The organism is Staphylococcus sp. HMSC055A09 (genome assembly GCF_001809655.1).
In the GTDB taxonomy this organism is placed as follows: domain Bacteria; phylum Bacillota; class Bacilli; order Staphylococcales; family Staphylococcaceae; genus Staphylococcus; species Staphylococcus capitis.
This window is the reverse complement of record NZ_KV798369.1, coordinates 605,128-662,798: the sequence shown is the minus strand read 5'-3', so window position 1 is coordinate 662,798 and position 57,671 is coordinate 605,128. Positions and strand designations below refer to the sequence as shown.

At 33.1% G+C, this 57,671-nt stretch carries 44 protein-coding genes and 2 pseudogenes (1 of these 46 running past the window's edge); 4 read left to right on the top strand and 42 right to left on the bottom strand.

Features of this window, described 5'->3' with window-relative positions; all coding sequences use genetic code 11:
• From HMPREF2642_RS08705 to ylqF, 32 genes and pseudogenes are all read right to left on the bottom strand, one after another.
• Positions 1–1,176, bottom strand: a pseudogene (locus HMPREF2642_RS08705) (DNA translocase FtsK) (its annotated part extends 594 nt beyond the left edge of the window); the annotation flags it as partial.
• Positions 1,177–2,084: 908 nt separating this feature from the next.
• Entirely contained in the window at positions 2,085–3,758 is a 1,674-nt protein-coding gene (gene rnjB, locus HMPREF2642_RS08700; protein ID WP_002469869.1) for a ribonuclease J2, read from the bottom strand.
• Positions 3,759–3,991: 233 nt separating this feature from the next.
• Complete coding sequence (gene pnp / locus HMPREF2642_RS08695) at positions 3,992–6,091, bottom strand: polyribonucleotide nucleotidyltransferase (RefSeq protein ID WP_070597785.1); 2,100 nt, start codon at positions 6,089–6,091, stop codon at positions 3,992–3,994.
• 317 nt (positions 6,092–6,408) lie between these two features.
• Positions 6,409–6,678: a 30S ribosomal protein S15 gene (gene rpsO / locus HMPREF2642_RS08690; protein ID WP_002436359.1), complete on the bottom strand. Its 270-nt coding sequence runs from the start codon at positions 6,676–6,678 to the stop codon at positions 6,409–6,411.
• A 121-nt stretch (positions 6,679–6,799) separates the two neighbouring features.
• Complete coding sequence (gene ribF / locus HMPREF2642_RS08685) at positions 6,800–7,771, bottom strand: riboflavin biosynthesis protein RibF (RefSeq protein WP_002436322.1); 972 nt, start codon at positions 7,769–7,771, stop codon at positions 6,800–6,802.
• A 15-nt stretch (positions 7,772–7,786) separates the two neighbouring features.
• Positions 7,787–8,704, bottom strand: a complete 918-nt coding sequence (gene truB / locus HMPREF2642_RS08680) for a tRNA pseudouridine(55) synthase TruB (RefSeq protein WP_002436304.1) — start codon at positions 8,702–8,704, stop codon at positions 7,787–7,789.
• 148 nt (positions 8,705–8,852) lie between these two features.
• Positions 8,853–9,203 carry a 30S ribosome-binding factor RbfA gene (gene rbfA / locus HMPREF2642_RS08675; protein WP_002436301.1) on the bottom strand — a complete coding sequence of 117 codons (351 nt, stop codon included), beginning with the start codon at positions 9,201–9,203 and terminating at the stop codon, positions 8,853–8,855.
• A gap of 156 nt (positions 9,204–9,359) precedes the next feature.
• Complete coding sequence (gene infB, locus HMPREF2642_RS08670) at positions 9,360–11,525, bottom strand: translation initiation factor IF-2 (RefSeq protein ID WP_030064804.1); 2,166 nt, start codon at positions 11,523–11,525, stop codon at positions 9,360–9,362.
• A gap of 4 nt (positions 11,526–11,529) precedes the next feature.
• Positions 11,530–11,847, bottom strand: a complete 318-nt coding sequence (locus HMPREF2642_RS08665) for a L7Ae/L30e/S12e/Gadd45 family ribosomal protein (RefSeq protein ID WP_030064802.1) — start codon at positions 11,845–11,847, stop codon at positions 11,530–11,532.
• Positions 11,844–12,128 carry an RNase P modulator RnpM gene (gene rnpM / locus HMPREF2642_RS08660; protein WP_002436310.1) on the bottom strand — a complete coding sequence of 95 codons (285 nt, stop codon included), beginning with the start codon at positions 12,126–12,128 and terminating at the stop codon, positions 11,844–11,846. Before rnpM ends, HMPREF2642_RS08665 begins: the two co-directional genes overlap by 4 nt.
• Positions 12,129–12,144: 16 nt before the next feature.
• On the bottom strand, positions 12,145–13,368 hold the full coding sequence (gene nusA / locus HMPREF2642_RS08655; RefSeq protein ID WP_002436342.1) for a transcription termination factor NusA: 1,224 nt from the start codon (positions 13,366–13,368) through the stop codon (positions 12,145–12,147).
• 20 nt (positions 13,369–13,388) lie between these two features.
• A complete protein-coding gene (rimP, locus tag HMPREF2642_RS08650) occupies positions 13,389–13,856 on the bottom strand; it encodes a ribosome maturation factor RimP (RefSeq protein WP_002436317.1) in 468 nt (155 codons plus the stop codon).
• A 225-nt stretch (positions 13,857–14,081) separates the two neighbouring features.
• Positions 14,082–18,392 carry a PolC-type DNA polymerase III gene (locus HMPREF2642_RS08645; RefSeq protein WP_141744482.1) on the bottom strand — a complete coding sequence of 1,437 codons (4,311 nt, stop codon included), beginning with the start codon at positions 18,390–18,392 and terminating at the stop codon, positions 14,082–14,084.
• Between the two features lie 255 nt (positions 18,393–18,647).
• Positions 18,648–20,351: a proline--tRNA ligase gene (locus tag HMPREF2642_RS08640; protein ID WP_070597783.1), complete on the bottom strand. Its 1,704-nt coding sequence runs from the start codon at positions 20,349–20,351 to the stop codon at positions 18,648–18,650.
• 19 nt (positions 20,352–20,370) lie between these two features.
• Positions 20,371–21,657 carry an RIP metalloprotease RseP gene (gene rseP / locus HMPREF2642_RS08635; RefSeq protein ID WP_030064796.1) on the bottom strand — a complete coding sequence of 429 codons (1,287 nt, stop codon included), beginning with the start codon at positions 21,655–21,657 and terminating at the stop codon, positions 20,371–20,373.
• 239 nt (positions 21,658–21,896) lie between these two features.
• Positions 21,897–22,679 (bottom strand): phosphatidate cytidylyltransferase, encoded by a 783-nt coding sequence (locus HMPREF2642_RS08630; protein ID WP_002436308.1) that lies wholly within the window; start codon positions 22,677–22,679, stop codon positions 21,897–21,899.
• A 3-nt stretch (positions 22,680–22,682) separates the two neighbouring features.
• Positions 22,683–23,453: an isoprenyl transferase gene (locus tag HMPREF2642_RS08625; protein ID WP_002436351.1), complete on the bottom strand. Its 771-nt coding sequence runs from the start codon at positions 23,451–23,453 to the stop codon at positions 22,683–22,685.
• A gap of 280 nt (positions 23,454–23,733) precedes the next feature.
• Positions 23,734–24,288, bottom strand: a complete 555-nt coding sequence (frr, locus tag HMPREF2642_RS08620; RefSeq protein ID WP_002436295.1) for a ribosome recycling factor — start codon at positions 24,286–24,288, stop codon at positions 23,734–23,736.
• A gap of 17 nt (positions 24,289–24,305) precedes the next feature.
• The gene (gene pyrH, locus HMPREF2642_RS08615) at positions 24,306–25,028 is read right to left on the bottom strand and encodes a UMP kinase (protein WP_002436299.1); all 723 of its coding nucleotides are present in this window, start codon (positions 25,026–25,028) and stop codon (positions 24,306–24,308) included.
• Positions 25,029–25,164: 136 nt separating this feature from the next.
• Positions 25,165–26,043 carry a translation elongation factor Ts gene (tsf, locus tag HMPREF2642_RS08610; RefSeq protein ID WP_030064793.1) on the bottom strand — a complete coding sequence of 293 codons (879 nt, stop codon included), beginning with the start codon at positions 26,041–26,043 and terminating at the stop codon, positions 25,165–25,167.
• A 150-nt stretch (positions 26,044–26,193) separates the two neighbouring features.
• Positions 26,194–26,982 carry a 30S ribosomal protein S2 gene (gene rpsB / locus HMPREF2642_RS08605; RefSeq protein WP_002436327.1) on the bottom strand — a complete coding sequence of 263 codons (789 nt, stop codon included), beginning with the start codon at positions 26,980–26,982 and terminating at the stop codon, positions 26,194–26,196.
• Between the two features lie 252 nt (positions 26,983–27,234).
• On the bottom strand, positions 27,235–28,008 hold the full coding sequence (codY, locus tag HMPREF2642_RS08600) for a GTP-sensing pleiotropic transcriptional regulator CodY (RefSeq protein ID WP_002436324.1): 774 nt from the start codon (positions 28,006–28,008) through the stop codon (positions 27,235–27,237).
• 22 nt (positions 28,009–28,030) lie between these two features.
• Complete coding sequence (hslU, locus tag HMPREF2642_RS08595; protein ID WP_070597782.1) at positions 28,031–29,434, bottom strand: ATP-dependent protease ATPase subunit HslU; 1,404 nt, start codon at positions 29,432–29,434, stop codon at positions 28,031–28,033.
• Positions 29,435–29,517: 83 nt separating this feature from the next.
• Positions 29,518–30,060, bottom strand: a complete 543-nt coding sequence (hslV, locus tag HMPREF2642_RS08590; RefSeq protein ID WP_023350393.1) for an ATP-dependent protease subunit HslV — start codon at positions 30,058–30,060, stop codon at positions 29,518–29,520.
• A 3-nt stretch (positions 30,061–30,063) separates the two neighbouring features.
• Positions 30,064–30,954 carry a tyrosine recombinase XerC gene (gene xerC, locus HMPREF2642_RS08585; RefSeq protein WP_023350394.1) on the bottom strand — a complete coding sequence of 297 codons (891 nt, stop codon included), beginning with the start codon at positions 30,952–30,954 and terminating at the stop codon, positions 30,064–30,066.
• A 236-nt stretch (positions 30,955–31,190) separates the two neighbouring features.
• The gene (trmFO, locus tag HMPREF2642_RS08580) at positions 31,191–32,498 is read right to left on the bottom strand and encodes an FADH(2)-oxidizing methylenetetrahydrofolate--tRNA-(uracil(54)-C(5))-methyltransferase TrmFO (RefSeq protein ID WP_030064791.1); all 1,308 of its coding nucleotides are present in this window, start codon (positions 32,496–32,498) and stop codon (positions 31,191–31,193) included.
• A 25-nt stretch (positions 32,499–32,523) separates the two neighbouring features.
• Positions 32,524–34,599 (bottom strand): type I DNA topoisomerase, encoded by a 2,076-nt coding sequence (gene topA, locus HMPREF2642_RS08575; protein WP_030064789.1) that lies wholly within the window; start codon positions 34,597–34,599, stop codon positions 32,524–32,526.
• Between the two features lie 177 nt (positions 34,600–34,776).
• Complete coding sequence (gene dprA, locus HMPREF2642_RS08570; RefSeq protein WP_070597781.1) at positions 34,777–35,649, bottom strand: DNA-processing protein DprA; 873 nt, start codon at positions 35,647–35,649, stop codon at positions 34,777–34,779.
• A gap of 225 nt (positions 35,650–35,874) precedes the next feature.
• Positions 35,875–36,783 (bottom strand): succinate--CoA ligase subunit alpha, encoded by a 909-nt coding sequence (gene sucD, locus HMPREF2642_RS08565; protein WP_002436344.1) that lies wholly within the window; start codon positions 36,781–36,783, stop codon positions 35,875–35,877.
• Between the two features lie 21 nt (positions 36,784–36,804).
• A complete protein-coding gene (gene sucC, locus HMPREF2642_RS08560) occupies positions 36,805–37,971 on the bottom strand; it encodes an ADP-forming succinate--CoA ligase subunit beta (protein WP_002436291.1) in 1,167 nt (388 codons plus the stop codon).
• Positions 37,972–38,078: 107 nt separating this feature from the next.
• On the bottom strand, positions 38,079–38,849 hold the full coding sequence (locus HMPREF2642_RS08555) for a ribonuclease HII (protein WP_030064786.1): 771 nt from the start codon (positions 38,847–38,849) through the stop codon (positions 38,079–38,081).
• A pseudogene (ylqF, locus tag HMPREF2642_RS08550) lies at positions 38,833–39,716 on the bottom strand (ribosome biogenesis GTPase YlqF). Before ylqF ends, HMPREF2642_RS08555 begins: the two are co-directional and overlap by 17 nt.
• A 279-nt stretch (positions 39,717–39,995) precedes the next feature.
• Here ylqF and HMPREF2642_RS08545 point away from each other — a divergent pair.
• The 4 genes from HMPREF2642_RS08545 (at position 39,996) to HMPREF2642_RS08530 (ending at position 46,258) form a co-directional block, all read left to right on the top strand.
• Positions 39,996–42,596 carry a YfhO family protein gene (locus HMPREF2642_RS08545; RefSeq protein ID WP_070597780.1) on the top strand — a complete coding sequence of 867 codons (2,601 nt, stop codon included), beginning with the start codon at positions 39,996–39,998 and terminating at the stop codon, positions 42,594–42,596.
• Positions 42,589–45,201 carry a YfhO family protein gene (locus tag HMPREF2642_RS08540; protein WP_030064780.1) on the top strand — a complete coding sequence of 871 codons (2,613 nt, stop codon included), beginning with the start codon at positions 42,589–42,591 and terminating at the stop codon, positions 45,199–45,201. Before HMPREF2642_RS08545 ends, HMPREF2642_RS08540 begins: the two co-directional genes overlap by 8 nt.
• 472 nt (positions 45,202–45,673) lie before the next feature.
• Complete coding sequence (locus tag HMPREF2642_RS08535) at positions 45,674–45,880, top strand: hypothetical protein (protein ID WP_227959510.1); 207 nt, start codon at positions 45,674–45,676, stop codon at positions 45,878–45,880.
• Between the two features lie 39 nt (positions 45,881–45,919).
• A complete protein-coding gene (locus tag HMPREF2642_RS08530; RefSeq protein WP_070597779.1) occupies positions 45,920–46,258 on the top strand; it encodes a hypothetical protein in 339 nt (112 codons plus the stop codon).
• Positions 46,259–46,834: 576 nt separating this feature from the next.
• On the opposite strand, the gene rplS is transcribed toward HMPREF2642_RS08530, so the two are convergent.
• The 10 genes from rplS to HMPREF2642_RS08480 all read right to left on the bottom strand — a co-directional run bounded on the left by rplS (position 46,835) and on the right by HMPREF2642_RS08480 (position 57,248).
• Positions 46,835–47,185, bottom strand: a complete 351-nt coding sequence (gene rplS, locus HMPREF2642_RS08525; RefSeq protein WP_002436293.1) for a 50S ribosomal protein L19 — start codon at positions 47,183–47,185, stop codon at positions 46,835–46,837.
• Between the two features lie 105 nt (positions 47,186–47,290).
• Positions 47,291–48,028, bottom strand: a complete 738-nt coding sequence (trmD, locus tag HMPREF2642_RS08520) for a tRNA (guanosine(37)-N1)-methyltransferase TrmD (protein WP_030064770.1) — start codon at positions 48,026–48,028, stop codon at positions 47,291–47,293.
• Positions 48,028–48,531 (bottom strand): ribosome maturation factor RimM, encoded by a 504-nt coding sequence (gene rimM / locus HMPREF2642_RS08515; protein WP_030064768.1) that lies wholly within the window; start codon positions 48,529–48,531, stop codon positions 48,028–48,030. The genes trmD and rimM overlap by 1 nt, the downstream gene beginning before the upstream one ends.
• A 262-nt stretch (positions 48,532–48,793) precedes the next feature.
• Positions 48,794–49,069, bottom strand: coding sequence for a 30S ribosomal protein S16 (gene rpsP / locus HMPREF2642_RS08510; protein WP_002453071.1), 276 nt, complete (start codon positions 49,067–49,069; stop codon positions 48,794–48,796).
• A gap of 423 nt (positions 49,070–49,492) precedes the next feature.
• Positions 49,493–50,860 carry a signal recognition particle protein gene (gene ffh, locus HMPREF2642_RS08505; RefSeq protein WP_002435148.1) on the bottom strand — a complete coding sequence of 456 codons (1,368 nt, stop codon included), beginning with the start codon at positions 50,858–50,860 and terminating at the stop codon, positions 49,493–49,495.
• A 29-nt stretch (positions 50,861–50,889) separates the two neighbouring features.
• Positions 50,890–51,222, bottom strand: coding sequence for a putative DNA-binding protein (locus HMPREF2642_RS08500; RefSeq protein ID WP_002435170.1), 333 nt, complete (start codon positions 51,220–51,222; stop codon positions 50,890–50,892).
• Entirely contained in the window at positions 51,209–52,468 is a 1,260-nt protein-coding gene (ftsY, locus tag HMPREF2642_RS08495) for a signal recognition particle-docking protein FtsY (protein ID WP_030064764.1), read from the bottom strand. Before ftsY ends, HMPREF2642_RS08500 begins: the two co-directional genes overlap by 14 nt.
• The gene (gene smc, locus HMPREF2642_RS08490; RefSeq protein ID WP_030064763.1) at positions 52,465–56,034 is read right to left on the bottom strand and encodes a chromosome segregation protein SMC; all 3,570 of its coding nucleotides are present in this window, start codon (positions 56,032–56,034) and stop codon (positions 52,465–52,467) included. The genes ftsY and smc overlap by 4 nt, the downstream gene beginning before the upstream one ends.
• Before the next feature lie 126 nt (positions 56,035–56,160).
• Positions 56,161–56,874, bottom strand: coding sequence for a ribonuclease III (gene rnc, locus HMPREF2642_RS08485; RefSeq protein WP_211181602.1), 714 nt, complete (start codon positions 56,872–56,874; stop codon positions 56,161–56,163).
• A 140-nt stretch (positions 56,875–57,014) separates the two neighbouring features.
• Positions 57,015–57,248 carry an acyl carrier protein gene (locus tag HMPREF2642_RS08480; protein WP_001830184.1) on the bottom strand — a complete coding sequence of 78 codons (234 nt, stop codon included), beginning with the start codon at positions 57,246–57,248 and terminating at the stop codon, positions 57,015–57,017.
• Positions 57,249–57,671 lie beyond the last annotated feature (423 nt).

Here is a 57,671-nt window from a genome sequence, read left to right as displayed (position 1 = left end):
GACCATCATTAAATCTGCTAACTCATCAACAATAACTACAATGTAAGGAAGTTCTGATTGTTTCTCTTCTAACTCTTCATTTTGTTTACGAATATACTGATTATATCCTTCGATATTTCTTGTTGAAGAATGTTGGAATAAATCATAACGACGTTCCATTTCTGCAACTACTTTATCAAGCGCTTGCGATGCCTTGTGTGGATTAGTTACTACCGGGATAAGTAGATGAGGTATGCCATTATATACGTTTAATTCTACCATTTTCGGATCAATTAACATAAGTTTTACCTCATGCGGCTTAGCATTAAGTAAAATGCTTGTGATTATTCCATTGATACATACTGATTTACCACTGCCTGTAGAACCTGCTACAAGTAAATGAGGCATTTCATTGAGTTGTATAGATACAGGTTCTCCTGATATATCTCGTCCAATACCAACTTCTAATTTATGTTGAGATGGAAACTTCTCTTCTAAAACTTCTTTAAGTGATACTAATGAAATTTTGTCATTAGGAACTTCGATTCCTACTGCTGAACGTCCAGGAATAGGAGCTTCTATACGAACATCTTTCGCTGCTAATGCTAAAGCAATGTCATTATGTAAGTTAACGATTTTACTTACTTTAACACCTTGAGCTGGCTGAACTTCATATTGAGTTACCGCAGGACCAATTTTAATTTGGGTCACTTTCGCATTGACACCAAAATTCTTCATTGTAGATTCTAAGACCTGACCTTTTCTTTGAACTTCAGCTTTAGAAGTAGACTGTTGTTTAGCTGGTTGATTAAGTAATGATAAAGGTGGAACCACATACTCCACATTTGCTACTTCTCCAGCTTCAGAGATTGATCCTTCAGCGTTACTACTATCATTGTCATTGTCTTCATTAGAACTTGAAACATTACCTTTGTTGTCACTCTGTTTAATATCTTGTGAGTTTGAAGTGATTTCACTACTATTAGCCTCATGATCAAAAATACGCTTTTTACGTGTCTTAGGTGCACTATTGCTTTTATCTTCTTGGTCACTGTGCCCGTAAATAGGTATGTCATTATTTTGCGGAACTTCAGGAAGATCACTAACATCTTTGACATTTTCTTGTTGCAATCTTTCTTGTTCTTTCTTTCTCTTTTTCTCTTCAGATCTCTCTGCTTTTAATTGAGCCCTCTCTTCTTTTCTAGCTTTACTCGTTTCTCTTTTGTCTCTAAATGATTCTGAAGCACTTTTACTAGATGATTTCATACTTTCAAATAGGCTTTTACTTACATCTCTATGTCTTAAGTTTAATAAAAGTATGATACTTGAAGCTATTAGTAGAACAGTAATAATTATAACGCCAGCTATTGATATAAGAGGTATTAATAATTTAAATAAGTAAAAACCTATTAAACCTCCTCCGAAGTTAGGAAAGTGTGTATGTTCATATGATTTATAAACATATGATAATACTGGCTCTCTTTCAGATGACACGCCTTTACTAAAATGGTAATAAAGTTGCGTTATACATAGCAAAGCAAGTTGCAAAACAAGCGCACCAATACTTCGACGCGTTTTAGGAATTTTTTTAGAATATGTAATGAAGACTGTACCTAGAATCACTAAAATATAAGTCAGAAATCTACTCATACCGAATAGATAATTGAAGAAACTATCAATCATTTGACCAACTATGCCTAATTGAAAAGCTCCTAAAACGACAAGAATGATTATGACAATAGCAATGATGTAGCGTAAAGGGCTCTCATTTTGTTTTTTTCTTTTACTATTTTTACGCGTAGCATTACTTTTCCTTCTATTCGTTGTTTTTTTCTTTGTTTGTGGCAAGATTTCACACCTTCTTTTTTAATCTTTCACAGTTATTTAATTACGGCCTAATAATAACTATTATGTATATATTTAATAAGATGAAAGAGGCAGGGACAATTAATTGTTTAAAGCCATCTCAATTATTCTTATATCCCAATTAGATATGTTTGAACAAAAATTAAGAAGACCTCGTTGCAGAGCATAATCATCTTAAATCCCTTAAATGATTTGCTATACACAATTGTCCCAACCTCTTCAAATGTTATTTATTAAGATTAAATCTCAGAAATTACTGGAATAATCATTGGACGACGTTTCGTGCTTTCAAATAATAATTTGCTGATTTGATCTCGCATATTTTGCTTAATTTCAGACCATTCTATACGTTTTTCTTGTAAACCTGCTTCTACAATTGTACGCACTTTTTCTTCGGCTTCATTTAATAATTCTTCACTTTCTCTAACATAAACGAACCCTCTTGATTGAATTTCAGGTCCTGCAGCGATACGTCTATTCTTAGGATCTAGCGTGACAACAGCAATGAAAATTCCATCTTCAGCTAATAAATGGCGGTCTCTTAAGACAATATTACCTACGTCTCCGACACCAATACCATCGATAAGTACATTACCTGAATTTACCTTTTCATTGAGTACCATATCTTTACCGTTGTAATTGATCACATCACCTTTTTCAACTAAGAAAATCTTTTCAGGTGCTACACCTGATTCTGCTGCTAATTTAGCGTGAGCAATTTGCATTTTAAATTCACCTTGCACTGGAATAAAGTATTCAGGTTTCATTATATTTAACATCATTTTTAATTCTTCCATACAACCATGACTTGAAGCATGGATTTTTTTATTGTTAGGGATGATGTGTGCCCCTGCACGTACAAGTTCGTTTAAAGTATCAGCTATGATTACTTCCATATTAGCAGAAGCCGTGATTGCTAAGAATACTGAGTCGCCTTCTTCAATATTCATAATTTTATGTTTCTTTTGAGCCATTTGGCTTAAAGCCTCTACAGGTTCGCCTTGCATCCCAGTTGCAATAATAATAACTTCATTTTTAGGATAATTATCAACTTCATTGATAGGAATTAATAAATCCTTCGGAATATCAAAATATCCCATCTTACGAGCAATATTAAATGAACTTTCTAGTGAGCGACCTAAGAATGATACTTTTCGATTCAATTTACTAGCTATATTTAGAACTTGTTGTATGCGAATAAAATTAGATGCATAGCAAGAAACAATAAGTCTTCCTTTAACTTTAGTGAATGCGTCATACATGTGATGTTCAATGACATTTTCAGGAGTGTTATAGCCAGGTTTTTCTGCTTCTGTAGAATCACTAATTAAAGCAAATACACCTTCATCACCAATTTCAGCCATGCGCTTCATATCAGGTGCATATTGACCATGTAAACTTTGGTCGAATTTAAATTCTCCTGTATATACAATTGAACCATAAGAAGTATGAATGCAAATCCCCAAGCTATCTGGAATACTGTGTGTAGTATTAAAGAAGCTCACATTCACATTTTTAAATTTCATTACTGAATCATGAGATACTGTATAGTAGCGCACTTTTTTCTTAATATTACGGGCCTTCATATTTTCTTTAATAAGTGCAATCGTTAATTTAGAACCATAAACTGGCGCGTCAATTTGCTCTAAAATATAGCTAACTGCACCAATTGCGTGCTCATGACCATGTGAAAGGAAAATACCTTTTAATTTATCTTTGTTTTCAATTACGTACTGAATGTCAGGAATAACGATATCCACACCTAACATTTCATCTTCAGGGAACATTAATCCCGCATCTAACATAAACATTTCATCGTCTACTTCAACGATGTACATATTTTTAGCGATTTCGCCTACACCACCAAGTGGTATGATGCGAATATCTTTATTTTTTTTCTTTATTAAACTCAAAATGTTACCTCCTATAAATAATGACCCGTCCATATATAAACTCACCATTTATTATAAGTTAAAATATGCGTGATGTACACTATTATTGCACGGTTGAACCGCTTGAACATTTTGAATTATCATTTAAATTAAAATAACTAATTGAAATGAAACTTTTAAACTGATTTTATTTTTTAAAATAAAATAAAAAGGTTGAGCATTCATTTAAGAATACTCAACCTTAATAGTTAAATCTAATCATCTAATAAAGCTTTATGAGATGCATTGACACGACCTTGTTTATCAATTTCTATAATTTTAACTTCAATTGAATCGCCAATGTTTAATACATCTTCAACTTTATTGATTCGTTCTTTAGATATTTGTGAAATGTGAAGTAATGCGTCCTTTCCTGGGAATAATTCGACGAAAGCACCATATTTCTCAATACGTTTAACTTTAGCATTATAAACTTGACCTACTTCAGCTTCACGTGTAATATCCTCAATAATTTCTTTCGCACGATCAATCATAGCTTGATCTACAGCACCTATAAAGATTGTACCGTCTTGTTCGATATCTAATTTGACACCTGTTTCATCAATAATTTCGTTAATTTTTTTACCACCAGGTCCTATAACATCTCTGATTTTATCAGGATTAATATGCATAGTAACAACTTTCGGTGCATAAGCACTTAGTTCTTTTCGAGGATGATCAATTGTTTGTAGCATATGATCCATAATTGCTAATCGACCTTGACGTGCTTGTTCAAGTGCTTCTTCGATAACTTCACGTGTTAATCCATCTATCTTAATATCCATTTGAATAGCAGTAATACCTTCTTTAGTACCAGCCACTTTGAAGTCCATATCACCAAGTGCGTCTTCCATACCTTGAATATCAGTTAAAATAGTATAGCTATCATCACGAGTCACAAGACCCATTGCAATACCCGCTACAGGAGCTTTAATAGGTACGCCGGCATCCATTAAAGCTAATGTTGATCCACAGATTGATGCTTGTGAAGAAGAACCATTTGATTCTAATACTTCACTTACTATACGAATTGTGTAAGGGAAATCAGCTGTGTCAGGAATAATATAACGTAAAGCTCTTTCACCTAGAGCACCATGACCAATTTCACGACGTCCTGGTGCACGAACAGGTCCTGTCTCACCTACTGAGAAGTTAGGGAAATTATAGTGATGCATAAAGCGTTTTTCTACTTCTGGCCCTAAACCATCAATAAGTTGATAATCACCTAAAGCACCTAACGTTAACACTGATAACGCTTGTGTTTGACCACGTGTGAATAATCCAGAACCATGAGCTCTTGGAAGCAAGCCAACTTCTGAATCAAGTGGTCGTATTTCATCAACTTTTCGACCATCTGGACGAATTTTTTCATCTGCAATTAAACGTCTAACTTCTTCTTTCACTAAATCGTTTAAAATTGCGTACACTTCATTAATAAGCGTTTCGTTTTCAGGATCTTCTTCAACAATAAAATGTGCAACTACTTCTTCTTTTAGCGCATCTAGATTTTCATCACGCTGTTGTTTATCAAAAGTTAAAACTGTTTCTTTTAATCCTTTTTCTTCAGTTAAAGCTTTTACTTTTTCAACGAGTGCTTCATCACGTTCAACTGGAATAAATTCTTGTTTCTCAGGTTGAATATGATCGATGATTTCTTGTTGGAATGCAACTAAACGTTTGATTTCTTCATGTCCAAAGAAGATTGCCTCAAGCATTTCACTTTCTGTAATTTCGCTAGCTCCAGCTTCTACCATATTTACGGCATCTTTATGACCAGCTACTTCTAAATCTAATCTAGAAACTTCCTTTTCATCAACTGAAGGGTTAATAACATAATTTCCATCAACATAACCTACGTTTACGCCTGCGATTGGTCCTTGGAAAGGAATATCTGAGACGCTTAAAGCCATTGAAGAACCAATCATTGCAGCCATTTCAGGTGAACAATCTGGATCAGCACTTAAGACGATATTCATAATCTGAACATCATGTCTGTATCCTTTAGGGAAAAGGGGACGAATAGGTCTATCGATTAAACGAGCTGTCAGCGTCGCTTCATCACCTGGTCGTCCTTCTCTTTTTTTAAATCCACCAGGAATTTTACCTGCTGCATACATTTTTTCTTCATAGTTCACTGTTAATGGGAAAAAGTCACCATCTCTAGGTTCCTTTGAAGCAGTAGCAGTTGATAACACAACTGTATCTCCATAACGTACTAACACAGCACCATTAGCTTGTTTAGCTAATTGCCCTGTCTCAATCGTTAAAGAGCGTCCAGTCCATTCAGTTTTGAAAACTTTCTTCTCTTGAGACATTATGAATCTCCTCTCTTCATTCTATTACTTACATCATATCATTTATTCACATATTTTTATATTTTTTATTATGTACGATAATAAAAAAAGGAAAGTACCATTCAACTGGTGCTTTCCTTTGACTGTAGACAAGCTCTTTCACTCATTGTCGTCTTATGCATGACTAGCTCATTTATTAATAGTAAAATCCCGTCGTAATGCATTTTGACTCCTCGTTTGAAAAGTGCTTTCAAACAGTCATCTTAATTAAATTTATTTAGTAGTAAACTATAATAAAAGTATCATTCAACTGGTACTTTCGTTATTCTATATTAAGATTAACGACGGATACCTAATGATTTAATTAATTCACGGTAACGTTGAATATCTTTACTACGTAAGTAGTTTAATAAGTGTCTACGACGACCTACCATTTTTAATAATCCACGACGTGAATGGTGGTCTTTTTTGTGTTCACGTAAATGCTCGTTTAATGCAGCGATTTCTGCAGTTAAAACAGCGATTTGAACCTCTGGAGAACCAGTATCAGTTTCGTGTACACGGTATTGTTTAATTAATTCATCTTTACGTTCTTGTGAAATTGCCATAATCAATTTCCTCCTTAATATAATTTAACTCCTTAATCTGAGTTAGGCGTCGGAGACTCGACCTACTAAGAAAAAGGTATTTTAGAAGTAAGCTATTTATCTTAGCTTTTCTTCCTCAACTTTAAATATTATACGATACATCATCACCGAAATCAACAGATAATAAATATTTTGCTTGGTCTTTATCTTCATTCATTTGTTCAACTAATGGATCTATACCTGAAAATTTAACTTCCGGTCTCAAGAAATAGTGCCAATACACAGTAACTCGTTCGCCATAAATATTTTCATCAAAATCAAAAATATTTACTTCTATAACCACTTCAGCTTTAGCTGGATCATGGAAAGTTGGTTTAACTCCTACATTGGCCACGCCTCTATATATTTTACTTTCTGGACCAATTTCCATACTAACAGCATATACACCTTTTTTTGGTAACACATAATCGTCGCTTGGTTGAACGTTTGCCGTTGGGAAGCCTATAGTTCTGCCTCGTTTCTCTCCTTGAACAACTGTTCCTTTAATTCTATAAAGATAACCAAGTTCTTCGTTTGCTTTTCTTAAATTGCCTTCAGTTAATGCTTCTCTTATAGCGGTTGTTGAAATCTTTTCAGAATCCAATTCTTGTTTACCTACGATTGTAGTTTTAAAATCATTAGATTCTTGTAAAACAGTCATGTTTCCTTTTCCGAATTTCCCAAAAGTAAAATCAAATCCAGCAATCACTTCTTTTACATTATTATTAATTACATATTCTTGAATAAATTCTTCAGAAGTGACGCTAGCGAAACGAGAAGAAAAATTAATAACTATGCAGTAATCTACGTCATGATGTTCAATCATTTCTAGTTTATCTGAAAGTGGTGTTAAATAAGTCGTACGTTTACGTTCGGGATTCAAAACCACAGATGGATGCGGGTCAAATGTCATTACAGCTTTCTTTAGATTATTTTCTTCCGCTTTTTGATTCAAAGCTTGAAACACCTTGTCATGACCTCTATGCATGCCATCAAAGAAACCAAACGCCATCGCAACATTTTCATTTATTAATTGATCTTTTTGAATGGGATGGGTAACTTCTATCACTTTCATAAATGTATTTCTCCTTTAGTTAAATACTTTTTTCGGTTTAATTTCATTTATCTTCTCAGGATGTACCATATAAATGGCTAATGCTTTTTTTGACATTTGATCAATAAAAACAAACTGTGACTCTATTTCTTGATCTAAGTCCTTAACATTAAATTTTTGTCCATTTAAAATTCTTTTCTTAAATGCTTCATCATTTATTTCAATCTCTTGCAATCCTTTTAAGCCATATTCTATAGGAAATAGCTTATCTTGTAATGAATCATGCTCATGCATGTCCTTAATTTGTTTTAATTTAAAACTTTTGTCGATTTGAAAACCACCTGAGGAAACTCTTGTCAAACGTGACATATGCGCTGGATAACCTAATTTCTTACCAATATCAGTAGCTAAAGTTCTGATGTATGTGCCTTTACCGCAACTCACTTCAATTTCAAAATGACATTGGTTATTTTGAAAAGTTAAATTTGAAGTTCTATAAATATTTTTGATAAGAACATGTCTTACAGGTCTTTCGACTTCTTCATTATTACGGGCATACTCATAAAGTTTTTTTCCTTTAACTTTAACTGATGAATACATTGGTGGAATTTGTTCGATAACGCCTAAAAATTTCTCAAGCGTTTGATCAATATCCCGTTCTGTAACATCGTCTTTATCAATTCCTTTAACCTCTAATGTATCCCCAGTTTGATCTTCAGTTGTTGTGCTTACTCCTAGAGTAACTTCAGCTTTATATGTTTTTCCCATTTCCATCACGTAATCGCTCACTCTAGTAGCATTACCAAGGCATATCGGAAGAACCCCATCTACTTCAGGGTCCAACGTACCTGTGTGTCCGATCTTCTTCATTTTTAATATTTTTCTAAGTTTAAAAACGACATCATGGCTCGTCAAACCTCTTTCTTTGAATACGGGTAATATACCGTTATACATGTTGTCACACCTTTAATCTACAGTTAATTTTACCTCAATCATTATAACATCTCTTTAGATATAATTGACCACTATTTTTATATAAAAAAGTAGGTAAGCAGATACATTTAAATTTGTATGAATCTGCCTACCTACTTTAATTGAAAATTTATTTATCTTCTTTGTGTAAATCTTGAATCATGCGTTCAATTTTATTTCCGTATTCTATTGATTCATCATATTCAAATGTTAAGTCAGGAATAATTCTTAAACGCATTCTTGAACCTAGCTCAGATTTAATGAAACCTTTAGCTTTTTCAAGTGCTTTAAATGTGTTGTCGACCTCTTTTTTACTACCTAATACTGTGAGATAAACTTTGGCGTGAGATAAGTCATTAGTTAGTTCAACGTCAGTAATAGTTAGGAATCCTACTCTTGGATCTTTTACTTTATTATTAACGATATCCATGATTTCTTGTTTCATTTGTTCTCCAACACGTTCAGCTCTCATATTACTCATCTTATTTCACCTCTTTATTTTATTTTTCTTTAAAATTAAATTTACTTTAGCAAGTAATATTTTATTAAATCATATTATTCTTAGCAATGTGCTTTATTAAAAATCTCCTCCCTATTTTACTAAATAGCGAGGAGATTTCATTAGTTCAAACATTTATTATCGTTGAATTTCAACCATTTCAAACGCTTCGATAATGTCGCCTTCTTTTAGGTCATTATATTTTTCAATAGTAATACCACACTCATAACCTTGAGCTACTTCTTTAGCATCATCTTTGAAACGTTTTAATGTATCTAATTCACCTTCGAATAATACAATACCGTCTCTAATTACTCGTACACCCGCATTACGTGTGATTTTACCTTCAGTCACGTAACTACCAGCAATTGTACCAACTTTAGACACCTTGAATGTTTGACGAACTTCAGCTTGACCGATCACTTGTTCTTCATATTCAGGGTCCAGTAAACCTTTCATAGCAGATTCAATTTCTTCAATTACGTTATAGATAACGCGGTGTAATCTCATATCAACATTTTCAGCTTCAGCAGCACGTTTTGCGCCAGCATCTGGTCGTACGTTAAAGCCAATGATGATACCATTAGAAGCATTGGCTAATGTTACGTCTGATTCATTAACTGCACCTACTGCAGTGTGGATAATACGTACATTTACGCCTTCTACATCAATTTTCATTAATGAAGCAGCTAATGCTTCTACTGAACCTTGAACGTCACCTTTAATAATTACATTTAAATCTTTCATTTCACCTTGTTTCATTTGTTCAAATAAGTTATCTAATGAAACATTTTTACTTTCTTGACGTTGTTGAATCACGCTTGCTTCATGACGCGCTTCACCTATACGACGTGCTTGTTTCTCATCACTAAATACTACAAATCGATCTCCAGCAAGTGGTACATCATTGATACCAGTGATTTCTACGGGTGTTGAAGGGCCTGCTGATTTAATACGTTTACCTAAGTCATTAACCATTGCTCGGATACGACCATACGTATTACCTACTACAATTGAATCACCAACGTTTAATGTACCGTTTTGTACTAATAAGGAAGCAGCTGGTCCACGTGATTTATCAAGTTCAGCTTCAATAACTGTACCTACTGCACGTTTGTCAGGATTAGCTTTAAGTTCTTGAACTTCTGCAACAAGTCCAATCATTTCTAGTAAATCCTCGATACCATCACCACTTAAAGCAGAAAGTGGTACAAAGATTGTGTCACCGCCCCAATCTTCTGGGATTAAACCATATTCCGTTAATTCTTGCATTACACGGTCAGGATTTGCAGTTGGTTTATCAATTTTGTTAACTGCCACAATTGTAGGGACATCTGCTTCTTTTGCGTGGTTGATTGCTTCAATTGTTTGTGGCATAACGCCATCGTCAGCAGCTACTACAAGAATTGTAATATCTGTTACTTGAGCACCACGCGCACGCATAGTTGTAAATGCTGCGTGTCCAGGAGTATCTAAGAAAGTAATTTTCTTTCCATTATTTTCAATTTGGTAAGCACCAATATGTTGAGTTATACCTCCAGCTTCTCCTTCAGTGACTTTAGTATGACGAATAGAGTCTAATAATGTTGTCTTACCATGGTCAACGTGTCCCATAATTGTAACAACAGCTGGTCTTTCGATCGCATCAGGATCTTCAGTTTCATCGTCGAAATAAATAGATAAATCTTCTTCATCAATAACTACTTCTTGTTCAATTTCCACACCATAATCATCTGCAATTAATTCTAATGTTTCTTCATCTAATGATTGGTTAATGTTAGCCATAATTCCTAATAAGAATAATTTTTTGATGATACCTGAAGATTCAACATTAAGTTTTTCAGCTAATTCACCAACAGTAATTCCTTCTTGATAAGTAATTTTTGAAGGCATTTCTTTAGGTTCTGCAGCTTGATTTTGCTGTTTATTATTTTTGTTGTTTTTATTATTTTTATTTTGTTGCTTGCCTTTATTGTTCTGACCATTCTTTTTGTTTTGATTCTTTTGTTGGTTATTGTTTTTTTGATGATTACCTTTGTTATTTTGTTTATCTTTATTCGATTGATTGCCTTTATTATTTTGATTTTGTTTATTATTAGATTTTTGGTGATTATTTTGAGTATTTTGTTTGTCGTCTGTGTTTTGTTCTTTTTTGAACTTTTTATCTAAAGCTTTAATTTGGTCGTCTTCTAAAGCTTGCATATGGTTCGACACTTCAACGTTCATACTTTTTAACTCATCTATAATCTCTTTACTCTTTAGATTTAATTCTTTTGCATATTCGTAAATTCTTTTTTTACTCATATAATCACTCCTTACGATATTCATCTATCATTGATAATAACTTTTTAGCAAAACCATTATCTGTTACACCAATATTAACTCTCTCGCCTTTACCAAGTGCTCCCCCTAATTCAGCCCTCGTTCCAAAATTCCTTAATGGAACTTGGTTGCTATTGCACTTATCTTTCATAACTTTCAAAGCATTGTCAGACGCGTCGGTTGCTACGATTACGAGTTTAATCTTATTGGTTTTAATGTCGTTTAAAATAACAGATTCTCCACTTTTAACTTTTCCTGCTCTCATTGCTAAGCCCAGGAAATTAAATATTTGATCTTTAATCATTTAGGAATCTCTTCTCTATAAATTAAACGAATAATTTCTTTATATACCGGTTCTAGTGTTTCTTTAGAGGCGTTAAAGTACTTTTCAAGTAACTCTTTTTGTTGAGCCTTTTCAACTAGAGAAACATCTTTAGAAACATATGCTCCACGACCTTGTTTCTTACCAGTCGCATCTGCAAAGATTTCGCCTTCTTTATTGATGACTACTCGAATCATATCTTTCTTTGGATGCATTTCATTAGATATAATACATTTTCGCATTGGAATTTTTTTCTTTTTCATAAGTTAACACTCCAATCTATTCTTCTGTATTTTTATCTTCTTCAGCATCAGAGTCTTTTTCTTCATCAGTCTCTGCAGCTAATTCTGCTGTTGTTAAATTAGATTCTTCTAAATTAACGTCATCAAATTCAACATCTTCATCACCAGTGTTTACGATTTCATCTGCAACTTCTTCAGATTCAATTACAGGGTAAACGCCTGCTTCACGTGCATCAGATTCAGATTTAATATCAATCTTCCAACCAGTTAATTTAGCTGCTAGACGCGCATTTTGACCACGTTTACCTATTGCTAGAGAAAGTTGGTAATCAGGTACAACCACTATTGTTGATTGATTTTCTTCGTCAACAATAACTTCTAGAACTTGTGATGGGCTTAAAGCATTTCTAACGAATACTTTCGGATCCTCATTCCATTGAACGATGTCTATTTTCTCTCCACCAAGTTCTTCAACAACAGCTTCAACACGTGCACCTTTAGAACCTACACATGCACCTACTGCGTCGATATCTGCATTATCAGAGTAAACACTGATTTTAGAACGGTCTCCTGCTTCACGTGCTACAGATTTAACAATGACAGTTCCATCATAAATTTCTGGAACTTCTTGTTCAAATAAACGTTTTAATAAACCTGGATGACTTCTTGAAACATAAATCTGAGGTCCTTTTGTTGTTTGTTCAACTTTGTTTACATAAACTTTAATACGTTCATTAGGGATGTAACTTTCGTTAGGGCTTCTTTCAGCTTCAGATAAAACAGCTTCAATTCTACCTAAATTTACGTAAACATAGCGATGATCGACACGGTCAATCACACCTGTTAAAATATCTTCTTCTTTATCAATAAATTCATCATATAGGATTTCTCTTTCAGCGTCTCTTAAACGTTGCATAACTGCTTGTTTAGCTGCTTGTGCGCCTACTCGTCCAAAGTCTTTAGGAGTAACATCTTCTTCATAGATATCACCAATTTCATAAGCTGGATTTTTTACCAATGCAGTGCTTAGATCTACTTCATCTCTATCATCGAAGACTTCCTCTACGACTTCTTTTCGAGCAATTACTCTAAACGAACCTTCGTCCATGTTTAATTCTACTCTTACATTTCTTGCACTGTCATAATTTTTCTTATATGCAGTGATTAGCGCAGCTTCAATAGCATCGATAAGTACTTCTCTAGGAATTTTCTTTTCCTTTTCTAAATATTCAGTAGCTAATAATAATTCATTACTTGACACAGTTTTTCCTCCTCATCACGTTAAATCATAACAGCGTGACGTGCTTTAGCGATTTTATTTCTTGGTATTTCAATTTCTTTGGTTTTTGATTTTTCTTTTACTTCCATAACTATATTGTCTTCATCTACAGATTTTAATATTCCCAACCACTCTTTATCACCTTCGATTGGTGCATAAAGTGAAACAAATATAGGTTGACTTACAGCATTTTGAAAATCTTTATCTTTTTTAATAGGTCGTTCTGCCCCTGGAGATGCTACATCAAGGTAATACATTTCCGGGATAGGGTCATTTTCATCCATTGCTTCACTAATTTTTTCTGAAGCTAAAGTACAATCATTAAGATCTACGCCACCTTCTTTATCGATGGACACTCTAAGAAAGCGATCTTTACCTTCTTTAACATATTCAATTTCAACAAGTTCAAATTTTAAATCATCTAATATAGGCTGAATTATAGTTTCTACTTGTTCAGTAATTTTACTCATACAGGCCTCCTTTTTTGGCAAATAGAAAAGAGCGGGTATATGCCCACTCTTCTGCCTGAGTTTAATCATTTTTTACACAATTAAAGTATATCATAACTCATGATACTAAACAAATTTCATAAGTTGTAGACGGGATAGAGGTGCTATTAACATTCTATTGTTTAGCACCTAAATCCTGTATTTTGGTAATCTATTTGATATATAGCAATCATTTTCAAGGGAAAACTACATATCAAAAATAGATAATTGTGCTTTATCTGGTAAACCTGGTAAGGATCCCATCTCATCTAAGTAATCAATAACTTTTTGTGAAAGTCCCGCTTTCTTATTTAAATCTTCTTTGGATAAGAAAGGACCTTCCTCACGTGCTTCAACAATCCGTTTGGCAACGTTCTCACCTAAACCAGGTACTGCAACAAACGGAGGAATAAGCGTGTCTTCTTCAATAATAAAGTCGAAAGCCTGACTTTTTTCAAGACTAATTGGCTGCATGCGGAATCCTCGATGTGCCATTTCGTTCATGATTTCTAAAACAGTTAAAACATCTTTTTCTTTTTTTCCTAAGTCCATATAACGAGAGTACATGTCTTTAACAGTGTTGCGAATACTTGTTTTATCTTTAATCATTGTAATGAGATCAAAGTCAGAAGCTCTAATAGTAAAGTACGCTGCATAATAATATAGCGGATGGTGTACTTTAAAATAAGCAATTCTTACTGCCATCAGAACATATGCTGCAGCATGGGCTTTAGGGAACATGTATTTAATTTTTCGGCATGAATCTAAATACCAGTCAGGTACATCATTTTCTTTCATAGCTTCGACCATTTCATCGGTTAATCCACGACCTTTACGCACGAATTCCATTGTTTTGAAGGCCATAGATGGTTCTAATCCTGCGTACATAAGATAAACCATAATATCATCACGACAACCTATTACGCTTGATAAATCACAAATACCTTGTCGTATTAATTCCTGAGCATTACCAAGCCACACATCAGTACCGTGTGATAAGCCAGAAATTTGTACAAGCTCTGAGAAAGTTGTTGGTTTCGTATCTTCTAACATTTGTCTAACGAATCCAGTACCGAATTCAGGGACGCCAAATGTACCAGTTTTACATAATATTTCATCTTCAGTAACACCTAAACTCTCAGGACCACTGAAAATTTGCATCGTATCTTTATCATCAACTGGAATAGTCTTAGGATCAATACCTGATAAGTCTTGAAGCATACGTATCATAGTTGGGTCATCGTGCCCAAGTATATCGAGTTTTAAAACGTTATCATGTATGGAGTGGAAGTCAAAGTGTGTTGTCATCCAAGCTGCACTTTGATCATCTGCAGGGAATTGAATAGGCGTAAAATCGTAAATATCCATATAGTCTGGAACTACTATAATACCACCTGGATGTTGTCCAGTCGTACGTTTAACACCAGTGCAACCTTTAACCAATCTGTCAATTTCAGCTCCACGTTTATGGATACCTTGATCATTGAGATATCCTTTTACAAATCCGAAAGCAGTTTTTTCAGCAACTGTACCAATCGTACCTGCACGGAAAACTTTATCTTCACCAAATAGCACTTTAGTATAGTTATGCGCGTTTGGTTGGTACTCCCCACTAAAGTTTAAATCAATATCGGGAACTTTATCTCCTTTGAAACCTAAAAACGTTTCGAATGGAATATCTTGTCCTTCTTTAATAAGGTCATTACCACAAATAGGACACTTTTTATCTGGAAGGTCGAAACCTGAACCTACTGACCCATCATCAAAGAACTCGCTCGTTTTACAATGTGAACATATATAATGTGGAGGTAAAGGATTAACTTCGGTAATCTCAGTCATCGTAGCCACGAAACTAGAACCGACCGAACCACGAGATCCTACTAAATAACCATCATCAAGTGATTTTTTAACTAATCTTTGTGAAATCAAATAAATTACTGAGAAACCATTACCGATAATACTAGCTAATTCCTTCTCTAATCGATCTATAACGATTTGCGGTAAATCTTCACCATATAACTTTTTAGCATTAGAATAACTTAATTCACGAATCTCATCATTTGCACCTTCCATTCTTGGTGTAAATAATTTATCTTTAATCGGAACAACTCTCTCAATACGTTCGGCTAATTCGTTTGTATTTTTGACTACGATTTCATGCGCTTTCTCTTCTCCAAGAAAATGAAATTCGTCTAGCATTTCATCTGTAGTTCTAAAATGTGCTTCAGGTAACGTTGAACGATTTAATGGATTACCTGGTTGTGACGCAATTAAAATTTTTCGTGCAATTGCATCGTGTTCATATAAATAATGCACATTACCCGTCGCAATAACTGGAATATTTGCACTTTCTCCCGCTTCAATTAACCGTTGATAAATTTCTGTTAAAGTTTCATGATCACGAATTAATTCTCTGTCCATCAAATCTTGGTACAATGCAGGTGGTTGAACTTCTATGAAATCATAATACTTTGCAATTTTTTCAACTTCTGATTGGTCTTTTTGCATTACAGCAGTAAATAATTCCCCTTCATCACATGCAGTACCAACCAATATCCCCTCTCTATATTCATTTAAAAGAGAGCGTGGAATTCTAGGTGTACGATAATAGTATTTTACTAAAGACGCACTTACGATTTTAAATAGATTTTTAAGTCCTTCTTGGTTTTGAACTATAAGTGTTACGTGAGATGGGCGTGCTCTTTTATAAGCATCTTCATTAGTTAGCTTTTTATTTATTTCCAAGTGATTTAGAACGCCGAGTTCTTTCATTTGTTGAATCATTTTGATGAAAATATATGCGGTTGCTTCAGTATCATAAATCGCTCTATGGTGTTGTGTGAGTTCGACGCCATACTTTTTAGCAAGGAAGTTTAAACCGTGTTTACCGTATTCAGTGTTAATCGTACGTGAAAGTTCTAATGTATCGATGACACCGTTAGTAGACGGCCCAAAGCCTAAGCGCTCATAACCAGTATCAATAAATCCCATATCAAATGAAGCATTGTGAGCTACAAATATCGCGTCCCCAACCCATTCTTTAAATTCAGTTAATACTTCTTCAATTTCAGGAGCATCCGTTAGCATGTCGTCTGTGATATGAGTTAAATTAATGATTGTTTCAGATAAACGTTCATGAGGATTACTAAAGCGTTCGAATTTATCAATAATTTCACCATTATGAACTTTTACAGCTGCTAACTCAATAATTTTATCGTATTGATTAGATAAACCTGTTGTTTCAACGTCAAATACCACATAAGTAGCATCTTTTAAAACGCGGTCAGTAGGTTTGTAAGCGATAGGCACTCCGTCATCAACAAGCATGCCCTCCATACCGTAAATCATTTTAATTCCATGTTTCTCTGCTGCATTATGTGCATCTGGAAATGCTTGAACGACATTATGGTCAGTAACTGCAATAGCAGAGTGTCCCCATTCAGCGGCTTGTTCAACATAAGAACCGATATTCGGTATACCATCCATTTGGCTCATAGCTGTATGCAAATGAAACTCTACACGTTTTTCGTCAGCTTTATCTTTTTTTGGTGCTTTTTTAATTTCTTCAATATCTGACATCATCATAACTAAATCACGCACAAATGTATCTTCTTCAATACGACCTTGTGCTCTCACCCATTTTCCTACACTTAAAGCCTTAAAATGGTCTAGGTCATCTTTATTTTTACGGGTGAACATTTTTAAAACTAAAGAATCTGTGTAGTCTGTAACTTTAAGCTCTACGATATGACGCCCACTTTTAAGTTCTTTTAAATTGATATCGAAAATAACACCTTCAATTGCTACTTTGAATTCTTCTTCGATAATTGAATCAATAGAGCGAATGTTTTCAACTTGAATTGTTTTCCCAATTTGACACTTATCAACAGAACTTTCATTGTTATCTTGTTGTTTAGCCTTTTCAGCCTTCATTTTTTCTAATTTTTCAGTAGCTTCTCTAGCACTTTGTTCATCTTCTTGTTGAATATGAGCTTCTAATGAGGCTAAATCATCATCATGATTCATAGTATCTGTTTCAAAGATAATCTTGTCTATATTAAAACCACATTTTTGAAAAGCTTTAACTAAACTTCCATTACATGCTTTGTCAAAATGGTTACGTTCAATATCATTGGATACTAAAACTTTGATTACATTACCAGACATAATCAATTTCTTTTGTTTTAATTGACCTTTAACTTTAGGTGATAATCTCGTTTGATCAATACAATGGGCAAAGTATTTTAATGCATGTTCGTCTTGGTGAGTTGTATCTTTAATTGAAAAATGGATTGTAACTGTGGCTATTTCTTTAAACTCTTCTTCAATTGCATGAGTAAATAATAGGTAATCTTCATGTGAAAGAAAACGTGGTAATGAGATTTGAAATTCCCATGTTCTATTCTTATTAGAAACATCAATTCGAGTCAGTTCACCCTCATTTAGAATATCAGTCTCTAATTGATTTGATATTTTAATTTGATCGGCAAGTACTTTGAATTTTTCTTGATTTGTCATTGCCAAAATAATAACCACCTTAAATTTTTAATACTTGTACTTTTATTTAAATTCTAATTATGTATGTGATAAGAACTACTATTGCTGCACACTCAAATCTTATAGCAAATTTGATTCATATTATACTACTCATTTGATTAATTTTCATGAGAAATTATTTGTATATTTAAAACAATAAAGAAGAGCAGGTTTGAATTTCAAACTCAAAATTCATTCCCCGCCCTACTTCAACTAGTTTACTTTCAAAATCTAAATCTATTTTAAATTGTCATATAAATCTTTTAAATAATTTTCTAAATCATTGACGTGAATCTCTTCACTTTCACCATTCAAGCGTTGTTTGACCTCAACAATACCCTCTTCAGCTCTTTTACCGACTACAACTCGCATTGGTAATCCAATTAAGTCAGCATCGTTAAATTTAACACCTGCGCGTTCTTTTCTATCATCATAAAGAATATCGAATTGACCATTTAATTGATCATATAATTGATCTCCTAATTCACGTTGATCATCTTTTTTAGGGTTAATTGTTATTAAGTGTAAATCAAATGGTGTGACTGATTTTGGCCAAATAATACCATTGTCATCATTATTTTGTTCAACAATAGCGCTAAGAGTTCTCGAAATACCAATACCGTAGCATCCCATAATTAATGGTTGCGCTTTACCTTGATTATCAAGGAAAGTAGCGTTCATTGCTTCAGAGTATTTTGTACCCAACTTGAAGACTTGACCAACTTCAATACCTTCTGCAAATTGAGCTTTACCAGAACCATCACTTAACATTTCGCCTTCTAAAATAAATCTAAAATCACCATATTCATCAATGTTAAAATCTCTTTCTACATTAGCATTAACATAATGATAGCCATCTTCATTAGCACCTATAACAAGATTATTTAAATCTTTTACATAGTTATCTGCGTATATCTTAATTTCTTTATTATGAATTGGGCCTAAAGAACCAGGATTTGCACCAACTAAATTGACAATTTCATCTTGTGATGCCATTTCAACATTTTCAGTACCGAAATATGCTTTTAATTTAACATCGTTTAATTCATGGTGCCCTCTTATTAGAATCATAATAAATTCGCCATCTACTTTGAAAATCATTGTTTTAACAATTTCATCTAGTGGACGATTTAAGAAATCTGCGAGTTCTTGTGCTGTTTTGACATTTGGTGTTTCAATTTTTGATAGTTCAGCTGTTTCAGTATGTTTTTCTGAAGGATGATAAATAACTTCTGCTTTTTCAATATTAGCAGCATAGTCACTTTCGTTACTATAAACAATTGTATCTTCGCCAATTTCACTTAGTGCCATAAATTCATGAGTGTGATTACCACCAATCGCGCCTGAATCAGCGACTACAGGGCGTGCGTTAATCCCTACACGCTTGAAGATTTTACTATATGCATTGTACATATCTTGATATGTTGCATCTAAAGATTCTTCGTCAGCGTGGAAAGAATATGCATCTTTCATAATAAATTCTCTGCCGCGTAATAATCCAAAGCGGGGTCTCTTTTCATCACGGTATTTTGATTGAATTTGGAATAAGGTAAGAGGTAGACGTTTGTATGATTTTAGTTCGTCTCTAACTAGAGAAGTTACAACCTCTTCATGCGTAGGCCCCAATGCGAATTCTCTTCCATTTCTATCTTTGAGTCGCATTAACTCTGGACCATAAGCTCCCCAACGTCCAGATTCTTCCCATAATTCAGCTTGTTGTAAAGCGGGCATTAAAATTTCAACGGCATCAATACTTTCCATTTCTTCTCGTACGATGTTAGAAATGTTATTTAAAACTCTTGTTGCAAGTGGTAAATAACTATAGATTCCACTAGTACTTTGTTTGATTAAACCTGCTTTAAGTAATAAACGATGACTTAGTGCTTCAGCTTCTGCAGGAACTTCTCTCATCGTTGGTATAAATACTTTAGATTGTTTCATTCTCTATTTTCCTCCCTAATTATAAGAAATACCGTTGTATATCGTTCCAAGTTACGATAATCATAATAATAACAACAAATAATGCACCTGTTGCAATAATAGCTGTTTCAGCCTTTTTATTCACTGGCTTTCTGAAAATAGCCTCATATAATACAAATAAAATTCGACCACCATCTAACGCTGGAATAGGTAATAAGTTCATGATACCTAAGTTTACACTTAATAATGCTGTATAGCCTATTAGGTTGATAATACCAGACTTTACAACTGAGTCCACATTATGGTAAATACCTACTGGACCATTAAGCATGTCGAATGAAAAACCACCAGTAAAGATGCTAGCAATCATACCAACAACCGCTGAGAAGATTAATTTACCTTTATCAAAGAAATTATAAATTCCATAACTGATTGGTTTAAAAATACTGTGCTCCAACTTAGGTGCAAATCCGATTTGGTAACTTGTTTGCTTTTTGTTTTTGCTAATTTTGTTTTCTACCTTTTTGGGTTCAAGTTGCATTGTTTTTGAATGGTGATCTCTTTGTACTTTAATTGTTGTTTTAGAAGTTTTATTATCATCTAATACTTTTCTTATTTCACTAAAGTCTTTAATTTTATGATCACCGATTTCAACAATTTTATCACCTTTATGTAACCCAGCTTGATCTGCAGGTGAATGCTTTACTACTTCTCCAATTGTATTTGTAGGCGTACCTTGGTAATAAGCTAAACCTATAAATAACACTAATGCTAGAATAAAATTGAAGAGCGGGCCGGCAAAAAGTGTTAAAAATTTGGGTAATGGTTTCTTATGTGCAAACTGTCTATCTCTAGGGGCGATTTGTATAAGACTTCCATTTTCAACAAAATATGCCTTCTTAGCGATTGAGTAATGATGTCTTTCTTCATCATAAGATGTTATACCTTCTATATATAAATCATCTTTAAAGTCACATTTTTTAACTTCTATAGCTTCAATTTGTTGGAATTTATGTTGATCATCTAAAATAATATGCGTAATTTCATCTTTTTCATTTAATTTAATTTTTACGTTCATACCTGGTTGAACTGGTGGCTCTTCAAGTCCATCTCCAGCCATTCTTACATAACCGCCTACAGGTAATAAACGTATTGTGTATAATGTTTCATCTTTTCTAAAACTAAAAATTTTAGGCCCCATGCCAATCGCGAATTCAGGACAAATGATACCTGCTCTTTTAGCAAAGAACATATGACCGTATTCATGTACAGTAACTAGTACACCAAATACGATGATAAATGAAACTATTGTTATTAAATAGCTCATACTCTACACCTCTATTGATATTATGTTTAATTTTCAATAAATCTAAGTACTAGAATAAACAAATAATATAAAACATTATAATACGCTTAGATTCATTCTCTAATAAATATGTATAATTGTAGTTAACGATTTATACAGTGATAGTGTTCAAAAGGAGTTAAGAGACATTGCACTCTCTCCAATATCTCAATAACTCCTTTATTATAACATCTATTTTATTTTATAGACTGTACCACAAATTAAATTTGGATTAATAAAATATTTAATAGTGGTAAAACAAACATAAAACTATCAAATCTATCTAAAATACCACCGTGACCTGGTAAAATACGGCCTGAATCTTTGACACCAAAGTGTCGCTTAAATCCAGATTCAACTAAATCTCCTAATTGACCAAACATACTTAAAATCACTGTAACTATTAATAACAGCCATATGTTTAGATGGAAATTCACGAAAAATTGCATAATTAAAGGTACGAGTAAACTACAAATGATTCCCCCAATAAAACCTTCAATCGTTTTATTAGGGCTAATCACAGGCCATAATTTATGTTTACCCATCAATCGACCGAAAATATATGCTCCAGTATCTGTTAACCAAACTATTAGAAAGGCAAATAATATGTAATGTAATCCCTCTGAACGTGTTTCATAGAAATACATAAATCCAATACCTACATATGCTACCGACATAAGACAGAAAGCTGCATCCATAAAACTAAATCTGTTCTTAGATAGCACTGTATAACTTAGGACAATAAAACTCATAGCTATTAAGCTTTTAAGTTGTATAGTTTGTACCCATTCCCCAGCATCTTGAGGCAACATAATAATAATTAAGGCTAATGCACTAATAAATCCTGGTATAGATAAGAACTTAATCATGTTCATGTTTAATAGTTCTTTTAATGCAATTAAAGCTAATAAGTAAGCGAAAAGCATTAAAATCATGCCACCTTTTAGTAAGAATGGCAAGAATATTAATAAGGCAATAATTGCAGTTAATGTTCTTACTTTCATACTTTACTCCTCACTTAATCCCCCAAAGCGTCTTTGGCGCGATTGATAAATTTTTAAACATTCTTTTAATTCATTTTCATCGAAATCTGGCCATAACTTCTCATTAAAAATAAATTCACTGTATGAAGCTTGCCAAATTAAAAAGTTACTAATTCTTTGTTCTCCAGAAGTACGAATTAGTAATTCCGGATCAGGGTAATCGCGAGTCATTAAATGTTTGTTTAATAGATTTTCATCAATAGCTTCAGAACTTTGATGCGCAGATTGTAACTCTTCAAATATTTCTTTCATACTTTGAATAATTTCAGCACGTCCACCATAATTAATAGCGAAAATTAATGTTAATCCTGTATTATTCTTCGTCTTTTCTTTCGCTTGATTAATAGCTTCAATAGTTGATTGGGGTAAGCCTTCACCGAATCCAATTGTTTCAACTTTAACATTTTTTTCAATTAACTCTGGTAAAAATGTTTTAAGAAAATTAACAGGCAGATTCATAATATAATTAACTTCGCTTTCAGGTCTAGACCAATTCTCTGTGGAGAAAGCATAAAGTGTTAAATATTTAATACCAATATTACTCGCTTCTCGAGTAATTTTTTTGATTGTTTGCATGCCTTCATAATGTCCTTTTATTCTTGGCATTTTACGTTTTTTAGCCCATCGACCATTTCCATCCATAATGATGGCAACATGTTCAGGAATATTATGTAAATCTAAATCATTATTTAGATTATTTTCAGTCTTATTTTTATTTTTTAGCTTTTTAAACATGGTCTTTCCTCCGAGCCTGATCATCTCTGTTTTATTGTATAGGTTAATTAAACAATCATCTACCATTTTATCATACTCATTTATTCCATTGAATAAGCAAATAAAAAAACTGTACCAAAGTCCTACTTGGTACAGTTTAGACTATTAAAACATAAACATTCATAAAGTATTAAAGAAGTATGACCTCAAGTCGAGCTCACTAATTAATTCTTAGACACTTTATAAATATCATGTGAAGAGTAGTTATAAATTTTAATCTACTCAGTGACAAGTCACATGATTAAACAGACATGATATCTTGTTCTTTATCGTCAACTAACTGATCTATTTCTTTAATAGAGTTATCAGTTGCTTTTTGAACGTCATCAGTTTGACTTCTTAAGTCATCCTCAGTAATGTCACCATTTTTCTCTTCTTTTTTAAGATGATCATTGATGTCACGGCGAATATTTCTAATTGAAACTTTTGCATCTTCACCAATTTTTTTAACGTTTTTCACTAGTTCTTTACGTCTTTCTTCTGTTAATGCAGGAACAGAAATTCGGATGACCTCACCGTCACTTGTTGGGTTAACGCCCAAGTTTGCTGCGATGATTGCTTTCTCAATATCATCTACTGAAGTTTTATCATATGGTGAAATTACTAATAAACGTGCTTCAGGAACATTGATACTTGCTAATTGTTGTACTGGTGTTGGTGCACCATAGTAATCAACTGTTACACCATTTAGTAAATTTGAATTAGCTCGACCAGCACTGATGTTAGCTAATTCACGTGATAAGTTGTCGATAGATTTTTGCATTCTAGCTTTAGTATCTTTAATAATGTCACTCATTTTTTTACACCTCTAATTTATTTTGTAATCAGCGTACCGATTTTTTCTCCCATAACGGCGCGCTTAATATTTCCTTCTTCCATAATTGAGAATACATTTAATGGAATATTATTGTCCATGCAGAATGATGAAGCAGTAGAATCCATTACTTGTAAACCTTCTTGTAACATTTGAATATGAGTTAAGTGTTCATATTTAACGGCATTTTCATCAACTTTAGGGTCAGCTGAATAAACACCATCTACATTATTTTTACCCATTAAGATTACATCTGCTTCAACTTCAGCTGCTCGTAAAGCTGCTGTAGTATCAGTTGAGAAGTAAGGGTTACCTATACCAGCTGCAAAGATAACTACGCGCTTCTTCTCTAGATGTCTGATTGCACGTCGACGAATATATGGTTCAGCAACTTGTTTCATTTCAATTGAAGTTAAAACACGTGTATCACAATCTAATTGTTCTAAACTATCTTGTAACGCTAAAGCATTCATTACAGTTGCTAACATGCCCATATAGTCAGCAGTGCCTCGATCCATTCCTAAATCGCTGCCTGTTTTACCTCTCCAAATGTTTCCGCCACCAACAATAACTGCAATTTCACAGTCCATTTTAGCAACTTCAGCAACTTGTTTCGCTACACTTTTGATGATAATTGGATTGATACCGAATCCCTTATCTCCAGCTAAAGCTTCTCCACTCAATTTCAAGACTACACGTTTATATTTAGAAGTTTGAGCCATTTTCTTATCCTCTCTATAGTAGAAATATGTAAAAATATATAAGTAAAGAAGACACGGATGGCTCCTTTCTATAGCTCTAAAACTATTAGAAAGGAAACTTAATAGGTGTCTTCTTTCTTGTTAAAATTATGACAGATTATTTCATTTGTCCTTTAACTTCATCAGCGAAGTTTTCTTCGCGTTTTTCCATACCTTCGCCTACTTCGTAACGAACGAAGTCAGTAAGTTGACCACCTTTTGATTTTAAGAATGCTTCAACTGTTTCATCTGGATTTTTAACGAAGTTTTGATCTACAGCACAAATTTCTTGTAAATATTTACGTAAACGACCTTCAACCATTTTTTCTACGATGTTTTCTGGTTTACCTTCGTTTAATGCTTGTTGTTTTAATACTTCTTTTTCGTGGTTGATTTCTTCTTCGCTTACTTGATCAGAAGAAACATATTTAGGGTTGATTGCAGCGATGTGCATAGCTACATCTTTTGCAGCTGATTCATCAGTTGTACCTTCAACAACAGTTAACACACCAATGCGTCCGCCCATGTGTAGGTAAGAACCGAAAGCGTCATTATCAGATTTAGTTCTAATAGCAAAACGACGGATACTTAATTTTTCACCAATTGTAGAGATAGCTTCTTTCATTCTTTCATCAACAGTTTTGCCACTTGATAATTTAGTTTCTAATAAAGCGTCAACTGTTTCAGCTTTACTATCAAGAATTTGGTTAGCAATTTCTTTAACTAATTCTTGGAATCCTTCGTTACGAGCAACGAAGTCAGTTTCTGAGTTGATTTCAACGATAGCTGCTTCATTTCCTTTAACTTCTACGTGTACAAGACCTTCAGCAGCGATACGGTCAGCCTTTTTAGCTGCTTTCGCGATACCTTTTTCACGTAAGTAGTCGATTGCTTTATCGATGTCACCATCAGTTTCAGTTAGCGCTTTTTTACAATCCATCATACCTGCGCCTGTTTTTTCACGTAATTCTTTAACAAGTTTTGCTGAAATTGCCATTAATTTCTCCTCCAATATATAATTGTATTTATGATATACCCAAATTTTACCATTATTTTAGGTGATATTTCCAATACTCTATAACGATTTGTTTTACTTTTAAAAAAAGGTGATAAGCATTAGTATCTTATCACCCATTTAAACTATATCTTAGTTTGATTCAACAGAAGTGTTTTCTTCAGTTGTTTCTGCTTGTTCAGATTCTTCTTTTTCATCTAAATTGATGTTTTGTTCTGCAGCTACTTCTTCATTAGATACACCTTGTTGACCTTCTAAGATAGCATCTGCCATTTTGCCTGTTAATAATTTAACGGCACGGATAGCATCATCGTTTGCTGGGATAACGTAATCGATTTCGTCTGGATCACAGTTAGTGTCAACAATACCTACGATAGGAATATTTAATTTACGTGCTTCAGCAATAGCGTTGCGCTCTTTACGAGGGTCAACAACGAATAATGCTTGAGGCATAGATTTCATATCACGAATACCGCCTAAGAATTTAATTAAACGGTCGTATTCTTTTTTAAGTTCAACAACTTCTTTTTTAGGTAATACTTCAAACAATCCATCTTCTTCCATTTTTTCAATTTCAGAAATACGTTTGATTCGTTTAGAGATTGTTTTGTAGTTAGTTAAGATTCCACCTAACCATCTTTGGTTAACGTAGAATTGACCAGCACGTTCTGCTTCAGCTTTAACTGATTCTTGTGCTTGTTTTTTTGTACCTACGAATAAGACTTTACCGCCATCTTCTGATACTTGTTTAAGGAAGTTGTATGCTTCTTCAACTTTTTTCACTGTCTTTTGTAAGTCAATGATATAGATACCATTTCTTTCAGTGAAGATATATTTTTTCATTTTTGGGTTCCAACGGCGTGTTTGGTGACCGAAGTGAACACCGGCTTCAAGTAATTGTTTCATTGAAATTACTGCCATTTTAAAATTCCTCCTATTGGTTATTTACCTCCATAATCAACTCATATAAAGACAAATCCAAAGATTTGCACCCTCTATATTTACATTAATTATGTGTGTATTGGCTTAATAGCCGTCAATTAATATATCATAACTTGTCCAGAAACGCAATGCCTTTGTGTCTGAACAATGAATAATATTTATGATCACATATAAAAAGAGTATCGCTCATGATATAGCTGACACTCTTTTTTATATTTGATGTTTTATTAATTATTTTGTTCTTTCTAATTCATCTAAGAATTTTTCTTTTTTAACTTTGATGAAAGTACCTTTCATACCTAGTGAACGTGATTCAATGACACCAGCACTTTCTAATTTACGTAATGCATTTACAATAACAGATCTAGTAATACCAACACGGTCAGCCACTTTAGAAGCGATAAGTAAACCTTCATTTCCACCTAACTCTTCAAAGATATGTTCAATCGCTTCTTTTTCAGAATAAGATAGTGAATTGATAGCCATTGTGATTGCAGCTTTATCACGAGCCTCTTTTTCAACTTCGTTATGTTTCTCACGTAAGATTTCCATACCAATTACAGTTGCAGCGTATTCACCTAAAACTAGGTCGTTCTCATTAAAGTCATCTTGAACTCGACCTAAAACGAGTGTACCAAGTCGTTCTCCTCCACCTAATATAGGGAAAATAGTTGTTCTACTGTTTACAAAAACGTCTTTGTTTTCAGGAGGGAACACTGTTAAAACATTATCAATGTCAATGTTAGATTGTGTTTGTTTAACATCCATAAGTTTTTCAGTATACTCACTAGGAATATGTCTTTCCTCTAACATATTGATAATTCGCTCACTCTTCAATAACTCGTTAAGACTCGACCCTAAAATTTTACCTCTTCTTGATACGATAAATACGTTTGTGACTGTAACGCTACTGATCGTTTGTGCAACATCTTTAAAGTCTACTGCAATGCCTTTATGTTTTTGTAATAACGTGTTTAATTCTCTAGTTTTAGATAATAAGCTCATAATTTTTCTCCTTCTATTTATATTATAAAATAAATGCACTTAAATCCTTATTCGTTGAGATAGTTTTTAGTTTATCATCAACATATTGTGGTGTTATGTCTACAACAGCATGTGGCATATTTGGTGCTTCGAATGATAAATCTTCAAGCATCTTTTCTAAAATTGTGTGTAATCTACGAGCACCAATATTATCAGTGTCTTGGTTGACTTGGTAAGCAATTTCAGCTAAACGTTTGACCGCTTCTTCAGTGAAGTTTACAGTCACTTCTTCAGTTTGAAGCAACGCTTCGTATTGCTTAATTAATGATAACTTAGGCTCTGTAAGAATTCTGACAAAGTCGTCAACAGAAAGACTTTCAAGTTCTACTCTGATTGGGAAACGACCTTGTAATTCTGGAATCAAATCACTAGGTTTTGAAACGTGAAACGCACCAGCACCAATAAATAGTATGTGTTCAGTATTTACAGTACCATACTTGGTTTGAATCATGCTACCTTCAAGGATTGGTAAAATATCTCTTTGAACACCTTGGCGTGAAACATCTTGACCACTATTTTGATTATTTGTTGCTACTTTATCAATTTCATCTATAAAGATAATACCCATTTGTTCTGCAAGCTCTAGAGCCTCTTGGTTTGCTGTTTCTTGATCTATAAGTTCATCAGCATAATCATCAGCAAGTATTTTTCTTGCTGTTTCAACAGATACCTCTCGTTCAACTTTCTTTTTAGGCATCAATTGGTTCATCATGTCTTGCATTTGTTGATTTTGATTCGTTCCTAGCATGCCCATAGCTGCTGGATCTTGTTCTACTTTTATTCTTACTTTTTCTTGTTCAAGTTTACCTTCTTCTAATTGCTTCTTAATTTCTGAACGCTTAGTTTTTATTTCTTCAGTAGGTGGCTCTTCCTCTTCTTCATTATTTTGACCAAAGTTAGGAATTGCACCTCCGAAAAGATTTTCAAGAGGATTATTTCCTTGAGAAGCCTTCTTCTTCATACTTGGAACTAACAATTTAACAAGCTTATCATTCGCTTTAGCAATCGCTTCATCTTTGACGAGTGCTTTCTTCTCTTCTTTCACTAAACGAACAGCTACATCAACTAAGTCTCTTACCATACTTTCAACGTCTCGACCTACATAACCTACTTCAGTAAATTTAGTAGCCTCAACTTTAATGAAAGGTGCACCAACTATTTTAGCCATTCTTCTAGCTATTTCAGTTTTACCTACGCCAGTTGGTCCAATCATTAAAATATTTTTAGGTGCGATTTCTTGTTTAGCTTCTTCATCTAATAAACTTCTTCTATAGCGATTTCTTAATGCAATCGCTACTTTACGTTTTGCGTCATCTTGTCCAACAATGTATTCATTTAATTTAGATACGATATCTTTTGGAGTCAATTTAATTCCATTTGTATCCATATATAACATTCCTCCATCTTGTTACTTTGTAACTAAGATTCATTTCCTAATTCTTAAAAATAAAATCACATTATGCAATTCAACTACAATGTTTCAACGATAATATTATCATTAGTAAATACGCAGATGTCTGCAGCAACTTTCAAGCTCTCATAAGCCATTTCTTTAGCAGAAAGTTGTGAAGCATGTCTTTTAAGCGCTCGACCAGCACTTAAAGCATAATTGCCTCCAGACCCAATAGCGATAAGATCATCATCTGGCGCAATAACTTCGCCTGTACCACTTACAACAAGAATTGCATCTTTATTCATAACAATAAGCATTGCTTCTAATTGTCTTAACTGCTTATCTCCACGCCATTCTTGTGCTAATTCAACTGCCGCACGTTCTAAATTACCGCTAAATTGTTGTAGTTTTGTTTCAAACTTTTCGAAAAGCGTGAATGCATCAGCAACACTACCAGCAAATCCTGCTAACACTTTCCCTTCATATAAACGTCTAACTTTTCTAGCAGTTTGTTTCATAATAACTTGTTGTCCAAGAGTAACCTGGCCATCACCTGCCATTGCAGCTTCTCCATTATGACGTACAGCGTAAATAGTTGTTGCATGTAAAGTATTACTCATAACTTACTCTCCTTTTTTTGCTCGAGGATGTGCATTTAAATAAACCTTGCGAAGTTGTTGATTTGAAACATGAGTATAGCGGCCTGTCGTTGATAAATTAACATGACCTAAAAGAGATTGAACTGTCCTCAAATCAGCACCTTGATTTAATAAATGCGTTGCAAACGTATGTCTGAGTTTATGGGGGTGTATATCTGTGACACCAGCAGTGCGTTTAACTACATCATTGAGAACATACCTCACACCACGTTCAGTAATAGGCGCACCATTCATATTAACTATAAGATATTCATGGTCATTAGTTTTTCTAGGTTGAAATTCGTCTAAATATCTTTCAATACTCTGCTTACAAAATTCACCAAAGGGAATGAAACGTTCTTTATTTCCTTTACCTAAAACTTTCACTCCAGGTAAATTCATATCTATATCTTTAATTTTGATATTAACTAATTCAGACACACGTATTCCTGTTGCATATAATAATTCAATAATAACCCTATCTCGTATGCCCTTTTTACTATCTTGCTCCACAGTTTGAAATAAAGCTTCCATTTCTTCTTCATAGAAGAATTGAGGAAGGTACTGTTCTTTCTTAGGGTGTACAAGTTGAACAAAGGGGTTAACTATTGATTCATCTTGAGTCATCCAATATTCATAAAAAGTACGTAAAGTAGAAATTTTTCTCGATACTGTCGTTCTTTTTAAATTATGTGAATATAAAAATGATAAATAATTTCGAGCATCTTTATATTCAAATGTAGCTAAATCTAAATGTTCACTAACTAAAAAGTCATTAAATTGAATCAAATCATCATGATAGGATTTCAAAGTATATTCTGAAAAATTTCTTTCTACCTTCAACATGTATAAAAATGTTTTTTGGATTTCATTCAATATAATTCCCCTCCATCATATTGCATTGTAGCATATGAATGATAGGGCATACAGTAATTTGGTAATCAATTCAAAATCTTTAGAGAATTAATGTCAAAAAGAATTTATAAAACCTTGAATTATTAAACCTATAATGCAAGATTTAAATATTACCTATTCACCACAAAACAATCGAATCATTCCATAAAAAAACTAGGTAGTAATTATTTTACTACCCAGTTGAACTATTATGCTCATCAAAGTGTTTGTTTATAATTATCTAGATATTCGAGCGCTCTATTTGCTTGAGCTTCATATCTTTCTTTTTTATCTTTAATTCGCTTTTCTAATGATGGTAATAAGCCGAAATTAGCATTCATAGGTTGGAAGTTTTTCTCATTTTTAGCATGAGAAATATAATAGGCCATACTTCCTATCATCGTCTCTCTAGGGAAAATAACTTCTCCTTTACCAGCAAGTTTATGAGCGAGATTAATTCCCGCAACCAAACCGCTTGCCGCACTTTCTACATAACCTTCTACACCAGTCATTTGACCTGCAAAATAAAGATGCTCATGACCCTCAAGCTCGTATTTTTCATTTAAAACGTCAGGAGAGTTGATAAATGTATTACGGTGCATCACACCATATCTCACGATATCCACATTCTCTAATCCAGGAATAAGACGTATAACTTCTTTTTGCGCGCCCCATTTTAAATGTGTTTGGAACCCTACGATATTGTAAAGTGTTCCTGCTGCATCATCTTGTCTCAATTGTACAACTGCATATGGACGTTCACCTGTTTTAGGGTCCTCAAGTCCTACAGGTTTCATTGGACCAAATAGTAAAGTTTTACGACCTCTTTCAGCCATTACTTCAAAAGGCATACATCCTTCGAAATATTTTTCTTTTTCAAATTCATTGACGGGTGCTACTTCAGCTTCTAATACAGCATCATAAAATCTATTAAATTCTTCTTCTGTCATAGGACAATTAAGATAAGCAGCTTCACCTTTGTCATAACGAGATTTTAAGTAAACTTTGTTCATGTCTATTGTATCTTTTTCTACAATCGGTGCCGCTGCATCATAAAAGTAAAGTTGATCTTTACCTGTAATATCAACTATTTCTTGAGCTAAGTGTTCTGTCGTTAGTGGACCTGTAGCTATAATTGTGTATCCTTCAGGAATATGATTAACTTCCTCATTTAATACTGTTATATTGGGATGATTACGAAGCGTATCAGTGATATAACCAGCAAAATCGTGTCTATCTACAGCTAGAGCTCCCCCAGCTGGGACACGTGCTTTATCAGCTGCTTGAATAATTAGAGAGTCCAGACGTCTCATTTCTTCTTTAAGCACACCAACTGCATTTGTCAGAGAATTACCTCTTAGTGAATTAGAACATACAAGTTCAGCAAATTTATCAGTGTGATGAGCTGGAGTTTGTTTCACTGGTCTCATTTCAATTAAATTAACTTTTACACCACGCTGAGCTAACTGATATGCCGCTTCAGAACCTGCCAATCCAGCTCCAACGACATTAACTGTTTGAGTCATCATTTTCCTCCTAATTTAATTTAATCTATTTTTGAACTTCTTCCTTGTAATCACAGTTAGAACAAACGACCTGGCTACTTCTACCTTTTTTCTTATCTACTAAGTAGTGGTTACATTTAGGACATTCTCTTCCTACTGGTTTATCCCAAGAAATGAAGTCACAATCAGGGTATTGAGAGCATCCGTAAAATATTCTATTCTTCTTGGATTTCCGTTCAACTACTTCACCCTCATTACATTTAGGACATGTTACTCCGATAGATTTAACAATAGCTTTAGTATTTCGACAATCAGGGAAATTAGAACAAGCCATAAACTTACCATATCTTCCCATTTTAATCACCATAGGTGAACCACAGACTTCACAATCTTCTCCAGCTGGTTCGTCTTTAATCTCTATTTTTTCCATTTCCTCTTCAGCACGTTCAACATCTTGCTTGAAACTATTATAAAAATCACCAACTACTTTACGCCAATTCGTATCTCCCTCAGCTATTTTATCTAATAAAGTTTCCATGTTAACAGTAAACTCTACATCAATAATTTCTGGGAAGTACTCTTGGACTTGTTCATAAACAATTTCGCCAAGTTCTGTTGGTACGAATCGTTTACTTTCTAATTTAACGTAGTTACGCTTTTGAATAGTATCTATAGTCGGAGCATAAGTTGAAGGTCTTCCTATTTTAAGTTCCTCTAGTGTCTTAACTAAACGTGCTTCTGTATAACGTGGAGGCGGTTGAGTAAAGTGTTGTGCAGGTTCAATTTGAGTTGCTGTAACTTTATCGCCTTCCTCTAATTTAGGAAGTTTATTTTCTTTATCATTTTCTTTATCATCTTTAGCTTCAACATATAGTGTCATGAAACCTTTGAATTTTATAGTCTGACCATTTGCTCTAAATTTAATATCATTTTGAGTAACATCGAGTGCAATAGTATCCAAAATTGCTGGAGCCATTTGGCTTGCCACAAAACGTTCCCAAATTAATTTATACAGACGATGTTGATCTCTAGTTAAATAAGGTTTCATTTCATCTGGAGTTCTTAAAGTACTTGTAGGTCTAATCGCTTCATGGGCATCTTGGTCACCTTGTTTACCGGTTGCCTTACGTTTAGACACATATTCTTTACCATATTTATCAGTAATATAGTTATGAGCTTCTGACTTTGCAGAGTCTGATATACGTGTAGAATCTGTACGCATGTAAGTAATCAAACCGATAGTACCTTGACGTTTTAAATCAATACCTTCATATAGTTGCTGCGCTAACATCATAGTTTTACGAGCTTTGAAGTTTAACTTACGTGCAGCTTCTTGTTGAAGGGTTGAAGTAGTAAATGGGTTAGCTGGATTACGTGTTTTTTCTTTCTTATTTACATTCGTAATTTCAAATTGATCTCCATCAAGAGCTGTTGTAATTTTCTCAACGTCTTCTTTTGTATTTAATTTGTAAGGTTTATTTTTATAATGGAGGAACTTAGCATTAAATTTAGACTTTTTATATCTAAATTCCCCTTCAATAGTCCAATATTCTTCTGGTTTGAAATTACGTATTTCATTTTCTCGGTCGATAACTAAACGAAGAGCTACTGACTGAACACGTCCTGCAGATAAACCTTTTTTAACTTTCTTCCATAATACAGGAGAGATATTATAACCCACGAGTCTATCCAGAATACGACGTGCTTGCTGAGCATCAACTAAATCCATTTCAATACCTCTAGGGTGTTTGAAACTATCTTTTACCGCATCTTTTGTAATTTCATTGAATACTACTCTGTTTTCTTTTGAGTCTTCTAGTTCTAAAATTTTTGATAAATGCCAGGCAATCGCTTCACCTTCACGGTCGGGGTCACTAGCGAGAAAAACTTTTTTAGCTTTTTTAGCATATTTCTTTAAATCTTTAACAACCGGACCTTTACCGCGAATTGTAATATATTTTGGTTCATAGTTATCTTCAGTATCGACACCCATTTGACTTCTAGGCAAGTCACGTACGTGTCCCATTGAAGCGATAACTTTGTATCTTTTTCCTAAATATTTTTCAATGGTTTTAGCTTTTGCAGGCGACTCAACTATGACTAAATTATCTGCCAAAGTGATTTCCCCCTTGCAAATTGAATTACTAAAGATAAATGATAAACGCTTAATTTTATGTTTGTCAACGTTTTAATTTTTAAATTCACATTTTGTTACAAATATTATTAATTTTGTCACATAAAACTTTAACTAATTTAATACATGTCATTCACTATAAATAGAGGTATATTCAAAAGTATTTTAGAAAATGTAGTCTGAAAGAATACTACTTTCATCTAAAACGACTTGTGCCCCCTCTTGAAGTCTAAGTAAATTACTTTTGGTCATAGGATTAAACATTGATCCTGGTAAAACATATACATTCCGGTTTTGTTCTAAAGCGCAGTCTACTGTTATTTGACTACCGCTTATTTTCTCTGCTTCTGTAATTAATAGACCCCGAGCGAGTCCACTAATCAATCTATTTCTTTCAGGAAATTTATATCTGGTTATGGGAGAATGAGGTGGATACTCACTTATAACTAGTCCTTTTCGTTCGATATTCTCTCTTGTCTTTAAAGATGATTTAGGATAATGATATGAATGGCCGAAGCCAAGAACACCTATTGTTGGAAGTTTATTTTTTAGTGCGACTTGGTGAGCTATACTATCTGCACCATATGCTAATCCGGAAATAATCGTCATTTTCAGTGATTTAAATGATGGGAAAAGGTATTCCAAAGCTTGAGTTGTATATAAAGTTGACTTTCTTGAGCCTATAACAGCTAAAGTATGAGGACAATTAAATAGTTGTTTATTTCCTTTATAAAAAATTACATATGGGAAATCATAAATTTCTTTAAGTAATTGAGGATAATGTTTGTCAAAGTAAGTTAAATATTTGAGGTTCATTTTAGTCATTTCTTGAAATATAACTTCTGTATTAAATGATTTAAATAAGCTCAATTTTCTCCTGACTGTGGATGAGGTTTGTCTTTTAGCCCAATCCTCAATCATCTCATTTTGAATTAGTGCATTTTCTGAAATAACTTCTGGATATTCTTTAATAAATTGATGAACTTGCGTTGTGGCGAAATTAGCCCAATAGAGCTTCAATAAAGTGTGTTGAATCACTATGCATTACTCCTTTAGAAGTATTATAGCTCAATTTAACCCAGTTGGTTATTACTATTCAAAGACATATAAGTGTTAAATTTAATGTGATTGTAAGGAGTAATTTTCCAAACTCATTTTTCATTAAACGGTGACGAGTTTCTACTATTATATATATCACTTCCACTAAGACTATAAAAAAACTCGAACCTAATTAAAGGTTCGAGTCTAATAAAAATCTATCAATTATTTATCAACTGTTAATAATTCATCATAGATTCCAGCTTTTTTAGCTGCTTCGATTAAAGTTGTACCAATTTCTGATGGTGTATCTGCAGTTTCAACACCACAATCATTTAATGTTTTGATTTTTTCATCTGCAGTACCTTTACCACCAGAGATAATTGCACCAGCGTGTCCCATACGTTTTCCTGGAGGTGCAGTTTGACCACCAATAAATCCTACTACTGGTTTATTCATATTATCTTTAATCCATTGTGCAGCTTCTTCTTCAGCAGTACCACCGATTTCACCAATCATTACTACTGCTTTAGTTTCAGGATCTTCATTAAATTCTTTTAATACATCAATGAAGTTTGTACCATTAACTGGGTCACCACCGATACCAACAGCCGTTGTTTGACCGATGCCTTCTTCAGTTAATTGATGTACGGCTTCATAAGTTAAAGTACCTGAACGAGATACAACACCTACGTGACCTTTTTTATGAATGTAACCAGGCATAATTCCGATTTTACACTCATCTGCCGTAATAACACCTGGGCAGTTTGGTCCTACTAAACGTGTCTTACGTCCTTGTAAATAACGTTTAACTTTAACCATATCCACAACTGGAATATGTTCAGTAATACAGATAACCATATCTAATTCAGCTTCAGCTGCTTCTAAAATTGAATCTGCAGCAAATGGTGCTGGAACGTATACAACTGATACGTTAGCGCCAGTTTCATTTTTAGCTTCTTCAACTGTATTATAAACAGGAACACCTTCGACAACTTGTCCACCTTTACCTGGTGTTACCCCTGCGACAATTTGTGTTCCATAATCAAGCATTTGTTTTGTATGGAAAAGGGCAGTAGACCCTGTGATACCTTGTACCATTACTTTCGTATTTTTATCAATAAATACACTCATCTTAGTGCTCCCATCCTTTCCTTACGCTTCTTTAACAAGTTTAACGATTTTTTGTGCACCTTCAGCCATAGTAGCTGCTGGTTCAATTGCTAAACCTGAGTCGTTTAAGATTTCTTTACCGCGCTCAACATTTGTACCTTCTAAACGTACTACTAATGGTAAAGTTAATTCTACTTCTTTAACTGCTGCTACGATACCTTCTGCGATAACGTCACATTTCATAATTCCACCAAAGATATTTACAAAGATACCTCTAACATTGTCATCACCTAAAATGATTTTGAAAGCTTCAGTAACTTTTTCTTTAGTAGCACCGCCACCAACATCTAAGAAGTTAGCTGGATTTCCACCAAAATGATTAATAGTATCCATTGTTGCCATAGCTAAACCTGCACCGTTAACCATACAACCGATATCACCGTCTAAAGCGATATATGATAAGTCATATTTAGATGCTTCGATTTCTTTAGGATCTTCTTCTTCTAAATCACGTAATTCAACGATATCTTTATGTCTAAATAATGCATTATCGTCGAAGTTTAATTTAGCGTCTAGAGCTAATACTTGTCCATCACCAGTAGTTACTAGTGGATTAATTTCTACGATAGAGCAATCTTTTTCAATGAACACGTTATAAAGTGCTAATAAGAATTTAGTTGCTTTACCAATAGATTCTTTAGGAATATTAATGTTGAAAGCAATACGACGTGCTTGATAAGGAGATAAACCTACAACTGGGTCGATTGTTTCTTTAAAGATTTTCTCAGGTGTCTTAGCTGCCACTTCTTCAATCTCAGTACCACCCTCTTCAGACGCCATTAAAGTAACTTTGTCTGTTGCACGGTCAATTACGAAACCAACATAATATTCTTTCTGAATATCGCAACCTTGTTCGATATATAAGCGTTTAACTTCTTTACCTTCAGGTCCTGTTTGGTGAGTAACTAATTGTTTCCCTAATAATTCATTAGCGTAAGTTTCAACTTCAGAAAGTGATTTAGCAATTTTTACACCGCCTGCTTTACCTCTACCCCCAGCGTGTATTTGTGCTTTAACCACATATACATCTGAATCTAATTCTTTCGCTTTTTCCACCGCTTCTTCAGCAGTGAATGCTACTCGTCCTTCTGGAACGGCTACGCCCATAGAACGAAATATTTCTTTACCTTGATACTCGTGGATATTCATCTTCCATCCTCCTGTTTCTTAGGTTAAGTTCCCTTTTAATTATAAAAAATGAAAGCGCTATTGTAAACTGAAAGACCATATTTTTTGCAATTAAATTAAAATTCAAATTATTTTAACATCGACTTGATAGGTTCAAAGGATTTGCGATGTTCATTTATTACACCAAATGTGTCAATTGCCTCTAAATGCTGTTTAGTACCATATCCAACATTTTTTTCAAATCCGTAATTAGGATAATCATTAGCTAGTTCTTTCATATAATTATCACGATATTCTTTCGCCATAATACTAGCTGCAGCAATTGAAACACTTTTAGCATCTCCTTTTATAATTGATGTTTGAGGAATATCATTATCAAGTTTCATTGCATCAATAAGTAAATGTGTAGGTTGAATACTTAATTGATTAATCGCTCTTTGCATGGCTACCTGTGTAGCTTTATAAATATTCAAGTCATCAATTTCTTGTGGAGTTGCAATTCCATAAGCGTAACTCGTAACATTATTTTTCAATTCTTCATTTAAAATTAAGCGCTGTTTAGCTGGTACCTTTTTAGAGTCATTTAACCCAAGATAATGATGGCCTTTATTTAATATGACTGCACAAGCAACAACAGGACCAGCGAGTGGTCCTCGTCCTACCTCATCGATTCCACATATTAGTGCCTCATTATCATGATTCAATATTTCATTTTCATAGTGATTCATACTAATATAATTGTTTTCTAGTTCTTGTTGTTTGATTAAATACTTTTTACGTGATTCTATAGCTTTTTGAACTCCTTTTCGGGTATCTTCATTAGCTACATGCGCTTCAAGTTCTTCTATAGATTGAATTAATGCAAGTTGATCACGTATTTCTTTAATTGTTGATGTCATTTATAAGTCACTCTTCATTTCTTTTAAAATATCAAAACAATATGTACCTATCTTAGCATTTCTCATATCATTAATGATTAATTCAATGACTGATTCATAATCTACTTCATTACCTTTTTGAAGAAGGCCTCTCCTACGACCAATCGCATCAAACCACTCTAAAATTTCTGCATCTTTGTCTACATCTATATTGTAATGTTGTCTGAGACCTTCTAAATCATGTTCAATCATGAAGTTTAAGCCATAAATTGCTACTTCATCTAAATGAACGATGCTATCCTTGATTGCACCAGTCAAACTTAATTTCTTACCGACTTCCTCGTCCTCAAATTTAGGCCATAATATTCCTGGTGTATCTAACAATTGAAGTGATTTCCCAACTTTAATCCACTGTTGTTGTTTAGTAACACCTGGTTTATTACCTGTTTCTGCAATACTACGTTTCGCCAATTTATTAATTAAAGTTGATTTCCCGACATTTGGAATACCAACAATCATTGCACGTATCGCTCTCGGTTTAAGCCCTTTCTCCTTTTCACGTTCAAATTTTTCTTTCGTAGCTTTTATTGCTTCAGCCTCTACATTTTTTAAATTTTTACCATGTTTAGCATCAACTGCTACCGGAAAGAACCCTTGTTCCTTAAAGAATCCTTCCCACTTTTCTAATTCTTTTAAGTTAGTCATGTCTTTTTTATTTAAAATAACCACTCGCGGTTTTTGTTTAATAACTTCATCGATCATAGGATTTCTAGAACTATATGGTATACGAGCATCAACTAACTCAAATACTACATCAACCTTTTTGAGTTGCTCACTCACTTCTCTTTTAGCTTTCGCCATATGTCCTGGATACCATTGTATCGCCATTAATATCACCTTACTTTCATGTTCAATTTATAATAATCGTATAATTAATTCGACTTACTAATTATACTTTAATTCTGTTTATACAACCACTTTAAGTGTAACATGCTTATCTTTTATTTTTAAAAATGAATAACAACATTAAATAACTCAAAATTTAAGTTTGTGTAAACATCACATATCTTAAACAAAATCACTTTCATTCATTGACGCTATCGCCTACAATTTAAATAACTAATAAGAGAATTAGATAACAAGCATCAAGTTATTTAGGAGTAATTAATGAAAAGAGTTTTAAGTTATACCGTATTATTTATAGTGCTATCACTTATTGGACATAGTTATGTCGTATATCGTTTTTATCACGATGGTATTTTATCAACTGGTCCAAATGATGGCATGGAACAAATGGTTCCAATACAAATGTATCTTTACAATCAGTGGCATCAAGGGAATCTATTTTATGCGTCTAACTTTGGCTTAGGTGGGGATTTCTTCACTGATTTAAGTTATTATTTTTCAACAAATTTATTATTTATCATTAATGTTCTAATTATTTCGTTTGTAAAATTATTCATATCTTTAGATACACATCAAGTGATGTTTTGGATGAATAACGCTTTAATCGTCTCAATTTTTAAGGGGACGATTGCGCTTTATTGTACATTTTTATATGCTCAATACATTTTTAAAAATAAAATTTTGAGTATATTTACCGCATTTTTATTTGTAATCTCACCACTCTATTTCAGATTTACAGCTTATTGGCCATTTTTCAGTGATGTGTTTATTTGGTTACCTTTACTTTTATTGGCCATGGAAAAGTCAATTCAACAACGTAAAAGTGGTCTGTTAATCTTAACTATTACATTAGTATTAATAAATAATTTCTATTTTGCTTACTATTTTTTAATTATTGCTAGTGTTTATGGCTTAATTAGAATCATGTTTAGGCATCCTGATGATGATTCAACACGAATAAGAACCTTGTGCACTTTACTTATCCCAGCAGTATTAGCTTTAGGAAATAGCTTATTTATTTTCTTTCACGGCGTACAAAGTTTCGTAAACAATAGACGGGTATCATTCTCTGGAAATGTTCCAACTTTTGAGCATCTGAATATTAATACAAACATATTTTTCGATAACTATCTTATCGTCATTTTATTTTTAACAATTCAAAGTATATTAACCTTTAAATTATATAGACACTACTATTATCGATTATTTGCACTGATGACCGTAGTACTCATCATATTTACTTTTATACCACTTATAGATCAAATTTTTAATGGATTTTCAGCACCTCAGAAGCGTTGGCATTTTATTTTAGCCTTTTCATCATCTTTATTAATCGGACTATATGTAAAGTACTTTAGAACGGTGAGTGTTAAATCATATATCACTACAAGTTTGATCGCCCAACTCATTATTTATATTAGCGCCTATTGTTATCATAAATTTTTACCATGGTTAATACTTGTACCGGTAGTTTCAATTATTGGATTATTAATTTTATTTTTAAAAGAGAGAAAGATTCGCATACAACTTACATATATTTATATTATTTCAATTGTTGCCTTAAGTATGATGGTGAGTTTTGTTTTTATAAAAAATCAAATTTACTTCCAAGACCATCAAGATCGAGCGAATACATTTTATGCGAATTCTAGTCTATATAGCTCTGATTTACAAAGAGCATTAGTTAAAGAAATGAAGAGTAGTAAGAAGGATGACCAGCGTATTGATTGGCGGGTTAATGAACAGGACAATACACCGATGTATCAAAACTTTAAAGGTTTGAGTCTTTATTCTAGTATCTTTCATCACAATATCTTGGATTTCTATTATGATGCTTTAAAAATTAATTTAGCAGAGGAATCACTTAGTCGTTATCAATCGACCAATGCTAGACAAAATATCGATAGTTTATTCTCAATTAAATATGTAATGTTAAAAAAATATCAAAATAATATACCTACTTACTTCAAAAAAGTGAAATCGAGCGGCCAATATGACATATATGAAAATCAGCTTAATTTACCTAGCGTTAAAGTGACTAATAACCTATATAATAGTCAAAGCTTAAAAACACCGATAGACCGTGAACATGCAATGCTTAAAGGAGCGATTGTAGATTCAAATGGCAAAGATTTCAATTCTCAAAGTAAGAATTTACTAAAACATGCACGTATAACAACTAAGAATATTAAAAGTAAAGGAAATAATCAGTTAGAAGTTAAAAATAATATGGGAACTGTTAACATTCATATACCTAAAAAAATCCGTAAGCAATATCAGGACTTTTATATAACTTTATATATTAAACGAGGTAATCCAGACAGTAATTACACTGTAAATGTTAATAATTACTTTAATAACCGTCTTTATAATAATTCAGTCTACAAAACTGGGATAAACACACAACTTTATCGGACCCAACCTGATAAAAATGGCAATATTTCTATTAAATTATCTCCAAATGGCGGTTTCAAATTTAAGTTACTCAATCTCAGTGGAGAAAATTATAAGACACTCAAAACTGCACATCATAATGCAAACTTTAATATGGATTACAATGATATTAAAAATGGTGTGAAAGTGAATCTCGGTCAACACTCTAAAGGTTTAGCTACCATAAATATTCCTTATCGAGCTGGTATGCGTGCTTATATTGACGGCCGTCAAGTTAACATTCATAAAGTAAATTATATGATGACTGGTGTTCCAGTAAACAAGAATGATCAAACTATAATTATTAAATATCAGCCCCCTTATTGGAAAACAATGATATTTATTTCATTTATAAGTATTATTTTTAGTATGATATATATAAGATATACGAATTCAATAAAAAGAAAGATGAGGATTCACCGTGATTAAAAAGTTTTGGCAAACACCTAAAAGGCGATTTCTATCTATCCTAATATTAAGCTGTATCCTTTCATTAATACTCTACTTTCCATTTATCTATCAATACATGACAAAAGGCGACGTTTTCAGTGGAAGTGGTGATGGTTTTAGGCAAATGATGCCTTTCCAAATGTATCTGTATGAACATTTTGCTTCTTTTAAAGGGTTCTATGATGCCTCTTTTGGTTTGGGTGGAGATTATGTGAAATCATTAGCATATTACTACTCAATGTCACCACTTATGTGGATCAATTTTGCATGTATTTGGGGACTTGAACATACTATTCATATTAATCCACATGACATTAGCTTTTGGCCAACTAATCAACTTGTTATGGCATATGTGCGAACTGTAATTACTTTGATTTTTACTTTTTATTTGTTTATGTATTTGAAATTCAAACCCGCACCTATGTTTATTGCAACTATTTTGTATGGCATGTCTACCGTTATGACATATTATAATTTTACTTGGTCATTTTATGGTAACTTACTTATCATGCTACCTATGTCAATTTGGGCTATGGAAAGATTTTTTAGAGAGCGCAAGTTAGGATGGTTTATCTTTGCAATTACATTTACACTATTCACTAATTTCTATTTTAGTTATTATGAAGCGGTTGTATTAGGATTTTATTTAATATATCGCCTCATTGCAGTACATCCGCAAGATATTGTTAATCGTTGGCAAAAATTTTACATATTAGTTATCGCTACTTTATTAAGTGTTTTATCAAGTTTATTTGGTCTTTATACTGGTGTTTCTTCATTTTTAAATAATGATAGATCACAGAATCCTAAATTTGGAATTACCTTTTTAACCAATTTATTTGAAAAAAATTATAATATATTTACTGATGGTTTTTATATAACAATTTCTATTATTGTAATTATTGCGTTATTTTCATTCAAGCTATATCAAAATTATTATTATAAGTTATTCGCCGTTGCAACTTGGTTACTACTCATTGGTTCTTTATCACAATGGTTTGATAGTTCATTCAATGGGTTCTCATTACCTCAAAGACGTTGGGTTTACTTTTTAGCATTATCATCAGGCGCTTTAATTGCACTTTTCATACAACATTTAAGCGAATTATCTCTAAAGAATTATTTAATTATAGCTATACCTATATTTTTATATAGCTGTTTTTACATCACTTACACTGATCGCTCTGTAAATTGGATGTATATTGCAATTATAATAATGATAGTTATTGGCTTATTATTATACAGAAAATCACTTTTAAAAAGAAAATGGATAGCAATCGGGCTAGTTATTCTATTTTTAGTTGAACAAGTTATTATGGTAAATGATTCAAAAAAAATAACTATTGAACCATACCAAACTACGATGGACACTATTAACGATTCAAGTTATAGAAGTAAAGTATTAAACAATAAAATTAATCAAATGACTAGTGATAAACTAGATCCTTTGAAAAGATTAGATTATTTTTCATTTTACGCACTTAACTCACCATTTATATATCACTACAATGGTACATCTTTATATTCAAGCATTTTCAACGGTCAAATTTTAAAATACTATGATAAAACAATGCAAATCAACATGCCTGTAGATAAAAATAGTACATATCGCTATTTAGGTAATCGAGCGAATTTGATGGCTTTATGGAATGTACAAGATAGATTAAGACATCCCAATGACTTAAACATGCCTTATGGATTTAAAAAGAAAAATCTTATCAAAGATGGGAAAGATCAATGGATCCACTCAAAGAATACGATTTCTTATCCAAGCGCACACATTACGCATAAAGTCTATGATTCTAATAACTTAAAATCACCTCTAGATAGAGAACAAGCGATGCTTCAAGGTGTGGTATTCGATAATAATACGAAAAGTGTTAACACTACGTTTAGCCCTAATAAAAATCTATTAAATGATGCTCAACTACAATTAAAAGATTCACAATGGAAAAAGAAAAATCAGCTAAAGGTAGATAAAAATAATGGAGGCGTTCAACTCACATTACCTCATTCTTTAACTAAAAAGTATAAAGACATGTATCTCGAAATGGATGTTGAACTGCTCACTCCTGATAAGGAACATAGTATTGGCGTAAATGAATATAGTCAAAATCGAAATGCGTTGTCATATAAATATCGACGTGTGGTATCACCTGTGACAATGCGTGTGAAAGCTTCAGACAAACTTAATATTCATATGTCTGAAGGTACGTATAGATTTAAGATTAAAGGAATTTATGGGGAAAATTATCACACACTTAAAAAAGCTTCTAAACAATTACATTCAGTAAAAGTAAAAAAAGAGAGAAATGGTTATACGATTACTAAAAATAAAAACGATAACGGATATATCGTGTTACCTATAGCTTATGAAAATGGCATGCAAGCTAGAGCCAACGGTAAGCCTTTAGATGTAAAAAAAGGTAACGGAATTATGACTACAATTCCAGCTAAAGCTGGACAAACAACGATTAGATTGACTTACACACCGCCACATTTTTATTGGTTAATTATTTTAAGTATCATTGGAGTCATTTTAAGTATCATGTTTACTAAAAAAGTAAGAAAAAATAAAGTTTAATCATTTTGATTTGCACTGCGTTAACTTATGTATTGAACCCTAAAAGTTCTACGTTAGTTCAGTATGTTATTTTAAAGATTTGTTTCCAATGTTGTTTAGGAGACAAGTCTTTAAATTTTGATTTAATTCTAGTATTATTATAAAAATTATATAGCCAGTTACCTTTTTTAGACATACTTTGAAATATGTGATTCTCTTTGAACATATATACTTCTTTCTAGGTCATGCTACACATAGTCAAAGCGAACTCTCAGGCGATAAATAACGCTTGGACATTAATTTATAATATTATTTAAAACAATAGTCAAAAACTAATATAGGACCTTTAAGAACTTAACTCAGACATATAGGCAATAATACAAAACCTAACTATACAATATGATAAAAGTAAAATGTATCACAAAATATCAAGATTGGAGTTTTGGTTTTGTTTGTAAAAATGAATAAACTATTGTCAAGATTTGTAATCTCTTTGCTGTCGTTTGTATTAGCATTAACTGTAGTTTCTCCATTTTCTTCTAAAGCTGAGGAAGGGCATAAATTTAATCAAAAAGAAGTCGATGAATTAGCACAAGCATTACAGGTTACGTTTGAACAGTCTTCAATAAAGTCAGAAGGTAAAATTATAGGATATCAAAAATCTACCATTGTAAATAATTTGCAAAATAACAAATATTAATCAGAAATAATAAATGGGTTAAGTAAAAAAGGACTACTTTTGTCAGATCAAGATGCAAATCAATATAAACATAGCGGAACAGCATCAAGAGCCTCCGGTAATTATGGAGATGATGCGCCAAATGCAAGTCCATCAGAACAAAAACATGCGAAGAAATGGCTGAAAGTACGTAATGGTTGCCTTTACAATAAAATTCCTGAAATATTAGGTGTGTCTGCTACGGGTACTTTAATTGACGCAATGACTACAGGAAGTTGGCAAAAAGCAGCTAAAATAATATTGAAATTAGGCGGTAAAGGTACTGTAGTTGGATTAGCAGCTAGTTTGACATGGACTTATGGTGAATGTATTAGATATGCCAATAGTAAAGTGAAATAGGATGTGGTTCTTTGAAAAAATACATATTATTCGCATTTCCATTGGCTTTTGTATGTCTGTACACAATATCTAAAGTAATTTGGAATAAAGGAATTATTGTAGACAACAATCCAATACATGCGATATATTTTTTATTATTTTACTATATTGTTGCAGGATTTATTATATTAATTCTGTTTTTAAGAGGAAAATGATTTCCTTTTAGTGAATGTTAAATTGTAATAATTAAATATAAGTTAGAATATTGCCCATCAACAGAGTTGTTGATGGGTTATTTTGTATAAATATGACATTCTTAGACATTCATTTAAATAGTCTTGAACTATTTTTAACTTGATTTTAAATTTGTAATATTTACTTATAAAATGTCCGCCCCTAATTTTAGATTTTCAGTCCAACTTTTAGGAAGCATATCATTCTTAAAGACAATGGTGTGTTTTATTTATACGATTTTGTAAGTACTTAACATTCAAATGAAACAAAAAAGCTTTCAAACACCTTTTATTAAGATGTTTGAAAGCTTTATCTTTATTACAAGTTACAAATAACTTGTGTTGAAAATGTCGAGTTTGCTGATTAACGAATTTCTTGGATTCTAGCAGCTTTACCACGTAAACTACGTAAGTAGTATAATTTAGCACGACGTACTTTACCGCGACGTTTAACTTCGATTTTTTCAATTTTTGGAGTGTGTAATGGGAATGTTCTTTCCACACCTACACCTGAAGAAATTTTACGAACTGTGAAAGTTTCAGAAATTCCTCCACCACGGCGTTTAATTACAACACCTTCGAAGACTTGGATACGTTCACGTGAACCCTCTACGATACGAACGTGTACACGTAAAGTGTCACCAGAACGGAAAGTAGGTAAGTCAGTACGTAATTGTGATTTAGTTACTGCTTCGATTAACTTATGATTACTCATTATAAATTCTCTCCTTCAACCTATGTTCTTGCCTAGACAAAAGTATAGCAGCGGATCATAGTGATTTTTAGTGTTTTTTCACACTTAAATTATGTTATCATAACGCTACTTGTTTTTCAATTGCTTTTTGTACGTTTCTAAAATTTCTTTATCTTTTTGACTGAGCTCATAATTTTCTAAAAGATCCGGTCGTTTTTCGTAAGTGCGAATCAATTTTTGTTCATGTCTCCATTGTTCAATGTGAGCGTGATTTCCGGATAATAAGACATCCGGCACCTTCATTTCTTTATATTCTCTTGGTCTTGTATATTGAGGAAATTCTAATAATCCATCTGAAAATGAATCATCTTGATGGGAAGCTTCATTGCCTAACACTCCAGGAATCAAGCGCACAATTGCATCAGTCATAGTCATTGCAGGTAACTCTCCACCTGTAAGCACATAATCTCCCATAGAAATTTCATCAGTAACAAGATGCTCTCTGATTCGTTCATCATAGCCCTCATAATGACCACAAATAAATACAATATGTTGCGATTTACTTAACACTTGAGCTATCTCTTGAGTAAAAGGTTTACCTTGAGGACACATTAATATCACACGCGTATCGTCATCTCTTTTTAAATCTTCCATAGCATTAAAAACAGGCTCAGGTTTTAACACCATGCCTTGCCCACCGCCAAATGGGTAATCATCCACTTGATTATGTTTGTTGATTGAATAATCTCGAAAATTTATTGTATTTACATCAATAATTTCTTTATCTTGAGCGCGTTTCAAAATCGAATGATTCAGCACACCATCAAACATTTCTGGAAATAACGTTAAATAATCAATTTTCATTAATCTAACAATCCTTCCATAGGTGTAATTTTAATTGATCTACCTTCCACATCTATATCTTTAACCACATCTTCAATGTATGGAATAAGATACTCTTTATCTCCTTTAACAACCCACACATCATTGGCGCCAGTCTCAAAGATATTAATTACTCGACCGATAGGAGTATCTGTATCATCAAAAACTGTACATCCTATGATATCCGAATAATAAAACTCATGTTCATCCAACTCGATATCTTCATGATCACGTTCTTGATATAGATAATCACCTTTGAGATGTTCAATATCATTAATATTGTTTATTCCTTCAAATTTTAACATGTGAAACCCTTTATGTATGCGATAAGATGAAACAGTATATTCGATATCTTCATTATTGTGTTTAACAATTAAATTTTCACCTGGTTGAAATCGTGTTTCTGTAAAATCTGAATTCGACTTAACTTTAATTTCGCCTTTAATTCCATGTGTATTTACAATTTGTCCTACTTCTACTTCCATTCAACGCCCCTCCTAGTCTATCTATTTTTAACTTTTTTGAAAATGAATTATGTATATTTTATCACGTATGCGTGGTTATATAAAAAGTGATATAACAATCATTTCAAATTGTTTGGAAATAACGATGTAAGCATGATATATAAGAGAAACTTTAGAAAAAAGAGAATAAGTCATGCCTCTTTTAAATGTGTTTAATTCTATCCAAAAGTTAAAAAAGTCTGAGACATTAATAATGTCTCAGACTTACAACAATTTAAGCTAATTATTTAGCATTTTTTTGTTCATCAAATTTTTTCAAGATACCTTCTCTTGATAAAATGTTGTGAACTGTATCTGTTGGTTTAGCACCATCGTGTAACCATTTTAAAGCTAACTCTTCATCAATTTTAACTTCTGGTGCATTAACATTTGCTGGATTGTAAGTACCTACTTGCTCGATGATACGACCATCACGTGGTGAACGTGCATCAGCAACTACGATACGATAGAATGGGTTTCTTTTAGAACCTAAACGTGTTAAACGAATTTTAACTGCCATTTAAATTACTCTCCTTTATGTGTTTTCATTTTATTTTCTACAAGAATAAATATTAACAGTTACACAAAAGTTTGTAAAGACTTTTTTCTTTACCAAATCTAGATTTATGAAATAAATCGTAGATTTGGTTATGCATGAGCTTTAGCTCAGGCGTTCCTTTACTGAATTTATGAAATAAATCGTAGATTTGGTTATGGGAGCGAGACAGAATTCATCATGAATTCGTCTTCTCGCCCCCGCACAATTGATTAGGGTATTATAAGCATAATTCCCAATCAATCACGGCGTATATGAGCTTTAGCTCAGGCGAACCTTTATATTTATTTAGTTAGTGGGACTTACACACTAGCTTTTAGCTAGGGTTTCCACAATTAATAAACATCGAACAATCAACAAAATTGTCCGATGTTTTAAAAATGTTTATTAAAATGGTAAATTCATACCTTTTAACATATTCTCCATTTGGCTTCGCTTACCTTTTTTACCTTTGCCGCCACCAGTAAATTGTTTCATCATTTTCTTCATATCATTGAACTGTTTCATAAGACGATTGACTTCTTGTAATGAACGACCAGAACCTTTAGCTATACGTTTCTTACGAGAAACATTTAGTGTTTCTGGGTTTGAACGTTCTTTAGGAGTCATAGACTGAATAATCGCTTTAATATGGTCAATTTGTTTGTCGCTCATATTAAGCTTATCCAATCCTTTCATTTTGTTCATTCCAGGAATCATTTTCATAATATCATCTAAAGGACCTAAGTTTTTAACTTGATCTAATTGTTCTAAGAAATCATCCAATGTAAATGAAGAGTCACGCATTTTCTTCTCTAAATCTTTAGCTTTTTCTTGGTCAACATCTTGTTGTGCTTTTTCAATTAAGCTTAACACGTCACCCATACCTAAGATACGAGAAGCCATACGTTCAGGATGGAATAGTTCTAAACCATCTAATTTCTCACTCATACCTACAAATTTAATAGGTTTCTGAGTCACCGAACGTATAGATAGTGCAGCACCACCACGTGTATCACCATCAAGTTTCGTTAAAGTTACACCTGATACATCTAGTTGATCGTCAAATGATTGCGCAACATTGACAGCATCTTGACCTGTCATTGCGTCAACAACTAGCATAATTTCATCTGGTTTAGAAATTTCTTTAACTTCTTGTAACTCATTCATTAACGCTTCATCAATGTGTAAACGTCCCGCTGTATCGATGATGACAAAATCTAAATGTTCTTCTTTAGCATGTTTTAATGCATTTTCAACAATTTGTTGAGGCTGAACTTGGTCACCTTCACTATATACAGGTATGTCAATTTGTTTACCAACAGTTTGTAATTGGTCAATCGCAGCTGGACGATAAATATCTCCTGCAACTAACATCGGCTTTTTATTATATTTTTTACGCATTAATAATGCTAATTTACCAGCAGTTGTAGTTTTACCGGCACCTTGTAAACCAACCATCATGACAACAGTAGGTGGTTTATTTGCCATTTTAATAGATGTGTTTTCTCCACCCATCAAGCTTGTAAGTTCTTCTTGAACAATTTTAATCACTTGTTGGCCGGGTGTTAAAGATTGCATAACATCTGAACCTAAAGCACGGTCAGAAACAGTTTTAACGAACTCTTTAACAACTTTAAAGTTAACATCGGCTTCTAATAATGCTAATCGTACTTCTCGCATCATTGTTTTGATATCCGCTTCAGTAACTTTACCCTTACCACGCATTTTTTGCATCGTGGCTTGCAATCGATCGGATAATCCTTCAAATGCCATTACTAGTGCCCTCCTTTTTTTAATTATTACTACTCTAACTCTTCTAATTGAGCGATATATTCTTTTAGTAAATCTGGATTATTAAGAGATTGTTTCATTAAATCATAAATTTCTTGGCGTTTCTCAAATCTTCTATATAAACCTAGTTTAGTTTCATAATCTTCTACTAAATCGCCAGTTCTTCTTATATTATCATAAACTGCCTGTCTACTCACTTCAAATGTATCAGCGATTTCACTTAATGAATAATCTCGTAAATAAAATAATTCTAAATAGCTTTTCTGCTTTTGAGTTAATAATGATTGATAAAAATCAAACAAATAATTCATTCTAATTGTTTTAACTAAATCATCTTGGCCCATCTTGAGTACCTTCTTCAGTTTCATTCGATGATTCATCAATTAATTCATCAGGAATATCTTCATTTTGTTCGATCATATCAGCAAATAAACCGTATACGTAACTTTCAGGGTTAAATGGTTGTAAGTCATCAAGTTTTTCACCTAAGCCTACATATTTAACAGGGATATGCAATTCATTACGTATGGCAAGAACGATACCACCTTTAGCAGTACCATCTAATTTGGTTAATACAATACCTGAAACATTTGTCACGTCTTTAAATGAACGCGCTTGTGACAACGCATTTTGACCTGTTGTAGCATCTAAACATAGTAATGCTTCATGAGGTGCATCAGGGATTGCTCGACTAATTACACGTTTCATTTTATCAAGTTCTTGCATTAAGTTAGATTTATTTTGTAGACGACCTGCAGTATCACAAATTAAAATATCTACACCTTTATTTTTTGCGGCGTTAATTGCATCGTATACTACTGCTGCTGGATCAGAGCCTTCACTCTGACTTACAACTTCCACGCCTACACGGTCTCCCCAAACTTTTAATTGTTGGATTGCGCCAGCTCTGAATGTATCTCCAGCTGCAAGCATCACTTTTTTACCTTCTTGTTGATATCGATATGCTAACTTACCAATTGTAGTGGTCTTACCCACACCATTGACACCAACCATTAAGATAACGTTCAATCTACCATCTTCAAGATTCATTGCTTCTGAATGATCGTCTTCTTGGTGATAAATCTCGACAATTTTTTCAACAATAACTTCACGTAAATCTTCAGTTTCCTGAATATTGCGTCTTTGCGCTTCCGTACGTAATTCATCTGTCAATTTCATTACTGTATTGAAACCAACGTCAGCCGTTATAAGCATTTCTTCAAGTGCTTCAAAGAAATCTTCGTCTACTTTTCTATAGCGTGCAATTAAATTATTTAACTGTTCTTGGAAATTTTGACGTGATTTTTCTAAACCAGCTTTAAATTTCGCACCAATTTTTTGGGCTTCAATTTCTTCAAAGTCCTCAATTGAGATTAAACCATCTTCGTCGAAATCAGCTTCACTTAATTTTTTTGGTTTTTTCTTAGGTTTAGGCTCTTCGATTATATCAGTGACATTGGGTTCACCTGATTCACTTGATGCATCCGAATCACTTGTTTCGTCTGATTCCACATCTTCAGTTAATTCTTTTTGAATCTCATCTTCACTTTTACCTGAAAATTTATCTTTTAAGCGTTTAAAAAAACTCATGCTTGTTCCTCCTTCATAACCTCATCTATAGTATTTAGGTTAACGCTAACTAACTTAGAAACACCTGACTCTTGCATTGTGACTCCATATAAACGGTCAGAGAACTCCATCGTTCCTTTACGATGAGTAATAACTATAAATTGTGTTTGTTCTGATAGTTCATTTAAGTATTGAGCGTAGCGAATCACATTCGCTTCATCTAACGCTGCCTCTACCTCATCTAGTATAACAAATGGAGCAGAACGTACCTTAAGAATTGCAAATAATAATGCTATAGCACTTAATGCACGTTCACCACCGCTTAATAAAGAAAGATGTTGAAGCTTTTTACCAGGAGGTTGAACAATAATATCAACACCTGCTGATAAGTAATCATCCTCTGTTAAACGTAGTTCAGCTTGTCCGCCACCGAATAATTGTTTGAAGACAGTTGTAAAGTGTTCCTGTACCGCATGGAATGTTTCTTTAAAACGTCCTTCTACTTCACGATCCATTTCATTAATGATTTGTTCAAGTGTCTCTTTAGCTTCTCTTAAATCTGTGCGTTGCTCATTGAGGAAGGTATAACGTTCATTTAATTCCTCGAACTGTTCAATAGCATTTAAGTTTACTGGACCCAACTCATCTATAGACATCTTCGTAAGTTTGACTTTCTTACGTAGACTTTCAATAGGTTCATTAGATTCATATAAAGCGCGTGCTCTCTCTACAGTTAACTGATATACATCATTCAGATGGTCTATCGCGTGATTAATCAACACATCTAATTTTGATTGTTTTGCTTTAATATCTTGATAATGATTTTCGATAGCTAAAATATCTTGATGACAAACTTGAAGCTGACTTTCATTATTCTCAATCGTTTCATTTAGATTGATACGTTGTTGTTTAAGTTCTTCATGTTGTTGATTAAGCTGATCACGTGCCTCTTCTTGTTCTTGAATTTGAGATTTCAAATCCTCAAATGCTTGTTCACCCATCATTTCGTCAGAATTAAACAGCCTTATTTTCTCTTCAATAGTCTTAATTTGTTGCTGCGTTGATTCTTGTTGTTTAACTAAACGTTCAATCTCGACTTTTTGAGATTTTATTCGCTCTTTCACCACTGCTAAATCGGATTGTTTTTGATGAAGTTGTTGTTGAGCTTTAGTTGTTGATTCTTTACCTTCTTTAGACAATTGAGTATAACGTTCAATTTCACTCTCTAATTCAGTCAATTGTTGTTGGATTTCAGATAAACGCGCCTGTTTTTGCGTTAAAGTTTCTTTACTTTTATCACTTTGATAACCATCATTTTTCTCAAATTCAAATTCTTCATGTTCGTTCTTAAGATGCGTCTCTTGTGTTTTTAAACGATCTAACTCTAATTCATGATGATGCACTTTTTCTTTTAACGTATTATATTGTTGGCTCGCATCGAAATACTGCTCACTTAATTGTTCGGACTTGTCTTTTAATTCTTTAAAATGACGTTCAAAATCTGCAGTTTGGCGTTGATAATCCTCAAGTTGATGACGCATTTTTGATAGTTCATCCTTTTGAGAAAGAATACTTTTCGATTTTCGTGCACCACCGCCAGTCATTGAACCACCAGGATTAACTACATCTCCTTCTAAAGTTACAATTCGAGTACGATAACGTATAGCTCTAGCTAATTCATTAGCATGTTTTAAATCATTAACGATGATTGTATTTCCTAATAAATTTTCAATGACACTTTGGTACTTGGAAGAAACATTTACAGCATCTGACGCAATATTAATAAACCCTTCAGTTTGACGAGCTATCTCTTTAATATCTGACGCAATATGTCGTGGCTTAATAACATTTAAAGGTAAAAATGTCGCACGCCCTAAATTGCGTTGCTTTAAAAATTGAATCGCCTGTCTCCCATCTTTCTCATTATCAACGATGACATGTTGAAGTGATGCACCTAAAGCTGTTTCTATTGCTTGAGTCATTTGAGATGGAACATCAATCACTTCAGCTACTGCGCCATGAATTCCTCTCAATTCGTTATCTTTAGCTTTGAGAATGTGTTTAACCCCATTGAAGAAATACGTATAATCCTCCTCTTGAATAGCTAAACTATCAATTCTAGATTTTAATTTTTCATTATATCTGTAGGCTTGATACAGCTTATCTTCATATTCAGATTGCTGTTTTTTAGATTTGGTTAAATCGTTTTCAAGACGGTGAATGTGTTGTTCCGCTTCAGTTAAAGCCTTCTTAGAAGTTTTATAACTTTTTTCAGTTTCATTAATATTATTTTGTATCTCTTTTAACTGATTAAATGCTTCAACAAGTCTCGAATCTAATCTAGATTTTTTTGCCTCGTTTTCATTAATCGTATGTTCAAGGAAACGTATATCATTATTAACGTCCGATTGTTCAGACATTAGCGTATAATAATTATTCTTAATTTCTTCAAGCTTTTCATCGTGTTGTTCATCAGATACGTACAGAATTGACTCTAGATCTTGTACTTCTTTATTTAAATGTTTCTGTTTATCTTTAAGTTCATTTAACGTTTCTTCATTTTGTTGCTTTTCATGATTAATCGATTCAATCTGAGCATTCAAGTTCTCAAGTTCTTCTTCATATCTAGCATTTGTTTCTGATTGATTCTTTTTACGTTCTTCTAATACATTTAATTTCCCAGTGAGTTGTTCATATGTTTCTGTTGTTTTAACTAATTCATAGTTTAATTTTTCAATATCATAATCAACTTGCTGACGTTCGCCCTTGAACTTTTGCAACAATTGATTTACCAGAGCTTGTTGTGCTTCTTTATCTGCTTGCTGACTTTTCAACTCATTTAAACGTTGGTCTAATTTAGTGTTATCTTCCGTATATTGATCGATGTCATGTACCGTAACGATAACATCACTTTGTTCCATTTGTTTGGATAACTGTTGATATTCTTTAGCAATTGCTGCTTCTTCTTTAAGTGGTTCAACTCGACCTTCTAAATCATATAAGATATCTTCAACACGAGTTAGATTATCTTCAGTATGATCTAACTTGTTAATAGATTCAGCTTTCCGCTTTTTATATTTTAATACGCCAGCTGATTCTTCAATAATTTGTCGTCGGTCGATAGGTTTAGCGTTTAAAATTTCGTCAACTCTACCTTGTGAAATGATGCTGAATGCTTCTTTTCCTAAACCTGAATCTAAAAAGATTTCAATAATATCTTTTAAACGAGCACGATCGTTATTTAAGTAGTATTCACTTTCTCCACTACGGTATAGACGCCGAGTGACTACTAATTCATCTGAATCAATCTGCAATTTTTTAGAATGATTATCTAATTTGAGTTTTACTTCAGCATAGTTTTGAGCCTTTCTATGTTCTGCTCCTGAAAAGATAATATCTTCCATTTTAGAACCACGTAACGATTTAGCTGATTGTTCACCCAATACCCATTTAATTGCATCAGTAATATTACTTTTACCACTACCATTAGGACCAACAATAGCTGTCACACCTTTATCAAATTGGACATTGGTATGGTCGGCAAAAGACTTAAATCCTATGGCATCTATTGATTTTAAATAAACCATCTTATTCTCCTTATCACATTCATGTTGAGTTTATCAGCATATCACAATACAATCTCATTATTACTATTTCTAATTAATTAATAATTATGTATGCGTATGCTTCTCTATAGATGTCACTCATCTACATTAAAATGACTCATTTTTCTTCATTGACTTATAAGCTTGCTCGGCTGCCTTTTGTTCGGATTCTTTCTTCGTCTTTCCTTTACCCTCTGCAACTGCATTATTTTCTAAAATAACTTCAGAAGTAAATAACCTATGGTGGGCAGGACCCTCTTCTTTAATAAGGCGATAGGTCACATCACCTTTATTTTGTCGATGTACGTATTCTTGAAACTGTGTTTTAAAGTCGACCACACCAACTAATTCATCATCTTCTACATATGGGAAAATGACTTTCTCAGCAAATTTCCATACAGTATCTAGACCTTGGTCTAAATATAAAGCACCTACAAATGCTTCAAAAGCATCAGATATTAATGATGGTCTAGTTCTACCGCCTGTTTTTTCTTCACCTTTACCCAATAAAATAAGTTCATTTAAATCAATTTTATTTGCAAATATTACAAGTGAGGGCTCACAAACAATTGTTGCACGCATCTTTGTCAGATTACCTTCTGGCAAATGAGGATGCTTATCAAACAAATAGCGTGAAACCGTCAATTCTAATACCGCATCACCCAAAAATTCTAAACGTTCATTATGATCAAGTCGATTCATATTAAAATCATTGATAAAACTCGAATGTGAGAACGCTTGTTGATACAAATCGATATTATTAAAATTAAAACCCCACTCATTCATTTTTTTGGTAAATTTTTGTTGAAATTCTTTGACCATCTCTCTCTTTTTATGGTTAGCCACTGCCTAACCTCCTAACTCTAAAATAAATAATTATACATCTTAATTTTACGTGAAAATAAAGTAAAACTAAAGAAAAAATCTGAGCCGACGTGAGTGACGACTCAGATGTAAGTTTATTATTTTTCTAAGCTATTGATGTACTTAACAGCATCACCAACAGTGTTGATTTTTTCAGCTTCTTCATCAGGAATTTCAGTACCAAATTCGTCTTCTAATTCCATTACTAATTCAGCGATATCAAGTGAGTCAGCGCCTAAATCATCTTTAAATGATGCATCTTCAGTTACTTTGTCAGCATCAACACCTAAACGGTCAACGATGATATCTTTTACTTTATCGAAGTTTTCCACGTCGATTCACCTCCTTTAAAAGTGTCTATCCATAGACTACTATATTTTCCCATTTTACTTTCTAAAATACAAGTAGAATTTTTAGAAACACTTAGCACTTTAGTGCTTAGTGTTTCTTATGCAGTTACGCTAGTAACTGTAATCCTTAAGATGCACTTTAGTGCTTATATAGTATCACTTTCATTTTAATGATTAGTGATACTTACACAATGGCTTGTCCATTGTGATCATTAAAAAGTAATTGCCTTAATACGCCTTTTGTTACAACCGCTTTGCGGTTGCATAAGTAACACTAACTTTCACTTCGTGAAAGAAGTGGAGTTGCACTTCATGACTTTCTTGAAACTTCTTTTATTCTCATTTCTCTTGTCATTCGTGCTTATTTTGTGGATTACAACCGCTTTGCGGTTGCATAAGTAACAC

Coding starts and splice junctions, on each gene's coding strand:
- pnp (WP_070597785.1), bottom strand. CDS start 6,091: ATGTCTCAAGAGAAGAAAGTTTTCAAAACTGAATGGACTGGACGCTCT.
- rpsO (WP_002436359.1), bottom strand. CDS start 6,678: ATGGCAATTTCACAAGAACGTAAAGATGAATTAATTAAACAATACCGT.
- ribF (WP_002436322.1), bottom strand. CDS start 7,771: ATGAAAGTGATAGAAGTTACCCATCCCATTCAAAAAGATCAATTAATA.
- truB (WP_002436304.1), bottom strand. CDS start 8,704: ATGTATAACGGTATATTACCCGTATTCAAAGAAAGAGGTTTGACGAGC.
- rbfA (WP_002436301.1), bottom strand. CDS start 9,203: ATGAGTAATATGAGAGCTGAACGTGTTGGAGAACAAATGAAACAAGAA.
- infB (WP_030064804.1), bottom strand. CDS start 11,525: ATGAGTAAAAAAAGAATTTACGAATATGCAAAAGAATTAAATCTAAAG.
- HMPREF2642_RS08665 (WP_030064802.1), bottom strand. CDS start 11,847: ATGATTAAAGATCAAATATTTAATTTCCTGGGCTTAGCAATGAGAGCA.
- rnpM (WP_002436310.1), bottom strand. CDS start 12,128: ATGAAAAAGAAAAAAATTCCAATGCGAAAATGTATTATATCTAATGAA.
- rimP (WP_002436317.1), bottom strand. CDS start 13,856: ATGAGTAAAATTACTGAACAAGTAGAAACTATAATTCAGCCTATATTA.
- HMPREF2642_RS08645 (WP_141744482.1), bottom strand. CDS start 18,392: ATGACAAATCAAGAAAAATTCAAAGTACTTGCCGATCAAATTAAAATA.
- HMPREF2642_RS08640 (WP_070597783.1), bottom strand. CDS start 20,351: ATGAAACAATCTAAAGTATTTATACCAACGATGAGAGAAGTTCCTGCA.
- rseP (WP_030064796.1), bottom strand. CDS start 21,657: ATGAGCTATTTAATAACAATAGTTTCATTTATCATCGTATTTGGTGTA.
- HMPREF2642_RS08630 (WP_002436308.1), bottom strand. CDS start 22,679: ATGAAAGTAAGAACATTAACTGCAATTATTGCCTTATTAATATTCTTG.
- HMPREF2642_RS08625 (WP_002436351.1), bottom strand. CDS start 23,453: ATGTTTAAAAAGCTAAAAAATAAAAATAAGACTGAAAATAATCTAAAT.
- frr (WP_002436295.1), bottom strand. CDS start 24,288: ATGAGTGACATTATTAAAGATACTAAAGCTAGAATGCAAAAATCTATC.
- pyrH (WP_002436299.1), bottom strand. CDS start 25,028: ATGGCTCAAACTTCTAAATATAAACGTGTAGTCTTGAAATTGAGTGGA.
- tsf (WP_030064793.1), bottom strand. CDS start 26,043: ATGGCAATTTCAGCAAAACTTGTTAAAGAATTACGTGAAAAAACAGGC.
- rpsB (WP_002436327.1), bottom strand. CDS start 26,982: ATGGCAGTAATTTCAATGAAACAATTACTTGAAGCCGGTGTTCACTTC.
- codY (WP_002436324.1), bottom strand. CDS start 28,008: ATGAGCTTATTATCTAAAACTAGAGAATTAAACACGTTATTACAAAAA.
- hslU (WP_070597782.1), bottom strand. CDS start 29,434: ATGGATACAAATGGAATTAAATTGACTCCAAAAGATATCGTATCTAAA.
- hslV (WP_023350393.1), bottom strand. CDS start 30,060: ATGAGTAATACTTTACATGCAACAACTATTTACGCTGTACGTCATAAT.
- trmFO (WP_030064791.1), bottom strand. CDS start 32,498: ATGACTCAAACAGTTAATGTCGTTGGAGCTGGATTGGCAGGTTCTGAA.
- sucD (WP_002436344.1), bottom strand. CDS start 36,783: ATGAGTGTATTTATTGATAAAAATACGAAAGTAATGGTACAAGGTATC.
- sucC (WP_002436291.1), bottom strand. CDS start 37,971: ATGAATATCCACGAGTATCAAGGTAAAGAAATATTTCGTTCTATGGGC.
- HMPREF2642_RS08555 (WP_030064786.1), bottom strand. CDS start 38,849: ATGACATCAACAATTAAAGAAATACGTGATCAACTTGCATTAATTCAA.
- HMPREF2642_RS08545 (WP_070597780.1), top strand. CDS start 39,996: ATGAAAAGAGTTTTAAGTTATACCGTATTATTTATAGTGCTATCACTT.
- rplS (WP_002436293.1), bottom strand. CDS start 47,185: ATGAGTAATCATAAGTTAATCGAAGCAGTAACTAAATCACAATTACGT.
- trmD (WP_030064770.1), bottom strand. CDS start 48,028: ATGAAAATTGATTATTTAACGTTATTTCCAGAAATGTTTGATGGTGTG.
- rimM (WP_030064768.1), bottom strand. CDS start 48,531: ATGGAAGTAGAAGTAGGACAAATTGTAAATACACATGGAATTAAAGGC.
- rpsP (WP_002453071.1), bottom strand. CDS start 49,069: ATGGCAGTTAAAATTCGTTTAACACGTTTAGGTTCTAAAAGAAACCCA.
- ffh (WP_002435148.1), bottom strand. CDS start 50,860: ATGGCATTTGAAGGATTATCCGATCGATTGCAAGCCACGATGCAAAAA.
- HMPREF2642_RS08500 (WP_002435170.1), bottom strand. CDS start 51,222: ATGGGCCAAGATGATTTAGTTAAAACAATTAGAATGAATTATTTGTTT.
- ftsY (WP_030064764.1), bottom strand. CDS start 52,468: ATGAGTTTTTTTAAACGCTTAAAAGATAAATTTTCAGGTAAAAGTGAA.
- smc (WP_030064763.1), bottom strand. CDS start 56,034: ATGGTTTATTTAAAATCAATAGATGCCATAGGATTTAAGTCTTTTGCC.
- rnc (WP_211181602.1), bottom strand. CDS start 56,874: ATGGTCAAAGAATTTCAACAAAAATTTACCAAAAAAATGAATGAGTGG.